Genomic DNA, 44,612 nt, shown 5'->3' with positions numbered 1-44,612 from the left:
ACAGTGAAGATGTTTTAAACAACCATGTCAATCTCTCAGCCGAAAGTGAAGTTGTATACAACTACACCATAAGTCTTTTCGGCCTGGTTAATGATGTAAATAGTCTTCCTCAATCACTGCGTAACAAGGTGACAGGTTTTTCAACGGATGGCATAAGGTATCATTCAGAAGACCTTGTAAAAGCATTCAGTACAAAGAAACCTACGATGGTTTTTGATCATTCTCAATTACATGAAATATCAGGTGATTTCTACGTTGGTTCGAATCTTCCAAACAGTTTTAGAACATATTCCAATGAATGTATCGCCATCTTCAGAACGGTTATGACAGGCCTAGAATATGGATTTAGTTGTTTTCATATTCAACATGTTTCCACATTGGAGAGTTTGGAAACCATAAGCTATTTGAGAAAATTTGCTAAAATCAGCTGTGAGTTAACACCTCACCACTCATTTTTCACACCAGATATGATAAACCATCCAAATCAAAAGATAAATCCTCCGATTTCCAAATACAGAGACGAACTAGTAAAGGCTTTGAAAGAAAGAATTATAAATTGCTTTGCAACAGACCATGCACCGCATCCTGAAAAACCTTTGAGATATGAGGATGCACCATACGGTAGTTCGCACATAGAAGTTGCGTTTTCTGTATATTTGACTGTGTTTTCTGATATAAGGCTTGTTTTAGAAAATCTAACACAAAATCCATTGCACGTATTAGGCAAATCGTATAGTGATTTTGGACTTCAATTTCCAAAAGACGCTGTTTTGATTGATCCTGAGGCAGAATACATGGTGGAGGCAAGTAGATTTTTTAGTAAAGGGAAAAACTGTGCCTTCGATGGCTATAAACTGAAAGGAAAGATCTTAGGCGTGAGGAAGAATGGAAGGTGGGTGTATTGGAATGGTGAATTCATCGATGAGTAAATCAACAGTTGAGAGAATAAATTCGTATTTTTTCAAAAAATCTAAGATCTTAGAAATTACTGATGATACGTTTTTCATAGTATTTGAAAGAAGATCTGAGCTAGATCTGAATTATTATCCTGGGCAATTTTGCATGATTGCTACCCCTGAGAGTCTTACAAGGAAACCTTTTACGCTTGGAATGTACGATGGTTCGATGAGTATCTCTGTTAAAGTTGTTGGTAATGGTTCAAAGTATATTGTAACAGCTGACGAAGAGATCGATATTCTTGGTCCGCTTGGTAAGCCTTTTGCCCCAGAGAATAAAAACGGAGCAGTTTTGGTAGCTCCATCATGTTTTGCGGAGGGTTTCTTTATATCTGAGTACTTTAACGTTCCTCTTTTTGTATCTTCAAAAGTGCCATTCAAACCAGAATTCATTAAACGTTTTGAAAGTGAAAAGATATCTTTTTTTGTGGGTAATGAATCATATCTTAAGTTGGTCAATGAATTGAATCTTTCGAATTTTGATTGGATTTTTGTTTCAGGTTCCAAAACCATGGAATGGTTAGCTTTTGAGCATTTGAAAAATAAGAAAACCTACTTTTCTTTGAATGAATACATGGGATGTGGGTTAGGAGCATGTAAAAGTTGTGCTGTCGAAACAGTGAATGGTATAAAGCACGTATGCACTGAAGGTCCTGTTTTTAGAGGTGATGAAGTATGGAAAAGATTAGAAACAAGAACAAATTAAAACTTAGATCTCCTATAATTGTAGCGTCAGGTCCTGGAGGATTTGGCGAGTATTTGAATGTGGGTTCAATTGATTGGGAATACGTAGGTGCTTATACATTTAAAACAGTTACTATGAAACCAAAAGAAGGAAATAAGCCCCCGAGGATGTATGCAAAGAATGGATTTTTAATAAACAGAATAGGTCTTGAAAATCCTGGGATTGAAAGATTTGTCAAGAATCTTGAAAATGGAGATTATGATGAAATTTTAGCGAAAGTACCTGTAATCTTAAGCCTTGGTGGAGATTCTTACGAAGAGTATCTGGCTATTTCAAAATACATAAGACCACACTTAAGTAAGTTTGTAGCTGTTGAATTCAACTTTTCTTGCCCAAATGTAAAACACGGTGGATTGTCTATTATGTCTGATATCTCTGAATGGAATAAGCTTTTGAGAGACATAAGAGAGGAACTTAAAGACGAATTTCTGATTGCAAAGCTCGGCATTGAAAGTGGATTTGTTGAACAAAATGCCCTTATGGTAAAACAATGTGGATGGGACGGGGTTACCGTCATTAATACTATTAGAGGATTAATGTTCAACGATGAGGGTGAAATGATTCTTGGAGGTTTATCTGGTCCCAATCTACTTCCAATAGCCCTTAGAGCTGTCTATGAAGTTAGGAGAAAGATAAGTGACATTTACATCATAGCCTCTGGTGGTGTTTACACGGAAGATGACGTTAAGAAGTTTTTGAACTTGGGAGCAGATGCTGTTAGCGTTGGAAGTGCACTCTTTAAAGATGAAAAGATCCTGAATAATGTTGTTAAATTTATGTTTGAAAGATCATTTAAAAAGGAGGGAAAGTATCATGAATTTGTCAATAACGAAAGATGAAACACGAGAAAAAAGATTCTTGATTGCAACTGAACCTGTACTGAGTCTTGATATGGAAGATCCTATTGAGTTTGTGGAAAAACATGGTTGCTTTGATTATGTTAAAGTTGGACACAACCTTGCCATAAAAGGTAAAACGATACTTGATGTATTTCATAACAAAGGTTACAAGGTTATCCTCGATTTGAAATTCTCTGATATCCCATCTACAGTGGCAAGATCAATACAAGCTTGGGAACATCCTGCTATAGTTGGGTTTACAATTCACGCGAATGCTGGAGTGGAAAGTGTACGTGCAGCTCTTGATTCTACAGAAAAACAAATCTTCTCTGTTATAAAGTTAACCTCAATACCGGGTCGATTAGAAGAATACGAAGATTTGATTATTGGATTAGCTCGGTTAGGTTCCTCGTTTGTGTTACCAGGTAGCTGGGCGGTTAAGATGAGAAATAAGATAGGTGGAAAGATACTTGTACCAGGTATAAGGATGACCCAAGGAAAGGACGATCAAAAAGATGTTGTTAGTTTATGGGATATCGTTGGAATTGCAGATTTTGCAGTTATAGGTAGAGAAGTTTACAAAGCGCAAGACCCAAAAAGAAAAATAGAGGAGATAAAAGAAAGGATGAGACTATGGAAAGAATAATAGAAATACTCAAAAAGACTGAGGCACTTTTGGAAGGACATTTTATATTATCATCGGGACTTCATTCATCAAATTACGTTCAATGCGCGAAAGTTTTTGAATATCCGAGCTATGGTGAAGAAGTAGGAAGAATGGTAGCTCAAAAGATAAAAGAATTAAGTATTGACTGTACAGTTGTTATTGGACCGGCACTTGGTGGGGTTATTGTTGCTTACGAAGTGGCAAAATTTCTTGGTGTGAGAAGTATGTTTACTGAGAGAGAAGACAATGTGATGAAATTAAGAAGGGGATTTGAAATTTACCCAACTGATAAAGTTATAATTGTGGAAGACGTTGTCACGACAGGAAGATCCACCTTGGAAGTTTTTGACGTTGTTAAAAGTTACGGTGCAAGTGTGGTTGGATTTGCAAGTATCATCAACCGTTCTGGAAAAGAAAATCCCTTTGAAAATACTGGAAAGCCTTACGCATGGCTTGTGAGATTTGATTTCCCAACCTACGATGCACAACACTGTCCATTTTGTAAAGACGGTATTCCTGCCATCAAACCGGGAAGTAGAAAAATAATATAAAAATAGATTCAGCTCCAATCACCAGGGGACCCTACCGGGTCCTGCTCGTTTGTTTAGTATCTTTTGTGCTTCATTCAAAACGAAATCATCGTTGGAATACACTACAACACCGTTTGTCATAAATGGTTTTTTTACGTGGATATCTCCCTGACTAATGTAAATGATAGAATTTAAAAGTAGGCTTTTTCTTAGCTCCTCAGCATCAGGGGGGATAATATCCCAGTTAAGATAAACAAATTTCCCACTTAAAAATTCAAAAGAATCACCACTTTGGACGATAAAAACGCTGTTATATCCAAGACTTTTCAATAAGCTCATTTTACCTTCGTTCTCAACAAGCACGGGATATGTTTGTTTCCTCGAGATAAGAGATTGCACAAGACTTGTATCTATCTTTCCCCTCCCATCGAATACGGCAATTACACCTGCAAGGCCCAGTCCAGTAGCAAATTTTTCGTACACATCCGCTGTTAAGAAAGGAGATTTATTCACTCTGTAAAAGTAATCCGTATCATCTGAGCTGAGTGTATCAAGCGGACCAACCAGATAGTAGCTGTAGCCACTAATCTTTACGAAGCTCCCGACATATTTTCCGACCTCTTGCACTAAGGCGTAATTTCCTAGACTACCAAGTGTAAGTAGGCTAACATCTTTTAAAATTGCTTCAAGTCTCTGTGTGGAGATAAAATCTTTTCTCCAAAAATATTTTGTAGGTAAGTTAGCTAAGGTATTCAGGAAAAAGCTGAGTAAAAGCAAAGAGCACACCATTTTCGTCATTTGATTTCGTAACAAAGTCAGACACCTCTTTAAGTCTATCGACAGCATTCTCCACCGCTATCCTTTTTCCCGCCACATTGAACATAAAGATATCATTTTCATTGTCTCCAAATACAACTGTGTTACTTAAGTCGAAACACAAGTACTCACTCAAAAACTCGAGTGCAATTCCCTTGTTGGCAGTTGCCGGAACTATGTCAAGAAAAACAGAAAAACTCTTGAATACGTTAGCTTTTTCTCCAACAATCTGTTTCAGTTGATTTATAAAAGAATCCAGAATTCTTGCATCGCCTATTCCAAGCATTTTGATAGGTGGATGTTTGATTTTTTTCAAATCTTCAACTAGTACGTATGGTACGTCAGCATGTTTCGAGTACAATTTTATCTCTTCATCATCTTTTTCAGAATAAAGCACATCGTTAACATAGCTTTGAATATGAACATTTTTTGACCTGAAAAAATCAACAACTTTGTGCGCTGTTTGGAGATCTAAGGTCTGTTCAAATACAAAGCCATGATTTGGAATATATACAACCGCTCCGTTATACGAAATTATTGGAAAAATGTCAGCCTTGAAAACATTTTCAAGTAGCTTTTTTGCTGAGATATGCATCCTACCAGTTGCAAATATCACTATATCTCCTTTTTTAATTATGTTAGTTATAACTTTCTTTGTTTCTTCAGGAAATTCGTTCCTTGAATTAAGAACTGTACCGTCTAAATCAAATACAAAGACCTTCTTCATAAAAATACCTCCAAAGTTGAAAAAATTGCTCGTCACTTAATTGTTCTGGCCTTGCATCTTGATTAATTGTGCAATTAATAAGCATATTTTCTAACTTTTCCTTGGGTACCATATTTTTGAGATTGTTGTATATTGTCTTTCTTTTTTGACCAAAACAATTAGATACAAATTTCCAATAACTTTCCAATTCTAATGAATTTTTGAAGGGAAGATTTTCTTTTCTGGTCATCTTTACGACAACACTATCGACTTTTGGATTTGGTACAAATGCACTCTTTGGAATATTAAGTACTTTCTCTACATGTGCTACAGTTTGTACAACAACGGATAGAAAACCTCTGTTGGAATTTCCAGGTTGATTGACTAATCTTTCTCCTACTTCTTTCTGTAACATTATATATACGCTTTGAAAATCTGTGAATAACAATTTTTTGAGTATTGGTGCGGTTATGTAATAAGGAATGTTTGATACACATTTATAACCTTTCGGTAAGAAAGACATATCAATTGCTAAAAAGTCCTGGAATATCACCACCACATTTGAAAAAGTGCTTAATCTTTCTCTTAACACAGGCTCCATACGTCTGTCAATTTCTACAGCAAAAACAGTTGCACCGGTTTTTGCCAGTGCAACTGTTAATGTACCAGCTCCAGCTCCAATTTCTAAAACATTGTCCTTTTCAGATATGTTAGCAAGCTCAACTATTTTCTCAGCATAAAATTCGCTTGAAAGAAAATTTTGACCTAATGCTTTTTTCAGATAAAGACCGTACTTTTTCAAATATTCCGCTGTTTTCAGCTATTTCTTCACCCTTTCAACAATTATACCATTTGAATACTCCATTTTTACTATGCCAAAATTGTCTGAAGTTATAGTTATCACAGTACCTTCGTAAGATAAAGTATACTTTCCGTCTGGAAGTCTTTTCATTTCAGCCACACCTGTAGCTTTTTCTGTTTTAGATGGATTAAAAAGTGCTTGTGGAATAATGATGTTCATAACTGGCTGAGGAACTCTTAGCATCATTTCAAAATGCGGAATAATGAAATTATTGTCAAGAAGTACCAGGTCAGATGTATTGAAGTTGAAAGTTTTCACAGACGGTGATTTTGGATCGTAATACGCATAAAGGGTTATGGAAGTTTTTCCCATTTTATTTACACCAAGAATTTTTGCTACAATCTCGTTATTTGTTTTAAAAATTGCTTCGTACATATCAAATCGTCCGCCTTTTCCATACAGTGTTCTAGTTTCGACAACGTACTTTTCGCCATATTGAATCTCACTTATACATATCCATCCGTTTTTAGTCCACTGAGTTCTAACTCTTCCAAGCTCCATATTGTCAATTTTTACAACGTACTCTGCTGGGAATAAACAAGTGGTAGTAATTATCATAATAAATACGATGTATGTAATTTTCTTGTTGGGCATACCAACACCTCCCAAGCCTATGTTACCACAAGAAGCTTAAAATTTCATTAGAAAAACTTCAATCCAAAACTTCCTTGACTTCACCATACAGCGGTCCTGCTGTTATCTTTTTAACTTCCACTATTACACTTCTTCCTACCAGATCATCTGATGCTTGAAATGTTACAATTTTGTTTCTTATATCTCTGCCGTAAAAAAGTCCATTTTTCGCTTTTGCCTCAACTATTACTTCAACTTTTTTGTCGCGATATGACTCATTTATTTGTCTATTTATCATCTTTTGCAGATTTAACAAGTATGACATTCTTCTAACTTTCACTTGGTGCGGTACATCATCTTTAAAGTATTTCCACGCTACGGTACCTTCCCTTGGCGAGTATATTGCAAGATTCAGCCGTTCAAATCTTAACTCCTTAACGAGCTGAACTGTTGCTTCAAAATCTTTTTCATCCTCACCTGGAAAACCAACGATAATGTCACTTGATATGGATGTTTCGGGCACAATTTTTCTGATGTCGTTTATGAGTTGTATGTACTCTGCTGCGGTGTATTTTCTGTTCATTGCTTTCAAAATCTTATCACTACCATGCTGAACTGGTAAATGTATTGAGCGTGCAATCTTTTCACTTTCTTGCATGGCTTTTGGAATTTCAATCGAAAAATCAGTCGGATAGGAAGTTAGGAACCACAAGCGCTTCACATTTTCAATTTTAGAAGCCTGCAGCAAAAGTTTAGCAAGTGAAGATCCATCCCTCAAGTCCTTCCCATAAGCATCTACATTTTGTCCAAGGAATGTAAATTCTTTGTATCCTTGCTGCGCAAGTGTTCTTACTTCCTTCAGCACATCGTCCATCGCCCTTGATTTTTCTCTTCCTCTTGTGTAGGGAACAATACAATATGTGCAAAATCTATCACAACCGTAAATTATCGTTATCCAGGCATGGTGCTTTGAATTACGCGTGCGGATTTTGTTGTATTCAATATCTTCCAAAGTGTCCTCTAAGTAAATAAGTCGGTTACCATTTTTCGCATTTTGGATTGCTTCTGGTACTTTCGTGAGCGCACGCGTACCTATAACAAAAGAAACCCCTCTTTTAAAGAGATTTTCTTTTTCTTTTTCCGCAACACAACCCATTATACCTATCTTTTTGTTCTTCTTTTTGAGTTTGCCTATGTGACTGTAAACCTTTTCCTCTGATTTCTTTCTCACAGCACATGTGTTTAAAATAACAATATCTGCTTCATCTTCATTTTCCACCAATTCTATTCCTGTATCCAATAACAACTGTTTAACGATTTCTGTGTCGTTTTCATTCATTTGACAGCCATATGTGAATATGTGTACCTTCATGTAACTCCTCCCGTAAAAACGTAAACTTATTCGTGTCCATCTATTTTACAACAGATTTTGTATAAATTCAATAACGACTTCTATAGCCTTTTCGTTATAACCACCCTTCGGTATTATTATGTCTGCGTGCTTTTTTGTGGGTTCAACATATGCATCATGCATAGGCTTGACAGTATTTAAATACTGTTGTATTACGGATTCAATACTTCTTCCCCTTTCGAATATATCTCTTTGGAGTCTTCTTATAAATCTTTCATCACCCTCAGTATCGACATATATCTTCAAATCGGCCAAAGCTCTCAGTTCATCATAATACAATGCAAATATACCTTCTATGAGCAATATGGGTTTTGGATCTATTTTCGTCACTTTGCTCAACCTTGTGTATTGAGCAAAATCATATTCTGGTAACTCTATACTTCTTCCTGACAAAAGCTCTTTTACGTGTTTTACAATAAGCGTGTGCTCGATCATATCGGGATGATCGTAATTATATCTTTTTCGTTCCTCAAGAGGGATATGTGACATATCTTTATAGTAGTTATCCATTGGTAACATAACACATCTGTCGTTACCTATACCCTCCATGATCTTCTTTGTAACTGTAGTTTTACCTGAACCAGTTCCACCACCTATAAGAATTATGTACATCAAAATGCCCTCCAATTTTATTTAGAAAATTTCTTTTTAACAAGAGCAATAGCTGCTATCAGCGATACACCTCTTTCAACTGCGTCAATAACATTTCCGTAAGAAATCTCCAAGGAAAAGTTCTTCGAAAGTTCAATTATTCTTTTTTCCAACTTTTTCGCAAACCATTCCGAGACACCTTCACCGTAAAGAGTTATTTCTTTTAAACTCAACAACATGCCTATATTTCCAAGAACATAAGCCAAGGAATCTATAACAGGACTGTACAATTCAGAAGCTAATTTTTCATCTTCTTTATAAAGACTCCTTATTTGTTTTATGTAACTCCAGTATTGTTCTTCATTTTCTATGAAATCAATAAAATTAAGCTCGCTGTTAATAAATCTTTTAACAACAACGTAATCAGATGCAGCTGTTTCAAGACAGCCCAACGAACCACAGTAACATTTCTCTTGTCCACCGTAATATATGTGTCCAAGCGGTATATTTTTGAATTCATCTCTCGTGAAGAGTGCATGGTATTCATAATAACACGCACCTATACCTGTCCCATAATTAAGAATGAAAACTTTATCCTTCCCTGTTGTTTTTGACTCATAGGCCGCAATTGCCTCAACATCGGAGATTATAACGTGAGGGACTCCTATATTTCTCAATCTTAAAGCCTTAATAGGGTCAAATTTATTCAGCTTCAGTATATTTGAATAGACTTTATCATCTACCACCGAGCCAGAAAATGCAATTCCAATACTATCATAGTCATAGAATTTTTCTATTGTTTTTCTTAGTATCTCAGATATTTTCTCATCTGACAGGTCTTCTTTCCTTACTCTGTACTCTGAACGTTCAAGTTCTTCGCCTTGAGCATTATAAAGTACTGCACGTATTTTTTCCCTGCCAACATTCACCGCTAAGATTTTCCACGCGTTTTTCGATAACAAAAGAAACTGAGGGGGCTTACCAAGGGTTGTCTCCCCCTCTTCAATTTGGATATAATTTTTTAGCTTTTCTAAAAGATACGTCATTGTGGACGGTGTAACATCGATGATATTTTCAAGATCTTTCCTTCTAATCTTCTTGTTTCTTAAAATATGGAGTATAATCTTTGCTTCGTTTTTCAATCTTGGGTTCTCTCCATTCCATTACTATAATTTGGCAACTAGTGTACCAAGGATTTTATAACTTCAAGATACCGCCTCACATTCGCAGTTGACAAATAAGTTTTTCTAACTTTTTCTTTTGCATTAATCCCCATGCTTATCAACAGATCCTTATTGCTGATGAGTTCACATACAGCATTTGATAACTCATCAACATCTCTTCTTAGAAAGCCATTTACTCCATCATCTATTTGTATTTTAACACCTCCGACGGGTCTTGCAACAACTGGATGTTGTTTCCACATCATTTCACTTATAACAAGTCCGAACCCTTCTCTCGTAGCTGTGTGTAATCCTATGGTGGATAATCTCTGAATTGCATTAACTTCAACGTGGCCTACCCCCTTAAGATCGGTTAAGAAAATTATGTCTTTATCTTTTCCCGCATATCTAAGTACATCTTCAAAGAAAATCCAACCTTCTGGATCATCTTTTGCCATCGCAGAAACTATTGCAAGTTGTACATCGTAACTTTCTTTGACTCTTCTATAAACGTCTATAGATGAAAACAGGTCTTTCCACGGATCAAAACGTGCGACAACAGTTATAAGTGGTTTGTTAACATCAATATCATACCTCTTAGCTACATGAAATATTTCTTCTTCAGACAATTCTCTGTTTTTTGGACTCAGAGGATCAATACTTGGTGGGAATTCTACAGCGATCTTATCAAACGGAGGTCTAACGTAGTCCATTATGTGAAAAAGAGCCTTTTGATACATCGACATTTTTGACGTTAGCTTATTCCAAACTTCCAAATTTGGTGTGCTTGTATCTATATGGCACCTCCAAATATACTTTGCCCCACCTTTCAAGTAAAGTGGAATATAAGCTGGTTGTGGATCATGAATTATCACAACATCTGCATCAAGATTCAATTTCTCAGCATTTTGTTTGTTAACTCTTTCATACAAGTCCCATTCTTCCTGTGTAATCTCAACTTCTGCTCCTTGTAAAGCATTATGAAACTTCTTAGTCACGTTGAAAAATTCCATCGGTGCTTCTAAAACTTCCCACCATGCATCAACACCCGCATCACGCATCAAAGGCACAATTGTCATTAGAAGTTCTGCTACACCACCACCATATGCTGTAGCATTCACGTGGACAACTCTTAAACCTCTTAGCTCCTTTCCGAGCTCAAGCACGCGTTCAACATCTTCTTGTGCAAAAGCTGTGTAATCACTTAACTTTTTCACAGGCAGTTCAACAGTCATCATATCATCCTCCCATTCTTCAGAATTCTGTTTTCCGACTTAATTCATAAATAAATCATTTGAAAAGCTCAACATCAGTTCCATGTTATGTTCGAAATTCGAATATTATTTTCCCGAATATTTTACAATAGTATAGGTTCGCATATCGAACTCGAAATTGTCTGAAAAATACAAAATAATATGCCTTATCTTTCCTTATAGAACTAATATTTCACATAGCTTTCCAAATCTTTATTTTGATTAATTAATCTAAATTTTGAGCTTTTTGCAAATCCATGATATATTGTTTTTGAATTTCGAAATAATCCACTCTTAAATTTGGGAGGTGTACGTATGAGAAAAGTCGTATTGTTTGCACTGTTGCTAGTTCTATCCGTGGTAGCGTTTTCGAGGGTTACCATCACAATGACAGCCGGGGCGGTAGGTAAGGAACTTGAAGTACTATACGCGCAACTTGACAGGTTTATGAAGGCAAATCCTGATATCAAAGTATCGGTTATGCCCATGCCAAACTCATCAACAGAAAGACACGACCTTTACGTAACTTACCTTGCATCAGGAGAAAAAGAACCAACAGTACTAATGCTTGATGTCATATGGCCAGCGGAATTTGCACCTTACCTTGAAGATTTAAGTGCAGACAAATCCTATTTTGAACTTGACAAGTTCTTACCAGGGACTGTGAAAGCTGCAACGGTTGGCGGCAAAATTGTAGCAATTCCTTGGTTTACAGATGCAGGACTTCTTTATTATCGAAAGGACCTTCTTGAGAAATATGGTTTTAAAAATCCTCCAAAAACGTGGGATGAACTTGTCAAGATTGCAAAAACGATCACAGCCAAAGAAAAGAACATTGTTGGCTTTGTTTGGCAAGGTGCAAGATATGAAGGTCTGGTTTGTGACTTCATGGAGTATTTAATCTCGTTTGGTGGAGATGTACTTGATGATGCAGGTAATGTTATAATTAATAGCCCTGCTGCTGTTAAAGCATTGCAATTCATGGTTGATCTCATCTACAAAGAGAAGGTTTCCCCACAAGCTGTAACAACCTACATGGAGGAAGAAGCGAGACGAAAATTCCAAAATGGAGAAGCAGTCTTTATGAGAAATTGGCCATATGCTTGGTCACTTTTGAATAATCCAAAAGAATCTAAGGTTGCTGGTAAAGTTGGGGTTGCTCCTCTTCCAGCAGGTCCATCTGGTAAATCAGCTGCTACACTCGGTGGATGGATGCTTGGCATAAACAAGAACGCGACAGCAGAAGAAAAAGCAGCAGCGAAAAAGCTTGTAAAGTTCTTAACAAGTTATGACGAACAACTTTACAAAGCAATCAACGCAGGTCAGAACCCAACAATGATGGATGTCTACAAGAATCCGGAGCTCAAAAAGGCAGCACCTTTTATGGTTGAGCTCTACGGAATGTTTATAAATGCGGCACCAAGACCGAGAACAGCAAAGTACAGTGAAATTTCTGATGTTATTCAAAAATACACACACTCAGCTTTAACACAACAAATGTCACCTCAAAAGGCAATTGAAGAGATGGCAAAAGAACTTAATAAGGTACTTGGTAAATAAACGGTCCCAAGTTAGTGTGTTTTTTGCCGGGGACTATATGTCCCCGGCTTTTGTAAAATATTCCAAACTGTCTCAGCCCTGGAGGTGAAGAATTTGAAAGTTAAGACAAAAGAAACGGTTGTAGCCTGGTGGATGATCTTACCAGCTATTGTTGTTATATCTGTCATTGCATTCTTTCCACTTTTTAAGACTTTTTACGATAGCTTTTACGAATTTGGATTAAGACCCGACATTCAAAGAAAATTTGTTGGTGTGAAAAATTACATAGATTTGTTTAAAGATGAAAGGTTCATCGCGGCGTTGAATAATACGGTTTTTTTCACTATTGTATCAGTAGCCTTGGAAACTGTTTTCGGATTAATTATAGCACTCATAGTTAATCAGCCGTTTCGATTTCGAGGCATTGTAAGGGCAGCTATGCTTATACCTTGGGCAATTCCAACGGCAATATCCTCTCAAATGTGGAAATGGATGTTCAATGACCAAGGTGGTATCATGACAAAGTTGCTCGAAACTTTACACGTGATTGAACCAGGTGTACCTATACTTGGTACACCAAAAACAGCAATGTGGGCAATCATTGCTGTAGATGTGTGGAAAACGACACCGTTCATGGCACTCTTGATCTTAGCAGGGTTGCAACTTATACCGGAAGAATTGTACGAAGCCGCAAGAATAGATGGAGCAAATTTGTGGCAGCGTTTTACAAAGATAACCTTACCTATGCTAAGGTCAACCATTGCTGTAGCTCTTATCTTTAGAACACTTGATGCGTTGAGAGTTTTTGATGTTGTCTTCATAATGACTCGTGGAAGTGTAAATACGGAAACTCTTGCTGTTTATAACAGAGTACTTTTGATGGATAGAGCATTCACTGGTTCATGGTTTGGATATGGTTCTTCACTTTCAGTGGTTATATTCATTTTGATTTCAATATTTGCGATTATTTATATAAAATCTTTGAAACTTAAGTTAGATTGATCGGTGGGGTGAAATTAATGTCGACAAAAACCAGAAAAATTATATACAATATTGTATTAGCTTTTTCGGTAATTTTCGTACTTTTATGGTGCATCTTCCCATTCTATTGGGCTATTGTTTCTTCGCTAAAACCAAATATAGAACTGTTTGAGTCAAATCCTACGTTGGTACCAAGAAATCCAACTTTTTCAAACTACGTGAAAGTCTTCCAAGAGAGACCGTTCCATGTTAATATAATTAACAGTGTGATTGTTTCTGGTGTAACAACGATCTTGACACTTATTTTTGGTTCATTTGCCGGATATGCTATCGCAAGATTGCATATGAAAGGCAAGGCAATTGTAATGGCACTCATACTTTCAGTAAGTATGTTTCCACAAATTTCTATTCTTGGTTCTTTGTTTGTAATTTTAAGAAGGTTGGGATTTATAAATACTTATCAGGGACTTATAATCCCATACGTTGCAATTACGTTACCTTTAACTACATGGATTCTCCAAAACTTTTTCCGTGATTTGCCAAAAGAAATAGAAGAAGCTGCCGCTATCGATGGATGTTCAAGATTAAGGACTCTCTTTCAAATAGTCTTTCCTATGTCGGCTCCAGGACTCGTAGCAACAGGTTTGTTAACATTTATCAGCGCTTGGAACGAGTTTTTATTTGCTTTCACTTTTATGCAGAAGCCTGATTATTATACAGTTCCAGTTGCTATAGCAATGTTTGCTGGTAGAAGTCAGTATGAACAACCTTGGGGACAGCTTATGGCAGCAGCAGTTATCGTAACAGTACCACTTGTTACACTCGTTTTGATTTTCCAAAACAGAATCATAGCTGGTTTAAGCTCAGGTGCAGTGAAGGGATAAAGTGTTTTAGCATAAGGAGTGTGGGAATTTGGTATTGTTTGTGGGAGAATTACTCGCTGATTTGATTACAGAAGATAAATTTGAGAATGCTGAAAATTATTTGCTAAGGATAGGAGGTTCGCCTGGTAATATCGCAAAATATCTTTCTCAACTTGGTATTCCAACAAGAATTCTTTCTCGCGTCGGAGAAGATATAATTGGTTACAAGATAGTTTCAAGTTTAAAACGTTGTGGTGTTGATGTAAAACACGTGCAGTTTGATAAGTATTTTGGAACTAGCCTTGTTTTCGTCCAAAAAACACAAGAAAGCCCTGATTTCTTTGTTATAAGAGGTGCCGATAGGTTTTTGAATTTTTCAACTGAGGATATATTTGATGATGTTAAACTAATGCACATCAGTTGCTGGCCTCTTTCGTTTGAGGTAAGTTTCAAACAATTGCGGAAAATCGTGGAACATGCCAAAATGCATGGAATTGAAATATCTTTTGATCCAAATTGTCGTGATAAACTATTTGATTGTAAAAGGATCGTATTAGATAGAGTCAAAGAAGTGCTTAGTTTCTCGTCTTATTCGAAGCCGTCATTAGACGATGCAACAGCAATTTTTGGCGAAGTAAATTATTCAGTAGAAGAAAGTGCAAAATTCTATATTGAACAATTTCACGAGCACGGTGTCAAACACGTAGTTTTAACGGCTGGTAAATACGGAGCGTTTGTATCATCTGCGGAAAGTAACGGAATCGTGCACATACCAAGTGATGCCAAAACGGTCGTCGATTCAACTGGGGCAGGCGATGGTTTTTGGGCTGGTATTTACTACGGTATATTATCTGGTAAGAATTTTGTCAACGCGTGCAAACTTGGAAGTAAAATAGCTGCTTACATCCTTGGCTTTACTGGTGCTGATGTAACTATCAATAAGAAGATTTTGGAGGAAGAATTATGAGCGAGTTTGGTATTAAGAAAATAGCTTTTTTCAATCCCCAAGGAAACTTTGATAAAAACGACAGTCATCTAACGGAGCACCCTGATTTTGGTGGTCAACTCGTTTATGTAAAAGAAATGGCTAAGGCAATGGCTGCTAAAGGTATTGAAGTAGATATCATAACAAGGCAAATAATAGATGAAGACTGGCCAGAATTCTCAGAACCTTTTGATTATTATCCCGATACTCCAAATCTCAGAATAATTCGTATACCATTTGGTGGCGAAAAATTCCTCCGAAAGGAAGACTTATGGTCTCATCTTCCAGATTATGTCGATGGTATAGTAAGATTTTATGAGCAAGAGGGAGATTTTCCAGATTTTGTGACTACACACTATGGAGATGGTGGCATAAGTGGTGTAATATTTTTGGCTAAAACAGGTGTGCCTTTCTCTTTTACGGCACATTCACTTGGAGCTTGGAAACTTGAAAAGCTGATGAAAAGTGGTGCTAGTGCAGATGAAATTGAGAAAAAATACAGATTTTCAGTGAGAATACTTGCAGAGAATTTGTCTATCAAATACTCTTCATTCGTTGTTTGTAGTACGTCTCAAGAAAGATATGAACAATATTCCCATAAATTATATAACTCAGATCCTTACAGCAAAAAATTTAAGGTCATTCCTCCTGGAATTAACCAAAAGATTTTCACAACAGAACGCCAAGAACACGATACACTAATAGAAAAGTATCTGAATCAAGTGTTGTCCAGAACATCTCTGAAAAGGCAGAGACTTCCATTCATATTAATGTCAAGCAGAATTGATAAGAAGAAAAATCACATATCCGTTGTTAAAGCCTTTATGAACGATAAAAGGCTAAAAGAGTCGTCTAATCTTGTTATTGTTGTACGCGGTGTTGACGATGTTGAAAAATATGTGAAAACCCATCATAATGAAGAATCACTAATATTGGCGGAAATATTGGAACAAATTAGAGATGAAATTAACAAAAGTGTGTTTTTCTTGAATATAACAGATCAAAAAAGTTTAGCAGCTTTGTACCGTATTGCAGCAACTCGGGGTTCTGTATTTGTCTTGCCGGCTATTTACGAACCTTTTGGACTTGCCATTGTTGAGGCTGCCGCTTGTGGACTTAAGATAGTAGCAACAAAGAATGGAGGACCATCTGAGATTATATCTAATGGTGAGGGTTTATTAATAGATCCTGAAGATTTGGAAGATATATCAAGTAAGCTCTTTGTCTGCTTGGAGCAATTTGATAATGCGAAGTCTCTTATGTTAGCAAAAAAGTATTCATGGGAGCAGACTGCACAAGCTTACATTGAAAACATTCAACATGCAATTAGCAATAAAGTTACCTTTCAAAAAGAAGATTTGCAAAACGATATAGAAATTTTCAAGAATGCGTTGAGGCAAACTTGTGCTTTTTAATTTATGGTGAATTTTATAGAGAGTTACATCGTTTACTTAGAACATATCTCTCATTAGACTGAGGGATTTGTTTGTGTTTTATTATACAGTTGAATAATTTTGCTAAGGTGTTATAATTTCAGTGAATTGAAAAGTTATTCACCAATTTTTTCAGAGAGGTGAGCGCGTTGAAGCTGGGAAGATTACTTGAAGCCATCGAAAGATTTATCGTTAAGATAAATTTACCAGAAGAACTAAAAAACGCAGAAGTTAAGTTTATATCAAACAACTCTAATAAGCTTTCAGATGCCTCCATTTTCATATGTAGAAAAGGTACTAAATTTGATTCTCACACTATTGCTGAGAAGCTATATTCGGAAGGAAATGTATTGGCATTTGTAACTGAGAGAGAAATAAACGAAAAGTTACCTTATGTACAGGTGTACGACAGTCGATTAGCAGAAGCGTACATAGCTGCCGAATTCTATGAACATCCGTACAAATATTTGATAACCTTCGGTGTTACGGGTACAAACGGAAAAACAACTTGTGCTCATTTATTTCATCATATTATGCAACAGTTTGGATTAACTGGGAGTCTTTCAGGTACTGTTATGAACGATATTCTTGGTGATAAGTTTTATATTCATAACACAACACCAGATGCTGTAACTATCTTAGACAATATGGCAAAAACTTATAAAAATGGCGGTAGTTATTACTCTATGGAGGTTTCTTCTCATTCTCTTGATCAAGGTAGAGTTGAGACTGTGCGATTTGATATAGCTGGTCTGACTAACATTACAAGAGATCATTTAGATTATCATCCAACCTTTGAACACTACGTAAATTCAAAGATTCATATCTTTGATCTTTTGAAAAAAGATGGTGTAGCGGTTGTAAATTCAGATTATCTCCATTATTTGAACGGTAAAAAAGTTCCGAGATTAGTAACTTACGGAACAACCGACGATTCAACTTACAAAATCTCAAACATTACAACTGGATGGAACGGTACAACGTTTATGTTGCATACTCCACATGGAATAAGAAAAGTTTATACACAGATGATAGGTGAATACAACGCATTTAATGTAACACTTGTTTTAGCTGGACTTGTTGAAATTGGATACGAACTTGACGAAGTAATAAGTTACATATCAACTTTTCGAGGTGTTGAGGGTAGATTCGAACCTATACCTGAAGCAAGAAGACTTGGTATAGAAGTTGTGATCGACTTTGCCCATTCGCCAGATGCGCTTGAAAAGGTTATAAAAAGCGCCAGGAAAATTGCGAAAGGTAGGATAATTGTTGTTTACGGTGCTGGCGGACAGGCAGATAGGGGTAAAAGACCGATGATGGCAGAAGTTGTGACACAACTGGCAGATATAGCTATACTCACAACCGATGACCCAAGAGGCGAGGATCCTGAAGAAATTATACGAGAGGTAGAGAAAGGCATCAAACCGAATTCGTTGTCTTTAACTGTTCTTGACAGAAAGGAAGCGATTGATACAGCAATAACTTTGGCAACAAGAGGAGATGTTGTACTTATAACCGGCCGAGGGCATGAACCTTATCAGTTTTTCTCGGAAACATTGAAAATCCCATTCAAAGATAGAGATGTTGCCCTAGATATAATTTTTTCAAAAATAAACAAGAACCATTCTTCAAAAGACTAAATGAGAAAATTGGAAAGAGTGTGATGAAGATGGCATTGAAACTCACGGATTTAGTTGGTCATAGGTTTGTCGTAGATTCAAGGGAAGTTAAACCAGGTGATGTATTCGTAGCTATCAAAGGGAATCGTGTCGATGGTCATGATTTTTCAAGACAAGCTATCGAGAATGGTGCATTTGCCGTACTTGTGGAAAGAAATGTTGGTGTGGAAAATCAAGTAATTGTGCCCAACACCGTGGAATTTTTAAATGAATTGGCAGGAAAGATAATTCAAAAGGCAAATGGAAAAATAATAGGTATAACAGGTTCTAACGGAAAGACCACAACAAAAGAAATAGTTGCAAACGTGCTTAACGCTGAAATTCCTACTTTTAGAAATGAAGGTAATTTGAATTCTGAGATAGGATTACCCCTTTGTATTATTAATTCTTACAAGGGGGAAAAAATATTAGTACTTGAAATGGCTCAACGAAATGTTGGAGATATTCAGTATCTATGTAGATACTTTCCACCTGAGATAGGTGTCTTATTGAACGTTGGAAGTGCGCACATCGGTATTGCTGGAAGCGTTATGGAGATCTTCAAAGGTAAATGGCAAATTGTTGAAAATTCGAAAAGAGCACTTGTAAATTATGACGATGAGAGAATGAGATGTGAAAAATGCAGATATTTTGGTATCAGCGGTGGAGATTATTTGCTCAAAAGCAGGGAGTATAATGGAAAGACAACATTACTGACGTTCAAATACGAAAACCAGGAATATTACTATCAATTACCAGGTTATTGGACGAAACCAATGGCACTATCCGTTCTTGTTGCATTTGGTATTACGGATATGCTTGATATTATATTTAATCCAAAAAATCTTTTCGAATTTAAACCGCCAAAGGGAAGATTTAACGTGCACAGCATTGACCACGGATTCCTGATTGATGATACTTACAATGCAAGTTTTGAATCGTTCAAGACAGGCATAGAAGAGATTTTAGAAAATTTTCCATCCCCAAGGTATGCAGTTGTTGGAGCGATGAAAGAACTTGGTGAATATTCAAAGTACTATCACACAGAGCTTTCTAAGTTACTTGAAAATCTTGATGGAGTTATTGTTTACGATAAAGAGGAAGAGTCTAAAGACATTAACTCTAATAACGTTATTTTCAGAAGTGCTGAAAGCACAGAGATAGTGAATTTTTTAAAAGAAAAAATCCTTAAAAAACATTTTGATGGAACTATATACTTAAAAGCTTCACGTGCTGTGGGACTTGATAAAGTGGTTGATGAAATACTGTCAAACTAAACAATTAAAGGGGGAAAAAATTAATGAATATTTACAGTGCTATAGTATTATTCTTGGAATTTTTGGCAGGGATAGTGATCTTCCCAAAGTTCATTGCATACATGAAAAAGCTAAAACTTGGACAATACATTAGACAAGAAGGTCCAGACCTACATAATTACAAAGAAGGTACACCAACTGCTGGCGGGGTAGTTTTTATAACCTTATCAGTACTTGGTGGAATTTTCCTAAGGTTGCCTTTGGAACTTTTACTTACGTTGGTGTTTTATGGATTTATAGGTTTTCTAGACGATTTTGTTAGCATTGTAAAAAAACGTTCACTTGGTTTAAAAGCCTGGCAAAAGCTATTTTTACAATTTGGATTTTCTTTATGGATCGCTCACACGCTGCTTCAGCACAGGGAAAGTGTTATCTTTGGTCTGCCAGTTCCAAAGTGGTTTTTCTACATTTTTGTAATGCTTCTTATATCTGGTTATTCAAATGCGACAAACCTAACAGACGGAATAGACGGATTAGCAGGTTGGGTTTTTGTATCCAGTATGTTTCCATTTGTATTTTTCGCCCGAGGAGAAGTTGATTATAAGGCTATATTTGTAATAATAATGCCTGTTCTTGCCTTCTTGGCGTATAATACAAGACCAGCAAAAGTGTTCATGGGAGATACTGGCTCATTAACTCTTGGAGCGTACATTTCCACGTATGCGCTTATGAAAGGACAAGAGCTTGCGCTAATTTTCTTTACTCCTATCTTTTTGTTTGAAACAATTAGTGTTATCTTACAAGTTGGCTCATTTAAACTACGAGGTAAAAGAATCTTTAAGATGGCACCTGTACATCATCATTTCGAATTGCTTGGTTGGAAGGAAGAAAAGATTGTTGGTGTGTTTACCGCTTGGAATATAGCAATATCCTTGTTTTACATATCTTTGTTTTTAAAACAATAGAAAACATAAAATCCGGAGGAAATACCGTTGACAAATATTGGTACAACAACTTTTTTATTACTGATATTCACTCTACTCTTAAGTATAATCTCAAAGAAAACGGGTTTCTTAGTTGAACATCCTAACGATAGGAAAAATCACAAAAAGCCTGTACCATTGATTGGTGGAACAATTTTGTTTCTCACAGTACTTACAGCCTCAAAGGTGGGAGTTTACAATACCGAAACCCTTTTAGACCCCATCTTCTACCTCATTTTCATAATTGGTTTAGTAGATGATCTATATGAGATACCTTACTATACGAAATTGATACTTCAAATCGTGGCAGGTACGGTATTTGTTCTTACAAATCACACTTATTTGTTTTTTGGAAATCAACTAATTGACAAACTATTTTCAATATTCTTTTTCGTTGTAATTTTAAATGCGTTCAATTTAGTAGATGGAATAAATGGTCTTTTACTTGGAATATCCATTATCTACTCAGTCGCAAATTCTGATTTTACACTGTCGTTTATTCTTTTTCTTTTACTCATTCTTAATCTCAAGGAATATTTGTTTATGGGAGATTCTGGAGCATTTTTGGTTGCATATTTAATTTTTAAAAGACAAAATATCTCGTACAATTTTATACAGTTTTTGGTTTATTATGGTTATCCATTGTATGAAATAACCTCCTCTTTTATGAGGAGGCTGCTACTTGGAAAGAATCCATTTAAAGCAGACAGGTATCATTTACATCATATTGGTGTTGAAAAATTTGGATTAACAAGCTTTTTGGCTTATGCCTATCTGCTAACTGGTGGTTTTTCTTTTCTTTCAACCAAGAAACTCGGCTTCGTAATTTACCTTTTTGTTTGTGTTATACTCTTCATTTTTCAAATCGTCAACATCAGACGTCTTGAAAATTTCCAGGGCATGCTTAAGAGAGATGATAGCAACTTCAAGTTGTGAATCATCGGGTTCTGCCGTGGTAAGTCTTTGTAAAATCAAACCTGGGGCTGCTAAGAACAAAAATTTTGGATATTTGTCAAAAATTTTCAACAGCTCGTACGATACCCCCGCAATTATAGGTAACACAAATATCCTTAAAAGTATTCTCTTTAGCATGTTAAGTGGTCCGAGTAAACCAAACAAACTGTGGATAACTATTGCAATTACAAGAAAAATCATTACAAAGTTCGTACCACAACGAGGATGAATTGTAGAATACTTCCTTGCATTTTCAACAGTTAATTCCTCGCCATGTTCGTATACATGAACTGCTTTGTGTTCAGCTCCGTGATATCTAAAAACATCTTTAACGTCTTTGAATAATGAAATTATGTATACGTAAACTAAAAATATTCCAAGTCTTACAAAACCATCAACGATTGAAAACAAAATTTCATTATCTTTGAAACCAAACCAACGTGTAAGATAGGCTGGTACCACTATGAATAAGCCTATAGCAAGGGCAATAGATAATAAGATAGAAAAAAACGATTCACTTTTTTTCATTTTTTCGTCAGACGATATCTCTGCACTCAAATTTATTGCCTTTATACCAAAATAAAGTGAATAAAACAAACTAAATAATCCTCTTAAAAATGGAATTTTCATCCATCTTTTTGCGTTATTCGAAACGCCTAAATTCAAAACTTCAACACTTCCATCGTGCTTTCTAACAGCAACGACAATCTTTTTGCCCATCATCAGAACACCGTCTATAACAGCTTGTCCACCAACTTTCAAGTTACCACCTCTTTCTTCCTTATATTTTTCATCTTTGAAAACAAATTTGTCAAAAAAAGGTGCCCAATTGGCACCATTATTATACTACTTTTTTCCAAGAAAACAGTAATAAATATCAATTACTTTCTTTGCGTTGTTTTCGGTGAGAATTATTTTATAAAAGTTGTAAGCTTCCATGTCTTCTGGTGAGTTTTTTTTCATAAAGTATTTAAGCACTTTGCTTTTAAAATTGATGCGCTCTTCTTCGGACATATTCGATATATTTTTTATTATCTCAAGTATCCTTTCATCATTCAAACAAGCCTCTGCTATAATTTTTAGTTCTTCCGCAAATGCCTCCATTGTACCTTCCATTGAATTCTCAACCAAATTATTATGATTCCTTCTATAAAAAATTCCTCTTATTCTTTCATGTAAACTTTAAATGAGATACCAGTTCTTGCTTCGTTACCTATTTGGATTTCAATGAACGCTGGAACTGCATAAAGATCAAGCTTCTCCTGTTCCAAAAATCTCCTTGCTATAGCGAGGGCTTTAGAAGCTTGGTTAACCGCTCCTGCACCGATGGCTTGAATTTCAACTCTGCCGTTTTTTTTCAGTGAACCAACAATAGCACCTGCTACCTTATTTGGGTTTGACTTTGAACTGACCTTTAAAATTTCCATACTACCTATCCTCCTTGTGCTGAAAAGATGTAATTGGTTATTTTTTAGTTTTGTAACTTGCTTATATTTTAACATATAATTCTACAAAAATCAAACATAATTATATTTTTCAATAAAAAGTCATCATATTAAATGTAATACCTCGAAAAACACCGAGACATCTCAGTAACTCATGAGTAAGTAACATAAAATTAAAGATTAGTAACAGAAAATTATTTTACAAAACATCTCAAAGTGGTAAAATAGTGAATGCACTATACAGAAACAAAAAGGTACATAAAACGCGTTATAAATGGTTTAGAGATATCCCCGCACGTCTCTAAACCTACGTGTTTTAGTACCTGTAAAACATAGGAGGTGAAGGTTGTGTACGCTATTGTGGAAAGTGGAGGAAAACAGTACAAAGTAGAAGTTGGTGGACTTTTACACACGGAAAAGATTACTGGTGTTGCACAAGGAGAACAGGTAACGCTTGACAAAGTTGTTATGCTGAAAACTGATGACGGAAAAGTATTAGTTGGTAAACCATACTTAAGAAATGTTGTTGTTACTGGAACTGTTGTTGAGCATGCAAGAGCAAGAAAGATCCTTGTGGGACAGTTCATACCAAGAAAAGGACACAAAACAATAAAAGGTCATAGACAGTGGTACACCACTGTTAAAATTGAAAAAATTGAAATAAAATGACCTATGATTAAATGCAAGTTCTTTGTATCAGATGGTATTTTTAAAGAATTTCAAATTAGCGGTCATGCACAATACAATGTAAAAGGTAAAGACATAGTATGTGCGGCTGTGAGTACTGTAACTCAGCATACAGCAAAGGCTTTAAAAAAAGAGGGAGCACTTGTAGATATAAAAGATGGATATCTGAAGGTTTGGAACATACCAAATTGTGCATTGTCCCAAAGATTTGCAGCAGAACTTTTGGAAACACTGAAAGATTTAGCCGAGCAATTTTCAAACTATATACATTTGGAGGTGAATGATGATGCGCATTAACATACAACTTTTTGCAAAAGCAAGTGGTGCAGGAAGAAATGGAAGAGACAGTAATCCAAAATATTTGGGTGTAAAACGTTTTGATGGTCAGAAGGTTGCTGCAGGTAACATAATAATTAGACAAAGAGGCACGAAGTTTTGGCCCGGTCAAAATGTTGGAATGGGTAGGGATTTTACACTCTTTGCGCTCAAAGACGGTATTGTTAAATTTATTACAAAGAACAACAGAAAGTATGTTGTGGTTGTCGAGGAATAAATTTATCAATTTACAATTAGACTTGATTTTTCAGGAGGAAAGTTCAAATTCATGAAAAAATCAACAACAAGAATTGCCACAATTGGTATAATGTCAGCTTTAGCTACAGGTTTGATGTTTTTAGAGTTTCCAATATTTCCCGCTGTTAATTTTTTAAAATACGATCCAAGTGACATTTTACCACTCTTAGCTGGGTTCATATTCGGACTTTCAGATGGTATCTTGGTTTTGGCGATAAAAGATCTGATGTTTTATCTATTAAAATCTGCAGATATAGTTGGAATCATCATGAATTTTGTAGCTGGAGCTTCATATCTTTTACCGACTGTTTTAACGTACAGATGGCGAAAAAATAGGGTTTTTGAGATAATAGCTTACATAAATGGTGTTTTTATCGCTACCGGTGTAATGATGCTCCTAAATATGATAGTTGTCCCAGTTTATTGGAAAATATCATTTGAAGATACTTTGAAACTTCTTCCGTGGATAGCTGGTTTTAACGCAATTAAGTTTTCCATAGACTCGGTTGTGAATGCATTCATTAGAAAGCGTGTTGAAAAGATCTTTGAAGGGTAAAATATAGGAATTGTTGAAGGGAGGAAAGAAGAATGGCAAGGCCATTTCCTGTACAGAAGACATCTTTTCCAAAAGTAGAGAAAAAATGGTACCTTGTGGATGCTACTGATAAACCACTTGGTCGTTTAGCCACAAGAATAGCACTTTTATTACAAGGTAAAAATGAACCTACGTGGTCTCCACACCTTGATAACGGGAACTTTGTGGTTGTAATAAATGCTGATAAAGTAAAACTAACAGGTAAGAAATTAAATCAGAAAGTTTACTATCACCATTCCGGTTATCCTGGCGGTTTGAAATCTCAAACTGCAAGGCAACTAATTGAAAAATACCCAGAGAGGGTTGTTGAGTTAGCAGTTAAAAGAATGATGCCAAAAACTATACTCGGAAGACATCAATTTAAGAGACTTAAAGTTTACGCAGGAGAAAATCATCCACATACTGCTCAAAAACCCGAGAAAATTGAACTGCTTTAAGTTAAGAGGGGAGGGAAATAAATGGCAAATGTTTACATGGGAACAGGTAGAAGGAAGACCTCTACAGCTCGAGTTTATCTTAAGCCAGGTTCTGGTAAAATAGAAATTAATGGTAAACAATACAGCGATTTTAATGAATATTTTGAAAATAAAGTATGGACACTTCATGCTATAGAACCTCTTAAGATGTTTGGTCTTGAAAATAATTTTGATGTACTTATCAGAGTAAATGGTGGAGGTAAAAACGGTCAAGCAGGTGCTGTTAGGCTTGGATTAGCAAGAGCACTTGTAAGTTATAATCCAGATTTGAGGAAAATGCTGAGAGACAAAGGATTTCTCACAAGAGACCCAAGGATGGTCGAGAGAAAGAAATACGGTCTCAAAAAGTCAAGAAGGGCTCCACAATTCTCCAAACGTTAATTTCCTACTCTGGAATGTTTCAATTTTTCCTTCAACGTCTTGGTGGCAGATGGGTTATTCCATCTGCTACCTTTAATTTTAAAATGTTGAGATGATTTTGATGATAAAAAGGCAGATTATTGAACTTGTGAAAGAAAAAAACGACATCGTTGAAGTCGTATCTGAATATGTCAATTTGCAAAAAGTAGGTGCTAATTACAGGGGCCTTTGCCCGTTTCACTTAGAAACATCGCCATCTTTTTATGTAAGCCCAGCTAAAAATATGTATCACTGTTTTGGATGCGGTGCCTCGGGTGATGTAGTGAAATTTGTCCAGGAAATCGAAAATATATCTTACACTGAGGCTGTTAAAAAGTTAGCTGAACGAGCAGGTGTTGATATCGATATAGACGAAGAAGATGAGAAACGTAGATTGTACTATTCTTTTTACAAATTGCTACATCAGGAATATTTAAATTCACTGAGAAAATCAAGTAACGTTATAGAATATCTGTACAAACGTGGGTTTTCTGAAAGAGAGATATCGTTGTACGAATTTGGATATTCTCCGATAAATTCATACTTTCCACAAAAAGTAGCTAAAAGCTTAGGTATTTCAAAAGAAGATCTCCAAGCTTTTGGTTTTCTCAACACTGATCCATTTTCTGGAAGGATAATCATACCTATAAAAGATGATTATGGTAGGATAATAGCTTTTGGTGGTAGGTTGGTTGGAGAAGGTGTACCAAAGTACATTAATTCCCAGGATACTATGATTTTCAAGAAATCCTGGATACTTTTTTTGTTTGATCAGGCACGCGAGTACATAAAAAATGTAGACTATGTTGTCATATGCGAGGGTTACTTTGATGCACTTGCATTTCACAGAGCAGGTATCAAAAATACCGTGGCTACCCTTGGAACTGCATTAACAAGGGCACATATTTTAAAATTGAAGAAATATACAAAAAACATATTGCTGGCATTTGATAATGATGCTGCTGGTGTAAAGGCAACTTTAAAAAGCATTGAAATGATCCTTAATGAAGGTTTTAATGTAGCAATTGCAAATTTCCGAGAAGGAAAAGACGCGGATGAGATTTATCAAAAAAGCGGTTCAAAAGAGTTAATAAAAGCTCTTGAAGAATCCATTAGTCCAGAGATCTTTGTCGTAGAAAGACTATCAAGAAAATACGATTTGTCAAACCCGAACGGAATAAACACATTTTTACAAAGTCTGTCGAATTGGAATCGTATCTTTTCTTACAATCCAGTATCAACTGATAAATTTTACGAAGCAATAGCAAAAGTAATTCATGTTGACAAAGACAAGCTAATGGAAATGATGAAATTGTCAAAAGAAAAAGTCGGTAAAACAAGAAAAGACTATTCTAATCAAGTTAAAAACTCACATGCTGAAGATAGGAAGACAAAAATAGCTACAACAGAAGATTATCTAATATACATTTATTATAACTATCCGGAAATATTTAAAACCATAAATTTCAACCCTGATATTCTGGATGGAAAGGCGAAAGAGTTCTTTCTGATAGCAAAAGATTTGAACGTTTCCTTAGAGCAGTTGTCTAAAGATATGGCGCAATTTGTTAAAGAAGCTATTGAAAGGATAGATATGGATGTAGACGATAAGGTCCTTGAATATATAAAGAAAGACATAGAAATCAGAAGCCTAGAGAAAAGAATAGGGGAAATCGATGAGTTAATTAAAAAATCAAAATCTGAAGATGAAAAGAAGATCTTACTTAAAGCTCGAATTGAACTAATAAAGCAAAAGGAAAAAATAAAGAGGTCCTCACTATAAACGAGGAGGTGTTTTTTTGTGTCTAAAACAGTCGTAAAGGAGAATACAGAACTTCAAAAAAAATTGGAAAAGCTTGTTGATTTAGGAAAAAGAAAAGGTTACATCACATACGATGATATAGACAGAACGTTCCCACCTGGAGACGCAGACTCACTCGATAGTAACTTTCTTGATATTGTGTATGAAACACTTGAAAAAAATAAAATAGAAATTAGAGATACTACTGACTTATTGAGTATAGAAGAAGAGGTCAAAGCATACCTTTCGGAAAGTCCTGAAATCTTTGACAGTACAGAACCAAAAGACTTAATAAAGATGTACCTAAGAGATATTGGAAAGATAAGACTTCTCACACCTTCTGAAGAGAGAAGGCTCGCACAACGTGCTCAAAGTGGTGAGCGAAACGCAAAAGAAGAACTTATAATATCCAATTTAAGACTTGTTGTAAGTATGGCAAAAAGATATCTAGGAAAGGGGCTTTCTTTTCTAGACCTCATCCAAGAGGGAAGTCTTGGACTTATAAAAGCCGTTGAAAAATTTGATTGGTCAAAAGGCTACAAATTTTCAACTTACGCAACTTGGTGGATTAGGCAGGCAATCACAAGGGCAATAGCAGATCAAGCAAGAACGATAAGAGTACCTGTTCATATGGTTGAAACTATTAATAAGATACAGAAGATAAAAAGAGAATACGTACAAGAACATGGTGAAGAACCTTCAATAGAGTACATAGCAGAACAAGTTGGAAAACCTGTCGATAAAATTGAGGAAATTTTACAAGCTGCCCCTGAAACTCTTTCACTCGAAACACCCGTCGGTGAAGAAGACGATTCTTCTATGGGAGATTTTGTTGCCGATGAAAGTATAGGCTCTCCGAAGAAAGAAGCTATAAGAATGCTTATGAAAGAAGAGATAGATAAACTTCTTGAAACATTGAACGATAGAGAGAAGATGGTACTTAAAATGCGATACGGTATACTCGATGGTAAACCAAAAACACTTGAAGAAGTAGGTCAGTACTTTGGTGTTACTCGTGAAAGAATCAGGCAAATAGAAGTTAAAGCTTTAAGGAAGCTTAGACATCCATCGCGTAGTCGTTACCTCAGGCTATTGCAAAAGCTCACCGAAGAAGATTAGAATCAAGAGAGATGAGAATATGGTAATTAAGATCGCACTGCGTAACTTTTCGAAGCACTGGAAAATAAGTTTATTAGCTATACTCGGTACATTTGTGGCCACCATGCTTCTTGTTGGTGGTCTTTCTTTAAATGATTCTGTGAGTTATTATCTCAACCAAAAATTGTCCAAAAACTTTGGTAAGATCGATCTAGTGATTAGAGATAAGGCAGATACAATATTTTTACCTAAGGCAATTAACGTTTCTAAGATAGGAAAGGTTCTAAAAAATTTCAAAGAAATCAAGGACTTTGTTCCTGTGAAACTCGCACAAATCCGAGCAAATATTAATGGTAAGTACGTTGATCTCTATGCAATGGCAGTAACAAAAGAACTTGAACGATACATAGGTCGGAAAGTCACAGGTATAACTATAAGCAACGATACTGCTAAAACTTTTAACATAGCTATTGGTCAGAAGATAGAAATAATAACCGCTAAGGGATCATACAATGTGGAAATTCAGTCGTTTGGCGAAGGAGAACTTAACTTCCGCGGTGAGACAGCATCAGGAAACGGAACTATATTTTTACCAGAGGATTTATTTGAAGAGTTTGGTCTCTACACCTTGAAGGAACCAAACGTCTACTTGGTGACACTCGACATGCCTGTGGAATCTCATAAAACTTTTGCCCACACACTTGCGGAATATGAGGGTTCGATTCGTGTCAATGCTGTTAAACATAGGTTGGCAACATCTCCTTTGAGCAAAATAATAGGTTATTTGTTCATCGGGTTCTCAGGCTTTTCGGTAATTTCAAGTTTTTTGTTCATAGCATCTTTTTATGGAATACTTACCGAAGAGCGTAAAGGTTCCCTTGGGGTTTTGAGAGCAATAGGGTATTCAAGAGGTAGTATGTTTAGTATACTATTTTTGGAGGGCTTTATATATCTAATAATCTCTGAAATTGTTGGTGCTGCAGCAGGACTTGGATTTGGCGTATACCTTCTTGAAAAAATAAATTCATTCAGAAGAGAAGATGAATTGTTTGCATTCGTTCAAGATAAAATACCATTTTACATTACTCCTCAAAGTGTATTTTACGCAGTACTTATTGCAGCGTTTGTGCCTGTTTTAATCTTGGTGTACAAAAGCATCGAATTTTCTAACGTCTCCCCTTCTATACTCTACACAGGTAGAGATATAGAAGAACAAAAAAGGAAAGTAACATTCAAAAAGATTATTTATGGTTCTCTGATGTTAATTTTCTTGCTATATTTGTATAACATATCTTATAAATATTTTCTCCTTGGCATACTTATCATCGTGCCATTAATCTACAGAAATAGTCTCATATTATCCTTTTATGGTCTTTCTATCCTGTTGTCTAACACTGCAATGCTGTCCACAGGTACTGCAAAAGATATGCTTATTCGTGCAGCATTTTCGCTTGTAGGTAGTATCTATCTTGTCTTTGGATTTCTACCTTACATAAAAAAAATTCTTGAAAGATTTAAGAGTATCCCTACAATACTCGCTATATCCTATATTGAGAAACACAAAAATCGGAATTTCGCAATTTTTATAGTGTACTCTGTTACTTTGATACTTATATTAATAAGCGCAGTGATTCCTACAAGTATATCAAAGTATATCGAATCGAAAAAAGACGAAGGTGCGTTTGGATACAATTTCATTATTATTGAAAATCCACTTAAAACATTCTTTGGTTCTTACAAATACTTAAACGATGAAACATTTGCCAAAAAATTTGAAGCATTGATACCTGTTCAACTTGTTGAAGTTACTTTCCCAGGGCAAAAAACGAAACACACATTCATAGTATCTGATGAAAAAATTTTTAAACACCTAATTTTACCATCAGAAAAATTAATGAAAGAAATTAAATATATCAAGCCGGAAGATATACCTGACAAGTCCGTATATATTTCTCAAACGATCACAAAATCCAGTAAAGGTGAACATATAAAATTGACGTTGAAAGGCGTTCTACCTGGCATATCTCCGAAAATAACTGAGGAATTTATGATAAAAGGTCTCTACAATCCCGTTGAGGCTTTGCTACCAATGGATGGTATTATAATTTGGAGAAATAGAAAATTCTTTGGTGCAATTAGTGGATATGTTGGAATTATAAAGGATAAAAAATTGGCGTTGGAGGCTCAGGAATTTGTTGCAAGAAAGTTCGACGGTGCTTTTTATATAACAGGAGAAATAGAAAAGCTTTACACTTCTATAGATAACCTTGTGGAATTGTCACTACAATTGTTCTACCTTGGTTTCTTTGCTGGATTTGCCGGATTGGCTATCATAACATTCAGAAATGTATACGTCAGAAAAAAGCATATAGGTATGCTGCGAGCTATAGGTTCAAGTAGCGGTGTGATATTTAAAATGTTTATATACGAATCACTTATGGTTGTTATAATAGCTACAATAGTTGCATTGCTCTCAAGTACCTTAATAATAAGAGATCTTGTAAACTTTGTAAGTCCTTTATTACCATCGTTTAAAGTTGTAATTCCTCTGTGGAAGGTAGGAATGACTTTACTAAGCGTGTTCGGATTAACCATAATCTTTGTTTCAATTCCAGCAAACATATCACAAAAAATTCCACCATCAGAAGCTCTCCGCGTGTTCGATTAAACCAAAAAAATAGTAAAAATAGGGATGTTCCGCATCCCTATTTTTATTTTCTTATTGACAATGTATACTGTAATAGTATAATATTACAAGGGAGTGAAGGAGTTATCCTCAAGAAAAAGAGGTGTTTGGATGTGGTTTAGTGTGGATTTTAATTCACATATTCCAGTGTATTTACAAATAAAAGAACACATAAAAGGAAAGGTTATAAATGGAGAGCTGAAGCCTGGGGAATTTATACCTTCAATAAGAACTTTAGCAAAAGATATAGGTGTGAATTTAAATACTGTTGCAAGGGCTTACAGAGAACTTGAAATAGAAGGTATAATTCGTGTAGAGCGTGGTGAAGGGTACGTTGTTGCAAACATAGAAAACAGCAAGATCAAGTTAGAGTTGGTTGAAGAATTTGAGAAATTTGTTCTAAAATTGAAACAAGTGGGAGTTTCAAAAGATCAAATTTTGAGAATCGTCGAGTTATTATTTGACGCTCAAAAATAAACATAGAAATAAGGAGGTGGCAGAATTGATACTTGAAGTGATTGATTTGAAGAAGTATTACAAAAATATAAAAGCAGTTGATGGTATCTCATTTTCTGTCAATGAAGGAGAAATTTTTGCGTTGTTAGGTCCAAATGGTGCTGGAAAAACAACAACGATTAAGTGTATTCTTGGTCTTAAAAAAAAAGATGGTGGAGAAATTATACTTAATGGAAGTGTTGGATATTTGCCGGAAGGTAAAGAATTGTACCAAAGTTACACTGTTAAACAACTTATTGAAATGACTGCTTCGATTACAAAAGATTTTGATAAAAACAAATGTTTTGAATTTGTTGAGAAGTTTGCCATACCCTTATCAGAAAAAGTTGGAGAACTATCGAACGGACAAACGACGCAACTTTATATGTCTATTGTCCTTTCTCAAAAAGTACAACTATACATACTTGATGAGCCCACTTGGGGTTTAGACCCTATAGTCAGAAACCAAATATTAGATCTGATTCGTACTGTACCACTCGAGAGAAATTCCGTTTTATATACCAGTCATATTCTAAGTGAAGTCGAGAAGATAGCAGATAGGGTGGCAATAATGAACAAAGGAAAAATACTGGAAGTTGGATACCTTGATGACATAAAACAGAAATACTGTGCAATTCGTGTTGATAAAACTAAAATCATAGATGGGTACAAGTACAAAACAACCGAAAAAGAAAGTATATATATAGTAAAAAGAAAATGGGCACAAGAGAATGGATTTGAATGTGAACCTGTTAATTTTGACATAATTTTTGAGGCGATTGTACTCAGCGATAAGACGTCAAAAGATGTTACAAGAGAAGGTGATTAGTTATGAGGAAAGAGTTTTATGATATGAGAGTGAGAATTGTTGGTACGTTGTTTACTTTGGTTGTATTGTTTTTTATAGTTGCACCTTTTCAAAAATTTACATTGAGAATGCTTGAAGGATACTCTGGCACCCCACAGTTAGAAAAGTTCTTACCCCCAAGTATGCTAAACAAACTTAAAGAATGGGACTTCTATATAAATTCTCAATGGTACGGCAAAAACTTCGGACAAATAGTCCCTATAGTTGGTATTATAATGGCGTTTCCACTTTTTGCCAGGGAAGTAGAAAACGGTACTATAGCATTCTTACTTGTAAGAAAAAATAGAAAACAAGTTTTCATCAATAAATTTTTTTCAGGTCTCATTTCACTTTGGTTCATTTTGCTTTTCACCGGATTGTTACCAATCTTCTATTCATTTGCCCTTAACAAAGACTACCAATATCTCGCAGGTATAAAGTTCACAACACAATCATTGTTTGCCGGTTTACTTTGGTTTTGTATAACATTATTTTATTCAGTTATCTTTGATGACCAAGTAAAACCATTACTTGCTGGACTTTCTACACTTGCAATTACAACAGTTGCTGGTATGTTAAAACCTCTGAAATTTTTGAATACTTACACATATGCACTGGGAAATAGTATTTTCCTAAGAAACAGCATTGACTTTAAATACACCTTTGGAGTTATAATATTATCATTAATAATAACACTTTTAGCATACGGGATTTTCTTAAAGAAAGAAGTTTGATTAAAATTAGAACTATTTCATACAGGGAGGTGTTTGGTATGATCGTGGTTACAACTGACTATGTCCCAGGTTATGAAATTACCGAAACTCTTGGAATCGTTGCTGGTAACATAGTCAACTCTAAGCATCTTGGTAAAGACATAGCGGCAGCTTTTAAAACAATTGCAGGTGGTGAGATAAAAAGTTATACAGAACTACTCACTGAGAGTAGAAATATTGCACTTAGGAGAATGATTACCGAAGCAGAAAAACTCGGGGCGGATGCTGTTGTGGGTGTTAGATTCGGCTCAGCTTCTGTTATGCAAAGTGCTGCGGAAATCCTAGCTTATGGAACTGCTGTGAAGTTGAAAAAAATTGAAGGGTAATTCTTAGTGAGGTGTGCGAATGATTTTTTCAAAAAAAATAGTTGAAGAAATTGCAAACTCTTATGGAACACCTTTATACATTTATTCATTTGAAGAAATTCTAAAGAGAATTAATTTAGTCACTGATGTTTTTAGTGGTGTAAACTTTTTACCGACATTTGCTTGTAAGGCGAACAATAACCCGCGTATAATTGAAGTATTTGGAAAACAAGGATTCGGTACAGACATCGTTTCAATAGGAGAATATTATGCCTCCAAAATGGCTGGTATCGATGATGGAAAAATCGTTTGGAACGGTAACGGAAAATCAAAAAAAGATATGGAATACCTTGGACAAAAAGTTAAATATATAAATATCGATTCTCTCGAAGAATACGAAAGGTGGACAAATATACAAACAAATGCCGAATTTTTTCTCAGAGTCAATCCGGATGTTGATCCCAAAACACATCCACACATATCGACAGGTTTGAAAAAGAACAAGTTTGGTGTACACCTTGAATTACTTGAAAAGACCTTGAAAGATAAACGATTAAAGATATCGGGGTTTCACGTACACATAGGTTCGCAAATCACGCATGTAGGAGCTTTTGAAGAAGCTATCTCGAAAGTGGTTGAACTTTCAAAAAGATACGGTTTTTCAAAGATAAATATCGGTGGTGGTTGGGGGATAAACTACAAAGACGATGAACTCAACATCGATAGTTACAAGGAAAAAGTAATTCCTTACTTAAAATCTTTTGATTTAGTTATCCTTGAGCTTGGTAGATATCTCATTGCACCTGCTGGAATACTAGTTCTAAAAGTGGAATACATAAAAAGAACACCGTACAAAACATTTATAGTAGTTGACGGCGGGTTAAATGTGTTAATAAGACCCGCGATGTACAACGCATATCATCGTATTTGTGTTCTTGAACCGTACAACGACAATCCCGAAGAAGAAATTGTGGACTTAGTTGGACCACTTTGCGAGTCCGGTGATATTCTTGCGCTCGAGAGAAAGCTTAAAATCCCGAAAGAAGGAAGCTTTTTAGTGATCGAAGACGTTGGAGCCTATGGTTACGCGATGTCAAATAATTATAACTCTATGCCCAGACCTGCGGAAATACTTGTAACTCAAACTTACAATTCATTCGAAGCCAAGTTAATAAGAAGACGCGAGACATTAAACGATTTATTCCGCAACGTTATTTGATGTACTACAAGGTGCAATTTTGAAAACACCTATTGACAAAATAAACACCTTGTGGCAGAATATAACACGGTCAGTGGCAAACTGACAACAGACGGGGACGTGGTGCAGCCTGGTTAGCACGCCGGTCTGTCACACCGGTGGCCGCGAGTTCAAATCTCGTCGTCCCCGCCAACACTTAAATAGCGAGACCGTTAAAGGTCTCGCTTGTTTTTTTTGAAATCATCTTTTTGTTAGGAGGGAACTTTATGCGTGAGGAACTATACACTTGGAAATACGAACATGTTGCACAGACAGTGAAAAAATCCTTGGAAAAAAGGGCTTTTGAAGTTCATATCGCTAAAAGTGAAGAAGATTTAATTAACTTGATAAATTTAATGATACCACAAGGAGCTACCGTTGCTTCAGGAGGTTCGTTGAGTATCTTAGAGTCTGGTATTTTGGATATGCTTAGAAGTGAAAAATACAACTTTATTGATAGAACTAAAGCAAAAACTCCAGAAGAAAGGAGAAATCTTGAAATTGCAGCATTTTCTTCTGATTTTTATCTATGTAGTGCCAACGCTGTAACTGAAGATGGAAAGTTAATTTTTCTGGATGGAAATGGTAATCGTGTTGCTGCAATCGCTTTTGGTCCTAAGAACATTATTCTTGTCGTAAGCGTAAATAAGGTCGTAAAAAATTTAGATGAAGCTATAGAACGCGTAAGAATGATATCTCCCATGAATGCAAAAAGACTTGAACTAAAAACACCTTGTAATGCTACAGGTTTCTGCCACGACTGTGCATCGGATCAAAGAATATGTAACTACTTTTTAATTGTCGAATCTTCCTTCAGACAACCAAAAAGAATAAAGGTAATTCTTACAACCTTTGAACTTGGTTTGTGATGCAACTTTTTGTTTTTCCGTAATGTGCTTGATACTTTTTCGCATTTATGATAAAATTGTGAAGAAATTAACTATTTAACACCTAGGGGGGACTTTTGTGAAAATTCCGAAACCAACTGTGAAGAGGCTTGGTTTATATTATCGGTGTCTTTTGAGATTCAAAGACGAGGGTGTAAATTTTGTATCGTCGCAAGATATTGCACACCGTTTAAACATAAAACCAAGTCAAGTGAGGAAAGATTTATCGTATTTTGGCGAGTTTGGTAAGAGAGGACTTGGCTATAACGTCAAGAAGTTAGTTAGTGAAATCGCACACATAATTGGTGTTAACAAGGAATGGAATGTAGCGATAATAGGTGCTGGGAATCTTGGAAGTGCCTTGGCAAATTATCCAGGTTTGGTGAAACACAAATTTAGAGTAGTTGCTATATTTGACAACGACAATGAAAAGGTTGGAAAAAAAATCGGTGGTATTACGGTATCCCACATAAATGAACTTAAAAAAATAACTGAGGAACTAAATATAGAAATTGCAGTTGTCGCTGTCCCTGAGAATTCAGCCCAAATAGTTGTAGAACAAATAGAAAGTGTAGGTATCAAAGGCATTGTTAATTTCTCTCCTGTTAAATTAAAAAGCAAATTGCCTGTTGAAGATGTTGACATTACTTTATCATTTGAGACACTTGCGTATTCCATAATAAAAAACTTTCAAAGTTATGATGGAGAAGATACTGAAGAAAAAGTGTAAAAAATGTCCTGACAAATGTCAGGACATTTTTTTATTTTCTATGACTTTTTTGGAAATCACCAACAAATAAGATCAGCTACATTTACTCCAACCACATTTTCTACAACTTGTACAACCTTCTTGTTTCAAAATGCTGTTCTTTGACAAACACGATGGACAATAGGTATTTCCGTCAGCATCAACGTAATATCCTTCGCTCCATTCTAAACCATTCGCTGTCACAAACTTTTCAATTTCTTCGGGTGTCTTCACCGTACCATCTACGACAAAGGTGTCTATCTCTCCAATTTGTGTCTCACCCCAAAGTTCAGCAAAATCATCCACCGCACTTTTGATTTCTTTTGCTAATGCAGGAGTGTACGTTCCTTTGACTTTTCTAAGCTGCTCGAGTATTTCTTCGGCTGACACACCTGCTCTTAGAGCAATCGAACTTAGTCTTCCAATGGCCTCCGCAAGTTCTGTCCCATTAGAAAGGAATATTTCAACAGCTTCTCCATTATCGTCAAAACTTACAGTAATATAAGTGGTTCCCGTGTCTGTTTTGAACTTTCTTGTAACGCTTCTAAGCGTCTCCTTTCTTGGTCTTGGTCGTAACTTGTGTTTTTCATCGAGTAAAAAGAATTGTACCTTTGGTGCATCTTTTGTTTTTAGATTTTTTGCAGCTGTAAGAACCTGCGTTTGCAACGAGCCGTCTCTGTAAATTGTTAATCCTCTAATGTTTAACTTCATGGCTTCAAGGTATATGTTAAGTACGTCTTCTTCTGTGGCACTATTTGGCATATTTATTGTCTTTGATATATTGTTATCGACATATCTTTGAAATGCGTCTTGCATGAGCAAATGATCCATTGGAGATATATCCATAGCAGTAACAAAAACACGTTTTATATGCTCAGGAACCTCGGGTAGATCTTTGAGCGATCCTTTCTCCACTAAACGCTCTTTGATCTTCTCAAGAATCTGAGGTGAAAGTTTTTCCTCAAGGACCCTATTTACATAGAACAAAGGCTCCCTGCCACCGTCATGTTTGTTCATGTAGCGTACATAAGCAAGTAAGAAATTTGGTTCAAGACCACTGCTTGTATCAGCTATGTTTGAAATCGAACCAGTTGGTGCGATAGTTAGAACTGCTACATTTCTTTTACCACTTTTGGCTTCTCTGAAAACATCTCTCAATTCTTCGTCGTATTTACTCATCCCCATTGCAAATGGAACAAAGCCATTTTCTTTGTAATATCTACTCTTTTCAAAAACAGGAAAGCTTCCTTTTTCTCTGGCAATTTTGTTTGATTCGTCATGCCCGTGTAACGCCATAAAGGCTGTCATATCTGCCGCAAATTGTCTCCCTTCATGTTCATTGTAAGGTATATCCATTAAATAAAGTAAGTCTGCAAATCCCATTATCCCTAAACCTATTCTTCTACTCTCTTTAACTGCCCTGGTAATTTTCTCGAGTGGAAAAACATTGACATCTATCACGTTATCAAGAAACCTTACAGCCAACCTTGTTGCTTGAGCAAACGCATTCCAATGGAATTTTCCATCCTTATAAAATTTAGCAACATCTATTGATCCAAGGTTGCACGCTTCGTACGGTGCAAGACCTATCTCTCCACATGGATTTGTACTTTCGATCACCATCTCAGGATACATTGCATAGTATTTATTCATCTCACCAAGGAATGCTAATCCCGGATCACCAGTTTTCCACGCGTTCTTAGCCATCTTATTTATTAATTCCTTAACTTTAATTTTTCTTACGGTACTAGATTTTGGATGTTTAAGTTCTATCTCAGCATCTTCCATGTAAAGTTTCAACAATTCTTGACGCTCCATTGGTATTCCAACCGATATATTAAAAAACTTTAACACTTTTTCGCCATCGTTACCTTCTTTAGCAGTAATAAACTCTTCTATATCTGGATGGTCAATATTTAGTATACCCATAAGTGCTCCTCTACGCCTGTAACCCTGTTCAACCACACCAACTGCTGAATTGAAAACGTGCATAAATGATACTGGTCCACTTGCCTGTCCATGCGTCCCTGCAACAAAACTCCCCTTTGGTCTAAGTCTTGAGAAATTACTACCGATACCTCCTCCAGCTTTGGTTATCAGAGCATATTCCTTTACAGCTTCGAAAATACCCTCTATGCTATCCTCAACTGGTACCACGAAGCAGGCAGAAAGCATGTGAAGGTGATTCCTCGTGTTATAAATTTCCCAATAATCCTCCAAACTCATCTGTTCTAACGGTTTCCACAACAATTCGTGTCTAACTCCCATACCCGAATTAAAAAGGGTGGGACTATTGGGAATAAATATACGTGATTTGAGGAAGTCAAAAAAGATAGATTCCCAAAATTTTACCGTGTCAAGTTGTTCTGTTGGTGATTTTTCCTTTATCAAAGGGTTATTCACAAGTTCTGCAGTTGCAACAACCCTTGCAACACGTCTACATATATCATCCCACTTTGTTTCAAGAAAATCTCCTGATGCACTTTTCAAAAAATACCTCTCTGAGAGTATCTTGTAGGCATTCTTAGATAATTCGACACCTTTCCAATGCTCAATTAAGACAGATAATTCAGAGTACATAAATACCCCTCCTAAGCTCCTAAATGTAAAAACCTTTAAACACCATGGTATTATACCATATGTTGTGCTTTATATGCAACACATACAAAACATAGCACAATGAGATTTGGCAAGCAACGGATAGATAATTTCACATATTTATCTTTCAGGATCGCTCTTTGACATTTTTGGATGGTTGACTAAACCAATTTTGCCAACAGCGTAGGAAAGCAAAATGAACGAGGAAATAAAATAAGAGCTTCTAACACCAAGAACATTGCCGAGTACACCTAAGAGGAATGTACCAAGTGGTGAACCACCTGTATTTATAAAAGAATACAGTGACATGATTCTCCCTTTCATCGATGAAGGTGATAGGAATTGTGTCCTGCTGTTTGTTATGTTGAAGAACGACGATTGGCAAGCACCTATCAACAATGCGCTGTATGGAGTGAGTTTCGGATACAAAGCTGCAACAAATACGTTTAGACCTATTATAAGTAATAGTATTTCTTCATGAAGTTTTATCAACCGTTCAGGATTAATAGCCGCAACTATATTAGCACCTATAAACGCACCAATTCCCATGAACCCCATTATAATACCGTAGCCAACGATATCTGATTTCACAACACTTTTCACAAAAGCTTGCATAAGCATTCCAAACGGCATACCAAAAAGAGAATACACACTGAGACCTAATAAAGTAGAACTTATATTCTTGTCTTTGAGGGTATATTTGATACCATCCACAAGATCCACAAAAAATTTTCTCAGTGAATTTTTCGTATTTGATTGAACAGTTGGTTGCTCTGGAATAATTAGCAACACAACCAAAAGAGGAAGAAACGATATTGCATTGATTATAAATCCAACTTGTAAACCATAGTATTTGACAACGAACCCTGCTATTGTAGGACCAACCATACGTGCAACGTTGAATATCATAGAATGCAACGCTAATGCATTTGGTAACAAAGTCTTTTCTACCACAGAGGAAATAAAAGTATTCCTTGAAGGCAAGTAAAATCCACTTGTAATCCCCATTGCCAAACTTAAAAGAAGCAAAAAAACGGGTGAAAGAAGACCTTTCCAAACAAGATATGCCATCACAAAGGCGTTGAGAGCATCAATCAACTGCGTAAAAAACAGTATGGTCTTAGAACCAAACCAATCTATCATAACACCTGCTACCGGGGAGAAGAAAACAGAAGGAAATCCTTTTAAAAAGGCAATCAATCCTATGAATCCTGCAGCTTTCTGTTCAGAGAATAAACTAACAGCTACCCACCCTCTTAGAGTGGTATCGATCCAAGAACCAATTAAAGATATGCTCTGAGCTATCCAAAATTTTCTGTAATGCTTGTTTTTCAACGCTCTATAAGGATTCATATACTTCGCCATACGAACTAATTTTAACACATATAAAGAATCACGCAAGAAAGGAATTACAGGAAAGCAGAAGAAATAACTAAAGATCTTGATTTAATCAACTCTAATGGCTATTATTAAACAATATTCAGATTTTGAACATTGCAAACATTTTGCTTTAATTATACTTGAATTGTACCGGTAACGTTACCAATACAATTATTAATCAATCAATTAACTATAGCAAAAAACAACTAACAAAGGGGGACTAAATATGGAAATCTATGGTTCAGACTACTATCCAGAACATTGGGATGAAAGCGTTTGGGACGAGCATATTCAGCTAATGAAAAAATATGGAGTTGAATGGGTACGTATAGGTGAATTCGCATGGAGCGTTGTTGAACCAAAGGAAGGGGCATACGATTTTTCTGTGCTCGATAAGGCAATTTCAAAGTTAAAAGAAAATGGCATAAGGATAATACTTGGAACGCCAACAGCAACACCTCCTGCGTGGCTTATAAGAAAATATCCAGAAATTTTACCAGTTGATTATAAAGGTCAACTTAGAGAGTTTGGAAGTCGTAGGCATTACTCTACAAATTCTAAGGTTTATCGTGAATACGCAATGAGAATCACAGAAGAGTATGCTAAAAGATATGGGAAAGAAATTGATATTTGGCAGATTGATAACGAGTTTGGTTGTCATTCAACAACTTATTCTTTCAATGAAGATGATAGAAGAGCATTCATACAATGGCTTAAAGATAAGTACAAAACTTTGGACAATCTGAACAAATCTTGGGGTACTGTGTTTTGGAGTCAGGTTTATAGCGATTGGGAACAAATTGTATTTCCAATAAATACTCCTACATTTGAAAACCCCCACCAAATGCTTGATATATATAGGTTTATGTCTGATAGCTCAATTGATTTTATGAATCTGCAAATAAGTATTATCAGAAAATACTCAGATAAACCTATCACACATAATTTTATGGTTGATTTCATGGATATAGATTACAGAAAAATGTCGAAAATTTTAGATTTTGTATCTTGGGATAATTATATTGCAACAGTTGATTACGACCCTTTGAGACAATCAGCCAATCACACGTTAATGCGATCTTTGAAAAAGGCACCGTTTTTGGTAATTGAACAACAACCGGGCCGTGTGAATTGGAGGGAAGTAAACGAAAATTATGGAGCAGAATATTTGGGAATGTGGATAAAGCAAGGTTTTCTCAATGGTGCTTTTGGTGTTATGCCGTTTAGGTTTGATCAGATAAGGTTTGGAGCTGAACAATATCACGGAGGGCTCGTTGATTACGCTGGTAGAAAGACGAAAAGACTGGAGGAATTTAACAGAGTTAAATCAGAAACTCTCGGTGTTTTGGAGCCTAAGAGAGAGGTTGCCGTTTATTTTAGTTATGAAAATGAATGGATCCACAGGATAAATCACGTCAATAGAAAGTTTAGGTATTGGGATAGTGTGGTCGAGATATTCAAATCCATAAGAAAGCTGGGTTATAATGTTGACTTTGTTTTCGATGACGATGATATCCAGGACTACAAAGTTTTAATAGTTCCCTACGCCTTCAAAATCAGTAATGTTTTTGTTGAGAAGATAAAGAAATTCAAAGGAATGGTCTACATAACTTGTATGTCAGGTTTGAAAGACGAGCAAAATTGGATAGTTGAAAGAACTCCACAAGGCCTCATAGAAGAAGTGGGTATAGAAGTAATGGACTTTGGAGCTGTCAATAAATGTAGTGGATTTATATTTAATCAGAAAATCGAAGTAGGATACTGGAAAGATGAAATTGAAGTCTTTGATGCAAATGTAATTGGGATCTTCGAGGACGGTTCACCGTTGGTTACAGAAAAACATGGAAGATTTTACATAACAGGTGTTCTAGATGAAGACGGCTGGAAGAAGCTTCTTTCCTATTCCTTAAATCCAAAGTTTGTTGGCATAGACGCTGAGTTTTCTGAAACGAGAAATTCGGAAGTTTACGTGTTAAACTTGAGAAATTCAAAAAACATAATTTATATGGGCAACAAGAAAATCGAATTTGCACCATTCGAATTAAAAAAATTGTGAGGCGATAAGTTGTGAAAAAGTTTGTTACAATAAGAGATATTGCAAAAGAAGCTGGGGTTTCGATAAACACTGTTTCTCGAGCTCTAAATGATAAACCGGATATAAATATTGAAACAAAAAGAAAGATAATCGAAATAGCAGAAAAACTTGGATACATAAAAGACGTAACTGCACTATCTCTTAGGTACGGGCTTACGAAAGTCATCGGTGTTATACTTGAAGATAGCTCTAATCCGTTTTTTTCCGAAGTACTAAAAGGAATAGAAATTGGTGCAAAAGAGCGTGGGTTCAATGTCATTTTCATGAATACTGAAAAGGATTATTCGCTTGAAGAGGAAGCCGTAAAAACAATGATTGGGCGAAGAGTTGATGGAATAATAATTTCTCCAACACAAGAGAGAAGTGATGATATAAAATTCTTAGTTGAAAAGGATGTACCTTTTGTAGTACTTGGAGTCCATTTTGACGATATCGATATTCCGGAGGTTTACACCGATGATGTTAAAGGAGGGTATTTAGCGGTAAAGCATCTTATACAAACTGGAAGGAAAAAAATTTTGTTTCTTAACGGATATTTGTACAAATCCGTCGCCAAAATGAGACTGGAAGGTTACAAAAAGGCACTCCAGGAATTCGGTTTAAAATACGATGAGAAACTTGTTTTTGAATTGGAGGAAGGATACGAAAATGCTTACAGTACAATGAAAGAGATTCTCAAGAAAGATATAGAATTCGACAGTGTGTTTTGTTTTAACGATGTTTTTGCATTTGGCGTAATTGGAGCCCTGAAAGAAGAGGGTGTAAACGTTCCAAAAGATATTGCGGTCGTTGGGTATGATGATATTTCATTTTCTAAGTTTTTCACCCCTTCACTAACAACTGTTAGAATTGATAAAATATCGGAAGGTCGTCAAGCATTTGAAATGCTGCATCAAATATTAACAAAAAAGGCTAAAAGAAACCTAAAAAAAGTTCTTGATGTTGAACTGGTTGTTCGCGAGTCTTCAGTATGTGAAATAGCGACTGATGAAGGGAGTGTTTAAGATGTTTGTATCTTCGCTAAATAGCCAAGAACTGAAAAAAATAACAGGTTACAGAAAATCTGATAGTAGTGAACTGTTAATCCAACTGGAAAAGATTCACCTTGGTTACAAGGTTGTTATCGAAGCAAAAGGTGTTCTTGATGAGTTAGAAGTTTTTTCCTTACCAAAGCCGGAAAGGCTGTTAATAAATAATTGGCAATCTTGGGGACCCACAAGAGTAATAGACAAAAATTTCAAACTGGATTTTCCAAGCGAATTGATTCAGAAATTTGGATTCAGTGCCTCGATTATGCCTGATGTATATTTTGAAAGGTTAATTAGCGATTATTTTATTTGCTCTGATAATTTCGTAATAGGTGCCCTTGAATCAAGATTCGGGCATCCTTATTTTGAAATACACGAAAATTCTATAGTTGTAAAGTTAAAATACTTTGGCAAAGTTCTTGATGATTGGACAAGATTGGAATCTTTTGTTATTCTTTTTACTAACCCAGATATTGGTTTACCTCACTATGCTGATTTGATAGCAAGGGAAAATAAAGTTGTCTATAAGCGAAAAAATTTAATTGGTTGGTCAAGTTGGTATCAATATTTCTTAGATTTTGATTACGATAAACTGTGTTCAAATTTGTCATTTTCAAAAGATTACAATTACGATGTTTTCCAAATAGATGATGCTTGGGAAAAAGATATTGGTGACTGGGAAGTTAACGATA

Annotated in this window: 45 protein-coding genes, 1 tRNA gene and 1 pseudogene (1 of these 47 cut by a window edge); 34 read left to right on the top strand and 13 right to left on the bottom strand. The window is 35.8% G+C overall.

Going from position 1 to position 44,612, the window contains the following annotated elements; all coding sequences use genetic code 11:
• The 5 genes from N2Z58_01855 to pyrE all read left to right on the top strand — a co-directional run.
• A partial coding sequence (locus tag N2Z58_01855) for a dihydroorotase (protein MCX7653414.1) occupies window positions 1–929 on the top strand: 929 nt, incomplete at its 5' end.
• Window positions 886–1,662, top strand: a complete 777-nt coding sequence (locus tag N2Z58_01850) for an oxidoreductase (GenBank protein ID MCX7653413.1) — start codon at window positions 886–888, stop codon at window positions 1,660–1,662. The genes N2Z58_01855 and N2Z58_01850, both read left to right, overlap by 44 nt.
• Window positions 1,632–2,540 (top strand): HisA/HisF-related TIM barrel protein, encoded by a 909-nt coding sequence (locus N2Z58_01845; GenBank protein MCX7653412.1) that lies wholly within the window; start codon window positions 1,632–1,634, stop codon window positions 2,538–2,540. Before N2Z58_01850 ends, N2Z58_01845 begins: the two co-directional genes overlap by 31 nt.
• The gene (gene pyrF / locus N2Z58_01840; protein ID MCX7653411.1) at window positions 2,515–3,186 is read left to right on the top strand and encodes an orotidine-5'-phosphate decarboxylase; all 672 of its coding nucleotides are present in this window, start codon (window positions 2,515–2,517) and stop codon (window positions 3,184–3,186) included. Before N2Z58_01845 ends, pyrF begins: the two co-directional genes overlap by 26 nt.
• Window positions 3,174–3,758 carry an orotate phosphoribosyltransferase gene (gene pyrE, locus N2Z58_01835; protein ID MCX7653410.1) on the top strand — a complete coding sequence of 195 codons (585 nt, stop codon included), beginning with the start codon at window positions 3,174–3,176 and terminating at the stop codon, window positions 3,756–3,758. The genes pyrF and pyrE overlap by 13 nt, the downstream gene beginning before the upstream one ends.
• An 18-nt stretch (window positions 3,759–3,776) precedes the next feature.
• Here the strand turns inward: pyrE and N2Z58_01830 are convergent, their stop codons facing one another.
• The 8 genes from N2Z58_01830 to N2Z58_01795 are packed head-to-tail and all read right to left on the bottom strand — an operon-like array spanning window position 3,777 to window position 11,094.
• A complete protein-coding gene (locus tag N2Z58_01830; protein ID MCX7653409.1) occupies window positions 3,777–4,523 on the bottom strand; it encodes a hypothetical protein in 747 nt (248 codons plus the stop codon).
• Window positions 4,477–5,280: a Cof-type HAD-IIB family hydrolase gene (locus tag N2Z58_01825; protein ID MCX7653408.1), complete on the bottom strand. Its 804-nt coding sequence runs from the start codon at window positions 5,278–5,280 to the stop codon at window positions 4,477–4,479. The genes N2Z58_01830 and N2Z58_01825 overlap by 47 nt, the downstream gene beginning before the upstream one ends.
• Entirely contained in the window at window positions 5,258–6,061 is an 804-nt protein-coding gene (rsmA, locus tag N2Z58_01820; GenBank protein ID MCX7653407.1) for a 16S rRNA (adenine(1518)-N(6)/adenine(1519)-N(6))-dimethyltransferase RsmA, read from the bottom strand. The genes N2Z58_01825 and rsmA overlap by 23 nt, the downstream gene beginning before the upstream one ends.
• An 18-nt stretch (window positions 6,062–6,079) precedes the next feature.
• The gene (locus N2Z58_01815) at window positions 6,080–6,715 is read right to left on the bottom strand and encodes a hypothetical protein (GenBank protein ID MCX7653406.1); all 636 of its coding nucleotides are present in this window, start codon (window positions 6,713–6,715) and stop codon (window positions 6,080–6,082) included.
• Between the two features lie 58 nt (window positions 6,716–6,773).
• Complete coding sequence (gene miaB / locus N2Z58_01810; GenBank protein ID MCX7653405.1) at window positions 6,774–8,066, bottom strand: tRNA (N6-isopentenyl adenosine(37)-C2)-methylthiotransferase MiaB; 1,293 nt, start codon at window positions 8,064–8,066, stop codon at window positions 6,774–6,776.
• Between the two features lie 45 nt (window positions 8,067–8,111).
• The gene (gene udk / locus N2Z58_01805) at window positions 8,112–8,717 is read right to left on the bottom strand and encodes a uridine kinase (protein MCX7653404.1); all 606 of its coding nucleotides are present in this window, start codon (window positions 8,715–8,717) and stop codon (window positions 8,112–8,114) included.
• 17 nt (window positions 8,718–8,734) lie between these two features.
• Window positions 8,735–9,838, bottom strand: a complete 1,104-nt coding sequence (locus N2Z58_01800; protein ID MCX7653403.1) for an ROK family protein — start codon at window positions 9,836–9,838, stop codon at window positions 8,735–8,737.
• Between the two features lie 38 nt (window positions 9,839–9,876).
• A complete protein-coding gene (locus N2Z58_01795; GenBank protein MCX7653402.1) occupies window positions 9,877–11,094 on the bottom strand; it encodes a glycosyltransferase in 1,218 nt (405 codons plus the stop codon).
• A 333-nt stretch (window positions 11,095–11,427) separates the two neighbouring features.
• On the opposite strand from N2Z58_01795, the gene N2Z58_01790 reads away from it, so the two are divergent.
• The 9 genes and pseudogenes from N2Z58_01790 to N2Z58_01750 all read left to right on the top strand — a co-directional run bounded on the left by N2Z58_01790 (window position 11,428) and on the right by N2Z58_01750 (window position 21,383).
• Complete coding sequence (locus N2Z58_01790; protein MCX7653401.1) at window positions 11,428–12,672, top strand: ABC transporter substrate-binding protein; 1,245 nt, start codon at window positions 11,428–11,430, stop codon at window positions 12,670–12,672.
• 132 nt (window positions 12,673–12,804) lie between these two features.
• Window positions 12,805–13,653: a sugar ABC transporter permease gene (locus N2Z58_01785; GenBank protein MCX7653400.1), complete on the top strand. Its 849-nt coding sequence runs from the start codon at window positions 12,805–12,807 to the stop codon at window positions 13,651–13,653.
• A gap of 17 nt (window positions 13,654–13,670) precedes the next feature.
• On the top strand, window positions 13,671–14,516 hold the full coding sequence (locus tag N2Z58_01780) for a carbohydrate ABC transporter permease (protein MCX7653399.1): 846 nt from the start codon (window positions 13,671–13,673) through the stop codon (window positions 14,514–14,516).
• A gap of 28 nt (window positions 14,517–14,544) precedes the next feature.
• Complete coding sequence (locus tag N2Z58_01775; protein ID MCX7653398.1) at window positions 14,545–15,462, top strand: sugar kinase; 918 nt, start codon at window positions 14,545–14,547, stop codon at window positions 15,460–15,462.
• On the top strand, window positions 15,459–16,895 hold the full coding sequence (locus N2Z58_01770; protein ID MCX7653397.1) for a glycosyltransferase: 1,437 nt from the start codon (window positions 15,459–15,461) through the stop codon (window positions 16,893–16,895). The genes N2Z58_01775 and N2Z58_01770 overlap by 4 nt, the downstream gene beginning before the upstream one ends.
• A 167-nt stretch (window positions 16,896–17,062) precedes the next feature.
• On the top strand, window positions 17,063–18,556 hold the full coding sequence (locus tag N2Z58_01765) for a UDP-N-acetylmuramoyl-L-alanyl-D-glutamate--2,6-diaminopimelate ligase (GenBank protein MCX7653396.1): 1,494 nt from the start codon (window positions 17,063–17,065) through the stop codon (window positions 18,554–18,556).
• 29 nt (window positions 18,557–18,585) lie between these two features.
• A complete protein-coding gene (murF, locus tag N2Z58_01760; GenBank protein MCX7653395.1) occupies window positions 18,586–19,851 on the top strand; it encodes a UDP-N-acetylmuramoyl-tripeptide--D-alanyl-D-alanine ligase in 1,266 nt (421 codons plus the stop codon).
• 23 nt (window positions 19,852–19,874) lie between these two features.
• Window positions 19,875–20,795 (top strand): phospho-N-acetylmuramoyl-pentapeptide-transferase, encoded by a 921-nt coding sequence (mraY, locus tag N2Z58_01755; protein MCX7653394.1) that lies wholly within the window; start codon window positions 19,875–19,877, stop codon window positions 20,793–20,795.
• A 204-nt stretch (window positions 20,796–20,999) separates the two neighbouring features.
• Window positions 21,000–21,383 (top strand): annotated as a pseudogene (locus tag N2Z58_01750) (undecaprenyl/decaprenyl-phosphate alpha-N-acetylglucosaminyl 1-phosphate transferase).
• Between the two features lie 231 nt (window positions 21,384–21,614).
• On the opposite strand, the gene N2Z58_01745 reads toward N2Z58_01750, so the two are convergent.
• The 3 genes from N2Z58_01745 to N2Z58_01735 form a co-directional block, all read right to left on the bottom strand.
• Window positions 21,615–22,529, bottom strand: coding sequence for a DUF1385 domain-containing protein (locus N2Z58_01745; GenBank protein MCX7653393.1), 915 nt, complete (start codon window positions 22,527–22,529; stop codon window positions 21,615–21,617).
• An 84-nt stretch (window positions 22,530–22,613) separates the two neighbouring features.
• The gene (locus N2Z58_01740) at window positions 22,614–22,883 is read right to left on the bottom strand and encodes a hypothetical protein (GenBank protein ID MCX7653392.1); all 270 of its coding nucleotides are present in this window, start codon (window positions 22,881–22,883) and stop codon (window positions 22,614–22,616) included.
• A 47-nt stretch (window positions 22,884–22,930) separates the two neighbouring features.
• Window positions 22,931–23,194: a stage V sporulation protein S gene (locus N2Z58_01735; protein MCX7653391.1), complete on the bottom strand. Its 264-nt coding sequence runs from the start codon at window positions 23,192–23,194 to the stop codon at window positions 22,931–22,933.
• A gap of 366 nt (window positions 23,195–23,560) precedes the next feature.
• Between N2Z58_01735 and rplU the strand changes: the two genes are divergently transcribed.
• The 17 genes from rplU (at window position 23,561) to N2Z58_01650 (ending at window position 36,801) form a co-directional block, all read left to right on the top strand.
• Window positions 23,561–23,881, top strand: coding sequence for a 50S ribosomal protein L21 (rplU, locus tag N2Z58_01730; GenBank protein MCX7653390.1), 321 nt, complete (start codon window positions 23,561–23,563; stop codon window positions 23,879–23,881).
• A 3-nt stretch (window positions 23,882–23,884) separates the two neighbouring features.
• Window positions 23,885–24,196, top strand: a complete 312-nt coding sequence (locus tag N2Z58_01725; GenBank protein MCX7653389.1) for a ribosomal-processing cysteine protease Prp — start codon at window positions 23,885–23,887, stop codon at window positions 24,194–24,196.
• A complete protein-coding gene (rpmA, locus tag N2Z58_01720; protein ID MCX7653388.1) occupies window positions 24,183–24,452 on the top strand; it encodes a 50S ribosomal protein L27 in 270 nt (89 codons plus the stop codon). The genes N2Z58_01725 and rpmA overlap by 14 nt, the downstream gene beginning before the upstream one ends.
• Window positions 24,453–24,503: 51 nt before the next feature.
• Window positions 24,504–25,028, top strand: coding sequence for an ECF transporter S component (locus N2Z58_01715; GenBank protein MCX7653387.1), 525 nt, complete (start codon window positions 24,504–24,506; stop codon window positions 25,026–25,028).
• A 32-nt stretch (window positions 25,029–25,060) separates the two neighbouring features.
• Window positions 25,061–25,504 (top strand): 50S ribosomal protein L13, encoded by a 444-nt coding sequence (gene rplM, locus N2Z58_01710; protein ID MCX7653386.1) that lies wholly within the window; start codon window positions 25,061–25,063, stop codon window positions 25,502–25,504.
• A 21-nt stretch (window positions 25,505–25,525) separates the two neighbouring features.
• The gene (gene rpsI / locus N2Z58_01705) at window positions 25,526–25,924 is read left to right on the top strand and encodes a 30S ribosomal protein S9 (GenBank protein MCX7653385.1); all 399 of its coding nucleotides are present in this window, start codon (window positions 25,526–25,528) and stop codon (window positions 25,922–25,924) included.
• A 100-nt stretch (window positions 25,925–26,024) separates the two neighbouring features.
• A complete protein-coding gene (dnaG, locus tag N2Z58_01700) occupies window positions 26,025–27,725 on the top strand; it encodes a DNA primase (GenBank protein ID MCX7653384.1) in 1,701 nt (566 codons plus the stop codon).
• A gap of 18 nt (window positions 27,726–27,743) precedes the next feature.
• Window positions 27,744–28,862: an RNA polymerase sigma factor RpoD gene (gene rpoD, locus N2Z58_01695; GenBank protein ID MCX7653383.1), complete on the top strand. Its 1,119-nt coding sequence runs from the start codon at window positions 27,744–27,746 to the stop codon at window positions 28,860–28,862.
• Between the two features lie 19 nt (window positions 28,863–28,881).
• Window positions 28,882–31,509, top strand: coding sequence for an FtsX-like permease family protein (locus tag N2Z58_01690; GenBank protein MCX7653382.1), 2,628 nt, complete (start codon window positions 28,882–28,884; stop codon window positions 31,507–31,509).
• Window positions 31,510–31,638: 129 nt separating this feature from the next.
• Window positions 31,639–32,004, top strand: a complete 366-nt coding sequence (locus N2Z58_01685) for a GntR family transcriptional regulator (GenBank protein MCX7653381.1) — start codon at window positions 31,639–31,641, stop codon at window positions 32,002–32,004.
• Window positions 32,005–32,029: 25 nt separating this feature from the next.
• Complete coding sequence (locus N2Z58_01680; GenBank protein ID MCX7653380.1) at window positions 32,030–32,851, top strand: ABC transporter ATP-binding protein; 822 nt, start codon at window positions 32,030–32,032, stop codon at window positions 32,849–32,851.
• Window positions 32,852–32,853: 2 nt separating this feature from the next.
• Complete coding sequence (locus N2Z58_01675) at window positions 32,854–33,603, top strand: ABC transporter permease (protein MCX7653379.1); 750 nt, start codon at window positions 32,854–32,856, stop codon at window positions 33,601–33,603.
• Window positions 33,604–33,641: 38 nt separating this feature from the next.
• Window positions 33,642–33,968, top strand: a complete 327-nt coding sequence (locus N2Z58_01670) for a YbjQ family protein (protein MCX7653378.1) — start codon at window positions 33,642–33,644, stop codon at window positions 33,966–33,968.
• A 19-nt stretch (window positions 33,969–33,987) separates the two neighbouring features.
• A complete protein-coding gene (gene lysA, locus N2Z58_01665; protein ID MCX7653377.1) occupies window positions 33,988–35,166 on the top strand; it encodes a diaminopimelate decarboxylase in 1,179 nt (392 codons plus the stop codon).
• Window positions 35,167–35,259: 93 nt separating this feature from the next.
• Window positions 35,260–35,337 (top strand) — tRNA-Asp (locus N2Z58_01660).
• A 74-nt stretch (window positions 35,338–35,411) separates the two neighbouring features.
• A complete protein-coding gene (locus N2Z58_01655) occupies window positions 35,412–36,053 on the top strand; it encodes a lactate utilization protein (protein MCX7653376.1) in 642 nt (213 codons plus the stop codon).
• 97 nt (window positions 36,054–36,150) lie between these two features.
• Window positions 36,151–36,801 carry a redox-sensing transcriptional repressor Rex gene (locus tag N2Z58_01650; GenBank protein ID MCX7653375.1) on the top strand — a complete coding sequence of 217 codons (651 nt, stop codon included), beginning with the start codon at window positions 36,151–36,153 and terminating at the stop codon, window positions 36,799–36,801.
• A 72-nt stretch (window positions 36,802–36,873) separates the two neighbouring features.
• Here the strand turns inward: N2Z58_01650 and N2Z58_01645 are convergent, their stop codons facing one another.
• Together N2Z58_01645 and N2Z58_01640 are read right to left on the bottom strand one after the other, a co-directional pair.
• A complete protein-coding gene (locus tag N2Z58_01645) occupies window positions 36,874–39,399 on the bottom strand; it encodes an adenosylcobalamin-dependent ribonucleoside-diphosphate reductase (GenBank protein MCX7653374.1) in 2,526 nt (841 codons plus the stop codon).
• A 138-nt stretch (window positions 39,400–39,537) separates the two neighbouring features.
• Window positions 39,538–40,800 (bottom strand): MFS transporter, encoded by a 1,263-nt coding sequence (locus N2Z58_01640; protein MCX7653373.1) that lies wholly within the window; start codon window positions 40,798–40,800, stop codon window positions 39,538–39,540.
• 223 nt (window positions 40,801–41,023) lie between these two features.
• On the opposite strand from N2Z58_01640, the gene N2Z58_01635 reads away from it, so the two are divergent.
• The 3 genes in view from N2Z58_01635 to N2Z58_01625 are tightly spaced (at most 11 nt apart) and all read left to right on the top strand, a layout consistent with a single transcriptional unit that may run on beyond the window.
• Window positions 41,024–42,853 carry a beta-galactosidase gene (locus tag N2Z58_01635; GenBank protein ID MCX7653372.1) on the top strand — a complete coding sequence of 610 codons (1,830 nt, stop codon included), beginning with the start codon at window positions 41,024–41,026 and terminating at the stop codon, window positions 42,851–42,853.
• An 11-nt stretch (window positions 42,854–42,864) separates the two neighbouring features.
• Window positions 42,865–43,896, top strand: coding sequence for a LacI family transcriptional regulator (locus tag N2Z58_01630; protein ID MCX7653371.1), 1,032 nt, complete (start codon window positions 42,865–42,867; stop codon window positions 43,894–43,896).
• Between the two features lies 1 nt (window position 43,897).
• Window positions 43,898–44,612: the 5' end (the start) of an alpha-galactosidase gene (locus tag N2Z58_01625; protein ID MCX7653370.1), read on the top strand. It continues 971 nt past the right edge of the window; only the first 715 of its 1,686 coding nucleotides appear in the window; the start codon lies at window positions 43,898–43,900; its stop codon lies off the right edge, out of view.

Origin of the sequence: Fervidobacterium sp. (assembly GCA_026419195.1) — a bacterium.
Classification (GTDB): Bacteria; Thermotogota; Thermotogae; order Thermotogales; family Fervidobacteriaceae; genus Fervidobacterium.
Note: the sequence above shows the minus strand (reverse complement) of the source record. Positions and strands in the feature narration are given on the sequence as shown.

What these genes read in the sequence shown, in the direction of transcription:
- rpsI (MCX7653385.1), top strand. Translation starts at nt 25,526, where the DNA reads ATGGCAAATGTTTACATGGGAACAGGTAGAAGGAAGACCTCTACAGCT.
- N2Z58_01655 (MCX7653376.1), top strand. Translation starts at nt 35,412, where the DNA reads ATGCGTGAGGAACTATACACTTGGAAATACGAACATGTTGCACAGACA.
- N2Z58_01850 (MCX7653413.1), top strand. Translation starts at nt 886, where the DNA reads ATGGAAGGTGGGTGTATTGGAATGGTGAATTCATCGATGAGTAAATCA.
- murF (MCX7653395.1), top strand. Translation starts at nt 18,586, where the DNA reads ATGGCATTGAAACTCACGGATTTAGTTGGTCATAGGTTTGTCGTAGAT.
- N2Z58_01725 (MCX7653389.1), top strand. Translation starts at nt 23,885, where the DNA reads ATGATTAAATGCAAGTTCTTTGTATCAGATGGTATTTTTAAAGAATTT.
- N2Z58_01770 (MCX7653397.1), top strand. Translation starts at nt 15,459, where the DNA reads ATGAGCGAGTTTGGTATTAAGAAAATAGCTTTTTTCAATCCCCAAGGA.
- N2Z58_01825 (MCX7653408.1), bottom strand. Translation starts at nt 5,280, where the DNA reads ATGAAGAAGGTCTTTGTATTTGATTTAGACGGTACAGTTCTTAATTCA.
- N2Z58_01645 (MCX7653374.1), bottom strand. Translation starts at nt 39,399, where the DNA reads ATGTACTCTGAATTATCTGTCTTAATTGAGCATTGGAAAGGTGTCGAA.
- mraY (MCX7653394.1), top strand. Translation starts at nt 19,875, where the DNA reads ATGAATATTTACAGTGCTATAGTATTATTCTTGGAATTTTTGGCAGGG.
- N2Z58_01845 (MCX7653412.1), top strand. Translation starts at nt 1,632, where the DNA reads ATGGAAAAGATTAGAAACAAGAACAAATTAAAACTTAGATCTCCTATA.
- dnaG (MCX7653384.1), top strand. Translation starts at nt 26,025, where the DNA reads ATGATAAAAAGGCAGATTATTGAACTTGTGAAAGAAAAAAACGACATC.
- N2Z58_01735 (MCX7653391.1), bottom strand. Translation starts at nt 23,194, where the DNA reads ATGGAAATTTTAAAGGTCAGTTCAAAGTCAAACCCAAATAAGGTAGCA.
- rplM (MCX7653386.1), top strand. Translation starts at nt 25,061, where the DNA reads ATGGCAAGGCCATTTCCTGTACAGAAGACATCTTTTCCAAAAGTAGAG.
- N2Z58_01795 (MCX7653402.1), bottom strand. Translation starts at nt 11,094, where the DNA reads ATGACTGTTGAACTGCCTGTGAAAAAGTTAAGTGATTACACAGCTTTT.
- N2Z58_01740 (MCX7653392.1), bottom strand. Translation starts at nt 22,883, where the DNA reads ATGGAAGGTACAATGGAGGCATTTGCGGAAGAACTAAAAATTATAGCA.
- N2Z58_01670 (MCX7653378.1), top strand. Translation starts at nt 33,642, where the DNA reads ATGATCGTGGTTACAACTGACTATGTCCCAGGTTATGAAATTACCGAA.
- lysA (MCX7653377.1), top strand. Translation starts at nt 33,988, where the DNA reads ATGATTTTTTCAAAAAAAATAGTTGAAGAAATTGCAAACTCTTATGGA.
- N2Z58_01635 (MCX7653372.1), top strand. Translation starts at nt 41,024, where the DNA reads ATGGAAATCTATGGTTCAGACTACTATCCAGAACATTGGGATGAAAGC.
- N2Z58_01690 (MCX7653382.1), top strand. Translation starts at nt 28,882, where the DNA reads ATGGTAATTAAGATCGCACTGCGTAACTTTTCGAAGCACTGGAAAATA.
- N2Z58_01675 (MCX7653379.1), top strand. Translation starts at nt 32,854, where the DNA reads ATGAGGAAAGAGTTTTATGATATGAGAGTGAGAATTGTTGGTACGTTG.
- N2Z58_01815 (MCX7653406.1), bottom strand. Translation starts at nt 6,715, where the DNA reads ATGCCCAACAAGAAAATTACATACATCGTATTTATTATGATAATTACT.
- miaB (MCX7653405.1), bottom strand. Translation starts at nt 8,066, where the DNA reads ATGAAGGTACACATATTCACATATGGCTGTCAAATGAATGAAAACGAC.
- N2Z58_01685 (MCX7653381.1), top strand. Translation starts at nt 31,639, where the DNA reads ATGTGGTTTAGTGTGGATTTTAATTCACATATTCCAGTGTATTTACAA.
- N2Z58_01785 (MCX7653400.1), top strand. Translation starts at nt 12,805, where the DNA reads ATGATCTTACCAGCTATTGTTGTTATATCTGTCATTGCATTCTTTCCA.
- pyrF (MCX7653411.1), top strand. Translation starts at nt 2,515, where the DNA reads ATGAATTTGTCAATAACGAAAGATGAAACACGAGAAAAAAGATTCTTG.
- udk (MCX7653404.1), bottom strand. Translation starts at nt 8,717, where the DNA reads ATGTACATAATTCTTATAGGTGGTGGAACTGGTTCAGGTAAAACTACA.
- N2Z58_01790 (MCX7653401.1), top strand. Translation starts at nt 11,428, where the DNA reads ATGAGAAAAGTCGTATTGTTTGCACTGTTGCTAGTTCTATCCGTGGTA.
- N2Z58_01715 (MCX7653387.1), top strand. Translation starts at nt 24,504, where the DNA reads ATGAAAAAATCAACAACAAGAATTGCCACAATTGGTATAATGTCAGCT.
- rpmA (MCX7653388.1), top strand. Translation starts at nt 24,183, where the DNA reads ATGATGCGCATTAACATACAACTTTTTGCAAAAGCAAGTGGTGCAGGA.
- N2Z58_01780 (MCX7653399.1), top strand. Translation starts at nt 13,671, where the DNA reads ATGTCGACAAAAACCAGAAAAATTATATACAATATTGTATTAGCTTTT.
- pyrE (MCX7653410.1), top strand. Translation starts at nt 3,174, where the DNA reads ATGGAAAGAATAATAGAAATACTCAAAAAGACTGAGGCACTTTTGGAA.